We start from the raw sequence: 57,671 nt of genomic DNA, 5'->3' as shown, positions 1-57,671 counted from the left end.
AAGAGCAAGTCTTGATTGCTCAGCTCATTAATTCTGTCTGAAACTTCTTTTACCGCTGTAATAAAGCCATTGGCAAAGTCTAGTCGAGCCTGATCCTTTTTCACCAATGTTCCCTCCCTTTGTATAGAGAGCTGATTGAAGTTCAAGAAAGGAAAGGTAATCACAGCACCAAGGGCACCGACGGGATCGGTAAAGAATCTAGTTAATGAAGTAGAGTCAGCACTGTTAAGTCGTGCAGAGATATTAAACTGCGGATAAAAGTTGCTAGTGGCTTCATCTGTATCAGCATAGGCTGCTCTCAACTTAGACTCATATGACCTCAAGTCTGGTCTCTGCTTTAATAAAGCTGATGGAATAACGGTAGCTACTTTTACCTTGGCAGCTGAGTACAAGGCATCAGCTTTTATGTCTTTTTCTGCGTCAATCTCTGTAAAACGCGAGGCTAAGGCATTAAGCGCATTACGTGCTGCGGTAAGTGAATATGCAGCGTTATAAACAGCTTGTTCGTTGATCTTGTGATTGACCATGGCTTGATCATACTCAAGACCATCAGCAGCGCCCTGCTTAAGCATCTCACTAATGAGCTCTAAGCGCTTTTGAGATGTGGCTAGCTGCTCTTTGGCCAACTTAAGATTCTCTATGGCATACACATAATTCCAGTAATACTCAGCCGTACGTTCAATAATGGTTAAACGCATGGCTTGGTAATCATACGCACTTGCCTTGAATCTCTCATAAGAGGAACGAGACTGAGCGCTCAATCTGCCAAAGAGATCTAACTCATATGAAAGTGAAAGACTGCTATTCGAGCCTTCCATAGTTTTCGAGCTCTGACTTAAATCCTTAGTTGCAGAAGCTCCTAGAGATGCTGATGCATCAGGATGATAATTGGTATTCGTAAGCTGCAGAGCAAGCTCGGCACTTCTAAGGTTGTTATATGCAGTAATGAGCTCGTAATTATTGGCAAGCACCGTCTCAATCATCATGGTGAGCTTGTCATCGCCAAAACCTTTATAAAAGTCATATTCAAGATTTGACTGCTCGGACTCGCCTGTCAGCGCCCGCTCTCCTTTAGCAATGGCTGATACCTCATTATTGATGCTGCCGTAGCTTGCAGGCGCTTTAAGTTGCTCTTGGTACTCAGTTTCCATAATTGAACATGAGCTAAGCAAAACACTACTTAAGAGTAATGCTGCTTTGCTAGCGGTTGCCTTGCCTTTATTTAGCATGTTCACTCCTTTGGAAAACCAATACATCCACTGTTCACCACAGCTTGCTTTGCCTTAAACAAAAGCGTTAGTTGCATTATTGCTGTTTTTCTATAGCTAGAACTTAGAATGGTCTTATAACAATGCAAAACGGTCTGAGCTGAGGTATTAGGATTATCCTGAACCAAGGCGTCAGACCGCTGTTATGGAGCAATCTTAAGTAAATTGTCGTGATTGCTTTTTTTCAAATACTTAAAGTGCTTGTTGGCTACTTAGCTTCGTCTGCCTCTGCAACCTGCTCTACTTCGTTGCTATTTTGTTGTTCTGACCAGAGTTTTTCGAGAGATTCTTGGTCATGGAAGATTGGAGCAATGGTGCTGAACTTATGGTCGTAGTTATCAATAGGACTCAGTCCTTGACGTTCACGCTGATAGCTTTCGATTACTGCTGGTAAATAGGCTTCCCATAATGGAGGTTCAATAGCAAAGACCTCTTTAATCTTTTCACAGCTAAGGCGGCTATCAAATGGACGCTTGGCTTTGGACTTAAACTCTTGACTACTGATTGGCACAACCGAGACCTCATGAGGGATAGCCTGCATCTTGATTGCATGATCGAAGATAACTCTAGCAAACTGATCCCAGGTAACTGCGTCAAAGCCACAGTAGTGATAAATGCCCCACTCATTAAAGTCTTTGTCATCAAGAAGTCTATCTGCAATCTTGGCAATACAGTCTGCTAAAGATTGGGCTGGCGTTGGATTACCTAATTGATCGCACACTACAGCAATCTCAGTTTGCTCTTGTGCCATGGTCAGCATGGCCTTTACAAAGTTGCTGCCAAATCTACCGAATATCCATGAGCTTCTTAAAATGATGTACTTGCACAAAGAGTTTTGTACATAGGTCTCACCCTCAATCTTGCTCTTGCCATAAATGCACTCAGAGTTTACTGCGTCATCTTCATTATGAGGGTAGTTCTTATCATCATCAAAGACGTAGTCAGTTGAAATATGGATAAGCGGGATGTCATTGGCGTGAGCTGCAATAGAAAGATTTCTTGCACCAATGGCATTAACGTTATAAGCCTGAGCAATTTCTTCTTCAGACTTCTCTACGTTAGTAAAGGATGCTGCATTGATAATCAGATCAGCTTGGCTCTCTTCAATAGCACTGAGCACAAAATCTTTATTGGTGATATCTAAAGTACTGTGATTAGCTGAGACAACCTTATGTCCTTTCTTGAGTAGCTCAAACTCAATCTCAGTTCCAACTTGTCCTTGAGAACCGGTTAAAAAGATTGTTGCCATGCTTATATATCCGTGAACAGCTACTACTTATGATCCCTCAAGCGCATGCATGAGGTTCCCACCTTTGCTTATGGGCATTGCATCAGGCGCTGCCTACTAACTTATTACAAGCTAGTCACATTAACAGCTTGTGCCTGAGTACATCACAAGAAAAGAAAGTGTTTTAAGCTAGCCCAGCTTCGCACGCTTTTGCATGGTAGTGGGCTAGTCTGTACTAAAAGTTTAGGCTTACCTTACCTTTAGTATTTATTACTCTGACTTTTGAGATTTGTCGTCTTGGCCTAAAGCCACTAACTCAACTAAAGCCTTGGTTACCTCAAAGCTTGCATGCAGTGAAGGCACTGGCAGGCACTCGTAAATACCGTGGCAGTTAAGAGGGCCGGCGAAGATATTTGGACATGGCAGACCACGGCAGCTTAAGTTAGCACCATCGGTACCGCCACGCACCTTCATCTCAGTAAGCTTGATATTGGCACGATCAAATGCAGCACGGCAGTAGTTTACGATGGCAGGTGACTCTTTAAGTACAGTCTCCATGTTCTCGTACTGCTTAACAAAGATTGCCTCACAGGAACCTTGGCCATACTTCTCGTTAATCTTATCTACAGCCTGCTCAACAAAGGCATGACGACGCTCTAAGCCTTCCTTTTCAAAGTCTCTTAAAATCATCATTAGTTCAGCTTGCTCTACATTACCCATGGCATCATGCACGTGGTAGAAGCCTTGCTCATCTTTAGTAGTCTCAGGAGACTCCTCGTGAGGCATAAGGTCGATAAAGTCAGTCATCATTTTGATGGCGTTCTTCATCTTGCCGTAAGCAACTGCAGTATGTACTACCTTGCCATGGAAAATGATCTTGGCACCTTCAGCATTGAAAGTAGCAATGTCTAACTCGCCACGCTCGCAACCGTCGATGGTTACAGCAAAGTCACAGTCAATAGTCTCAATATCCAGGTACTTAGTAGATCTGCCAATCTCCTCATCAACTGAGAAGATAATGGTGATTGGGCCGTGAACAATACGATCATCGGCAAGACGCTCAGCTAAGTGCATGAGCACAGCAATACCTGCCTTATCGTCACCGCCTAATAAAGTAGTGCCATCGGTTACAACAATGTCTTCGCCTAAGTGGTTGGCAAGCTCTGGTGAAATGTTGTGATCGATAATGGCACCGCTATCAAGCTCAATACCCTCGCCTTTATAAGCAGTAACTAAAGAAGGCTTTACACCATCTGATGAAGCATCAGGAGCGGTATCTAAGTGAGCAAGTAAACAGAGCTTCTCTTTATTCTCGTAGCCATTGGTAGCTGGAATACGGGTGATGATCACACCCTCTTTAGTCTGAATAGGCTTTAACTTAAGCTTAGAAAGACGGCTTAATAAGTGAGCGCCTAAACGCAGCTGACCAGCACTTGATGGCTTGTCTTGGCTAGTAAAGTCAGCACGGGTGTCGTAGTCTAACAGTCCTACAAACTGCTTGAGTAAATCATCTTCCTGAACCTTCAACTCCAGAGCTTTAACATCACCCTTTTGCATTTGCTTCCTTCCTGTTAGCCAAAATTAATGATAAACACCTAAGCGTATCAGCATCTTATTGCATCAAAGTTTACTAAAAGTAAGCCTTCTAGATTGCCCAAGCCTAGTTAACCTTTGAAAATCTTCATCTGCCAAGACTGCAACACGTCAGTCAGAGCTAGTACAAGATCGAGAGCATCCTATTATTCTAATCGATTGAGCCCAAAAGATCTTTCTTGTGATTTTTTATAGCCATTACAGACACGAAAAAGCCACACTTAATGAGAAACTGTAGCTTTTAGTAGTGACACTTTCTGTTACAGAGGGTATCTCAAAGTCTTAACTTAAGCTCTTAAGCTCCGAGGCCCGCGCTCATACCAAACTCAAACCAAGATCATACCCAGCTCATAGCAAGGTCATATCAATCTCAGGGCAAGAGCGTACTCAGTGCATACTACGCTCATGGAGAGCCTTCTCTATGAGCGGAGTAGCTAGTCAGAATGCAGAGCCTTCTCTATGAGCGGAGTAGCTAGTTTGATTAGATCATTCTTGCTTGATCTTGAGTTAGTGTTACTCGCGGGCTAAGGCATCAATTGGATTGAGTCTTGATGCCGAGCGTGCTGGCATAAAGCCAAAGACAATACCAATTACTGATGAGGTCATTACTGCAGCTATAACTGATGTTAGTGAGTATGACAGTACTATGTTTGGCGCAAAGTGCATGATGAGGTGGCCTGCAATATATGACAGGACTACGCCTAAGAGACCACCAATGAGACATACCATCACCGCCTCAATTAAAAATTGCGAGAGGATGTCTCCACGTCCTGCGCCCACAGCCATACGAATACCAATTTCTTTGGTACGCTCAGTTACTGATACGAGCATGATGTTCATAACACCAATACCGCCCACCACCAAAGAAATAACAGCAATAGCCGAGATCATTAAGGTGAAGGTACGGGTAGCATTTTCAATTGACTTCATAATGGTATCTGATGATTGCATAAAGAAGTCTTCTCTACCATGACGTGTCACCAAGATAGACTTGATGGCATTCTCTGCCACTGGTGCTGCAAAGCCATCGTTAATTCTAAGCACGATAGACGACAAATAGTTTTGGTTTACTAAGCGCGTCATTACCGATGTATATGGTACGAACACTGTTGGATTAGTGCCACGAATTACCCAAGAGTCACTCTTTGCTAGTACTCCAATAACTCTAATTACCACCTTGCCAATAATGATGGTCTTCCCAAGTGGGTCTTCAGTAGCAAAGAAAAGCTTGGCAGTGTTATCGTCAATCACACCAACCTGAGCGTTACTCTTAAGCTCTATCTCGTTAAACAAGCGTCCTTTTTTGAGCTCTAAACCATAGACCCTAAACATCTCACTTGAGACACCTTGAATCGTGGCATTGGCCTCTTTTTGTCCACGTCTAAGCAAGGCATTGGTTTGCACCGTGGCCGATACCGAATCGACAAATGGCTGTCCTTGCAGTGCATTTAAGTCACGCGGTGTCAGCGTCTGTATGCGTCCTCTTCTAACATCACCCATTCTTTGTCCTGGATAGACAGTAATGGTGTTAGTGCCCATAGCTGCAATGTTGGAAATAATCTGCTCTGATGCACCACGTGCTAGCGCCACCACTGTTACCACGGCCATAATGCCAATGATAATACCAAGCATGGTCAGCAAGGTACGCATACGATTAGACAGCATGGCTCTATAGGCCATCACAAAGGCCTCTTTGAATCTGTCTGTATAAGCATGCAACTTAAAGAGCCATGGATTACCTTTATAGCCATAAGCAAATAGAGTATCTGCAGTCTCTTGACTACTCGTGCTTGTTGTAGCTGCAGTGGTGTTGGTAGCTACTCTGGTGTATTGCTCATTGCTCTCGTCATGACTTGACGCATGCATGCTACGATCATGACTGGACGCATGCTTGCTAGGATCATGACTTGACGCATGCATGCTAGGAGCAATACTTGCCTCATGCATGACAGGAGCATGGGTTTGCGGTTCATGGATGCTTGTTGGATTGCCGCCTTGTGCATTGGCGCTTGACTCATCATGACTTGAGACTTGCTTGCATGCTTGTGTGTCTTCATTGGAGCCATCCATATGCAGCTCAAACTTGGCAGGATGTTCATTGATGACATCGGATGTGATATTGCCATCTTCAATGGAGATAACTCGCTTGGCACAAGCGGCGATGCGTGGATCGTGAGTAACTATGATGACGGTATGGCCTTGTGAGTTGAGCTCTTGCAAGGTGTTCATCACATCACGGCCTGACTTTGAATCAAGCGCACCTGTAGGCTCATCGGCCAAAATAATACGGCCACCATTCATCAGTGCTCTTGCAATCGAGACACGCTGTTGCTGACCGCCTGAAAGCTGCGCAGGACGATACTCAGAGCGATGTGAAAGACCTAAATCCTCAAGGAGCTTAAGCGCCCGCTCATCACGCTTTTTCTTAGGAACACCTGCATAAACCGATGGAACTTGTACATTCTCTCGTGCACATAAATGACCAAGTAAGTGGTAGCGCTGGAAGATAAACCCAAAGAAGTCACGGCGTAAGGAAGTGAGCTCATCATGCAACATATTGTGGGTATCTTTACCCATAACAAAGTAATTGCCTGAGCTTGGGGTATCCAAACAGCCAATAATATTCATGAGGGTAGATTTGCCTGAGCCTGATGGGCCAATAATGGCCAGCATTTCCCCCTTACGTACACTAAGATTAATGCCGTGCAGTACCTCTACTTCTGAATCTCCGGACATATATGCACGGCGTACATTTTTAAGCTCAAGCAGCACTTCAGAGCATACTAAGCGCTGATCTAATGACTCTGCGCTTTTATCAGATGAAGCTATCTTAGTTGAGAAGCCCATGATCTATCTCCATGCTCTAAAGATTGTTTAGTTTGCAAAAACACTACACTGCTTAACCAAAGCATAAAACTTGATTTTGCTTATATATCCAAAACTCATTTAGCTGAGTGTGCCTTAGTACATGCGTGGGCCACGTGTACGTGCCTTACTTGCCTTGCCGGCTGCAGAGGCCACATCCTCGCCAATAATGATCGGAGTGGAGGTATCAAAATCTTTAGATAAAATCTGCACGTACTGATCGTCACGTATACCTAATTTGACGCTTTGGGCTACAACCTCAACGCCGTCTTTAAGCTGATAAATGGTAGCGCTTCCATCAGCACTTTCATTTTGCACGGCTGCAAGCGGTACCACTACTGCTTGCTTGGCCTCAGCTACAGTAATCTCAACCTCAGCTGTCATATCAATACGCAATAAGCCCTCTTTGTTATCAACATCAAGCTGAGCGTTGTAGTAAACGGCAGTATCGGTTGATGATGCAACATTATTGTTGGTAGTTGCAGCAGATGCAGGTGCTGGATCTACAGATAAAAGCTGGGCATCAAAGTAACGACCTGGCAGACCTAGAATGGTAAAACGTGCCTGCATTGGAGGCTTTACCTTAACCACATCAGCCTCAGAGAGCTCTGCTTCTACCGTCATGGTCTCAAGATCGGCCATCTTTAAAATTGTTGGGGTTGACTGATTGGCGTTAACGGTTTGGCCCTCTTCAACAGGAATGGCATAGACGGTACCATCCATTGGAGCCACGATCTTGGTATAACCAAGATTAGTAGTTGCATCAGCAACAGAGACTACAGCTTGCTCATACTGAGCATTGAGCGAGTCGAGATCGGCAAGCGCCATTTCATAATCAGCAGCTGCCTTTTGAGCAGCTTGCTTGGAAGTAGCCTCAGTCTTTAACAGATTCTGTTGGCGAGTGTTTTCGGCCTTGTACAGGGTAATTTGGGCTTTCTTAGAACGAATCTGGGCCTTAATCTGCTTTTCTTGTGCTTGAGCACGGCGCAGATCGTTTTGCTGAATCTCAGGATCGATTTCCGCAAGTAAGTCACCTGCTTTGACCTTATCACCAGTGGCTACATAAATTTTCTTAATCTGACCTGAGACCTGGGCACCCACTTCAACTTGAGTCTTGCCACTAATCTTGCCGCTAGCAAATACCTGCTGACGAATATCTCTGACCTGAGCTGACGAGGTCATGTAGTTTAGCGGTTCTGTGCGCATGAAACGATACAGTGCATAAGCACTAAGCGCAAGGGCTACCGCACCAATGATGGCATACTTAATTGCCTTATCTCGTCTCATGTTTGTTTTCCTAATAATAAGCACGTATCACCAAAAGCACTGCTAAAACAAAAAATACTTTCACCATCATCAAAAGCATAGTGCCCACATCACTCAAAATATGGTGAGCACATAAAAATGCCTCTTAAGCCAAAGAGTGCTCCTGAAAATGCCCCATGAGTACAAGCCATGTCTTGCACATGCAAGCATAAGCTAAATACTCTGCTCATGCCTAAGCATACGATAAAGACTCTGCTCATGCCTAAACACAAAGCAAGCAAATGTCCATGCTTGACACTCAAATATGCGTTTAGCAGATGGTGAGCGCTAGTGTACATCTATTAAGATAGGCGAAAATGAGGAAGCTTAGATTTGTACAGCTCCATGCCTAATCCGCTATAAGAGGAAGCTTAGATTTGTACAGCTACATGCCTAATCCGCTATAATTAGCCGTTGGTTTTTAGTGCTGAGGAGAAGGTAATGATCTCTTTTGTTTTACATGCTGGACGTGAAAAGTCACTCTTGCGTCATCATCCATGGATCTTTTCAAAGGCAGTGGATAAGGTTTTAACTGACGCCAGGGCTGATGCTCCTGTCAAAGACAAAAAAGAGATTAAGTCAGGCACTCTCTGTCAGGTGCTCTCAAGTGAGCTTAAGTTCCTGTGCTATGCCCACTTCTCTCCATACTCACAAATCATGCTGCGTGCTATCTCCTTTAGACAAGAAGATCGCATTGATTACGACTTTATTAAAGGTCGTATTGCCAGCGCCATGGCACGTCGCGGAGCCTTAAAGATTCGTGGCGATCATGGCATTCGTCTTGTGTCAGCTGAAGGCGATTACATGCCAGGCTTGATTGTTGATCGCTTTAACAATGTCATCAGCGTTGCCATTTCTTCATCAGGCATGGAATCTTGCTATAACCACATCTTCCGTGCACTCCATGAGCTCAACCCTGATTGCTATCTTTATGAGCGCTCTGATGCCAAATCTCGCAGCAAAGAAAACCTCCCACTTAGAGCTGGCCTTGTTGACCCTGAGGATCTAAGCCCGGCCTATAACCTCAAAGACAAAGCTGGCAATGGCCTTAAAGACTCTAAGCAAATTACCTCAGTTAAACGTATCGTAACTGATGCAGATAGCGCATCACAAAGCGCAGCTGATAGCGCAGCTAGCTCATCTGATGGAGCTGCTAACTCATCTGTTGACGCAGCTAACGCAGCTGTTGGCGCTGCTAGCACCTCAGAAAACCTTGGCGAGCGCATTTCCTTAGATGAGGCTATTCCAGATACTCTCTTTGTGCTTGAGCGTGGCTTAGTTGAGATCCCAATTGACGTGAAGCATGGCCACAAGACTGGCGGTTATCTAGACCAAAGACAATCACGCTACCATACTTACGAGCTATGCAAGACCTTTAAGGCTCTCTCAGAAGATGGCAAAACTGGCCCTACCGTGCTCAATTGCTTCTCCTACACGGGTGGCTTTAGTCTACATGCGCTTAAAGGCGGTGCTAAGGCTGTCTTTAATGTGGATGTATCAGACAATGCCCTCAATGCAGCTCGTCAAGGCGTAGTGCATAACCACCTTGATCCAGGCCGCTGCAAATTTATCAACAAGGATGTCTTTGAGTACTTACGCCAAGAGGTTAAGAAAGGCACTAAGTTTGATATCGTGATCCTTGACCCACCAAAGTTTGCTGAGAACAAATCAAACTTAGTCTCAGCCTGCCGTGGCTATCAGGACATTAACCGTCTGGGTATGCAATTAGTCAGAAGTGGTGGTCGACTCTTAACTTTCTCTTGCTCAGGCCTCATGACCGAAGATCTCTTCCAAAAGATCATCGCCGATGCCGCTTTAGAAGCAAATGTTGAGGCACAGTTAGTCACCACATTACGCCAAGACATTGACCACGTTGTCTCTTTACCATGCCCAGAGACTTTCTACCTCAAGGGCTTTGAGATCCTGATTAACTAGCCTCCACCAGGTACCATCCAATGCACCAAAGCCTAACGAATGGCGTTAGGCTTTGGCTGCATACCAAGTCACACCGACTAGCTAAATCAATTGCAATAGCCACACGCGCATCATAAGACGAAGCTATCTAGGCATAGCTTATCAGCCGCCCCCAAAGCTTGCTGCAAGCATGCGCCAGCATAAGCTACCTTGCAGCCAGTATGCGACCTCATAAGCCACCTTGCTGCAAGCATGCGCCATCGTAAGCCACCTTGCTGCAAGCATGCGCCAACGTAAGCTACCATGCTGCTAGTATGTGCCATCATAAGCTACCTTGCTGCAAGCATCTACCCTCCAAGCTGCCTTGCAACTATTAGCCTTGGGCTTAGTATTGGTCGCTTGCTTGCTTGCTTTTAGTCATTGATACTCTGATGGTGATGCATATGATTATGTCCTTGGAAAGTGCTTATGAAGGTAGCTATCTTAGTGGGAAAAGGCGAATGCAATAATCGCGGTGTAACGCGGTGTTTGGCACATCGATATTTTTGACAGTGAATCACAGCATGGGACTAATACCTTTTAGCATCAAATTGCTGAGCAAAGGCAACAAATCCAAGCTCGACTTTTATAGCGAGTCTTTGAGCCATGCGCTAAAAGTAAGTCCCCTTGCTACTCGAGTTGATGCTAATGCGAGCCATGCACTAGAGAAGCATAGTAGTTGTGATGACGCTGCTTGCAGTGAATGTAATGAGCATAATGGTCGTGATGTGGAGAGCCAATATAGACCAGACTTTGCTGAGCAATTGGCCATCATCACTCATTATTTGCATCATGAAGGCACTGACTTTGTAAAGCCGTATGAGGCTGCAGCTTTAGCTTTAATTGATGGCTGTAAAGACTATGTTGAAGCGCATCGCGATAAGCGCTTTAAAAAGTCTTCCTTTAACAAGGACGCTCTTGATGAGCATGAGATGTTTAAAGACATCTATGCTGTACCTTTTGCCCAGACTAAAAATCCCAGCTTTACCTTTGTCGACCTGTTTGCAGGCATTGGCGGCTTTAGACTAGCCTTGCAAAATCTTGGTGGTAGATGTGTCTTTTCCTCTGAGTGGGACTATCACGCACGAGCAACCTATTTGATGAATTATGGCGAAATGCCTTTTGGGGATATCACTCAAGATACGGTTAAAGCTTTCATTCCTGACAACTTTGATATCCTTTGCGCCGGCTTTCCTTGCCAATCGTTTTCGCTTGCCGGTAAAAGACGTGGCTTTGAGGAGACGCGTGGCACGCTCTTTTTTGATGTTGCAAAGATCATCGAACTAAAACAGCCTAAAGCTTTTTTCCTTGAGAATGTAAAAGGCCTTACTAATCATGATAAAGGCAAGACGCTTAAGACAATCTTAAAAGTGCTAAGAGAAGATCTTGGCTACTATGTGCCTGATGTGCAGCTAGTTAATGCCCGTGACTTTGGTCTTGCTCAGCACCGTGAGCGTATTTACATCGTAGGATTTAGATCTGATCTAGGCATTTCGTCTTTTGATTATCCAAGCCCAACTGACTGTAGCAAGACAATTGCGGATATCAAAGAGCAAGAAGCGGTTGATAGTAAGTACTACCTTTCTCAAAAGTACCTCAATACCTTAATTGCTCATAAAGAACGCCACTTAAATAAAGGCAATGGCTTTGGTTATGAGGTCTTAGATGATGATGCTGTAGCTAATGCTATTGTGGTGGGTGGTATGGGACGCGAGCGTAATCTGCTTGTTGATAAGCGCCTTGCTACTATGAATACGCTTAGCCGCTACAAGTACGAAATCAATAGCGAGTATATTCGCAGCATGACCCCACGTGAATGGGCTCGACTGCAAGGCTATCCTGAGAACTTCATTATTGGCGTATGCAACCATGCGGCCTATCGCCTCTTTGGCAATAGCGTTGCGGTGCCTGCCATCGAAGCCACCGCCAAACAAATCCTCTCTAAACTAAACTTGTAAACAAACATAGCTGCTTGATATACAGCTTGCTTAGCTGCAGCTATAAATAACTTAAAGATACTGTGGACAACAATCTGCAAAGATAAGATGCATTCCCACTAAGACATGCATCTTAGAAGGAATGATATGCACTATGTGCATAGCAAGATTGTTTAACCTTTAGACAGCAACAACATGCAGTGAAACTAAAAAAGCACGCATGTGAGTGTTAACTCACATACATGCTTTGGGTTTACATACATTTTGAACGCGTGGTTTGTTTGAAATGAAAGTATCAAGGCCTTATGGCCTGAAACGATAAATCTCTATTCACAATGTTCAAGGCCAGCACGGCCTTAAGATTTGGGGTTGCAGCCCATGTTGGTGGGCAATTGTTAATTATGAACATGCATGTGACAGATGTGGCTCACATGCATGCGACGTGGATTAGAAACCCTGGCTAAAGTTGCTAGCGCTTGGGACAATTCTTTTCTTGAAGATATAGAGAAGACGCATACAGAGCATAATGGCAGCGGCTGATAAGGAGATAATAAAGCCAAGCCAGAAGCCCTCAGCACCATCTAAACCAATATCAACGTGACCATAGCCAAAGGCATAGCCAATTGGCATGCCGATTAACCAGTAAGCAACAATGGTTACGATGAAGATAGAACGAGAATCCTTAAAACCTCTTAAAACGCCAGTTGCCATAACCTGGAGCGTCTCTGGGAAGAAGAATACGCAGCAGTAAAGCATTAAAACTGGAGCTAAGAGTAAAACTTCTGAGTCATCTGAGTACCATGAAGCTACTAAGTCACCTGAGGTAAACAGGAAAGTAGCGCCAACACAGTAGAAGCTTAGGGCAATTAACACTGAACTTAAAGCACGTCTTCTAGCATGCTTCCAGCTGCTTGCACCCATTGCCTCACCAACTTCAATAGAAGCAGTAGAGCTAAGAGCAATTGGAACAATTGCCAGCATACCCGAGACGTTCATAGCAATGGTATGAGAAGCAACAATCACTGGACCGAATGGGGAAAGTAAGATTGCCACTAAGGAGAAACATAAAGTTTCAATCATACCTGCCACGCCTAAAGGTAAGGAGAGCTTTAAGAAAGCTTTGTACATACCCTTTTCAACTTTGAGCCACTTTTTAAAGATACGTACGTGAGCAAAATGCTTAGACTTACGTACATAGATCAGCATGCACAATGAAGTGATGTAAATGGTAAGAGCAGTAGCTACACCACAACCAACACCACCAAGCTCAGGCATGCCTAAGTGACCAAAGATGAAGATATAGTTAAGCGGTACATTTAAAGTAAGCGCCATACAGCCAAAGAAGAGAGTTGGCAGAGTCTTACCAAGACCTTCCCAGTAGGCACGTAACACGTTAAATAGAGCAAAGCCAGGCATAGCAAGACCAGTTGCAATTAAGTAGCCTTGACCAATGGCCACCATGCGCTGATCGGTTTCAGGAAACATCAGATATACCTGAGGTACTAACATGATGATGAAACCAACAATAGCCGCACAGCATAAGGTACAAACTGCAGCTACCTGCATACGCAAGGCAACTTTATCAAGCTCACCAGAGCCAACTAAGTTTGAAATTAAAGGGTGAATCGCTAGCGCCATACCCACTACAAACAGTTCAGATGGCCAGAATACCGAGCTACCAATAGCCACGCCAGATAACTCTAAGGTACCTGCTGCACCTGCCATCAAGGTATCAGCCACACCCATGGAAGTAGCAGCAAGCTGACCCATGAACAGTGGCAAGAATAAAGATAAGGTGTGAGCTATTTGCTGCAAGAATGTACGCTGCGGCAAAGCATTAGCCACAAACTGTACATCGCCCTTTTCTTTACCTTTAAGGCCGATAGCTTTAGCTGCTCTTTGAGCCACCGCCTCAATCTTCTTTGGCTTATCTGTAGCTTTTATACCCTCAGTACTTGCCTCAAGAATATTGGTATTACCTAGCGCATCTGCAGTTAGCGCATTAACACAAGCAACAGCCTCAGCAGTAATGGCAGTGTCACTCTTAGTCTTTACCATGTGTGAGTGCATGCTCTTAGCATCATTACTCTTGATTATATTGCTAGCCAAGTTTGCTTTTGCTGCAACAACAGCTGCCTCATGATCAATCGCAGCATCAGCTAATGCAGCCATGCATGGATCGCCATTGAGCTCTACTAAATCTGCAAAGGTACCTTCATTGCTCTTAGCTAAAGATGCCTTAACTGCCTCGCGTGTACGATCTTGAGCCTTGTTAGAGGCACTGGTGGCCTTAACTGAGTTAGCTGCAATTAAACCGCCCGCACCCGCCGAGTTATGCACAGGTGAGATAGTGCGCATTGCACGCGTAGCATCGTCATAGCTAAAGATGCGGCAGGATGCGCCCTCTTCTTTGGAAACACTAATAGTTGCGTCTGCTGAACAATAAAAATCTTTGTCAGCCTTACTTAATACAATCTTGCTCATACTTAACCTCCTTGTTTGATGCAAGTTGGTTAGCAAGCAAGCCTCTTTAGAATCAACAGTATTACTGTTGCTCTTTGAGCATGAACAGTCATTAACTGTTGCTCTACGCTAGATCTAAAGTCATCGCAATAGCACCCACTAATGTGAGGCATTCTTTATTCAATCTCATGACAGACACAACAGGATGTAATCCTTGAGTGTTATACCTGTTTAAGTAAACAGTTGTTCAACAGCAACAGTTCAACAACCAACCATATTTACCTATCCCATCAAAACCAAGCCATTTGGCAAAATGCTAAATCAACAGTTAACGCCAAATGCTAAGAACAAAATCTAAAGCCAAAAGCACAAGCTGTGTGCATGCGGGTACACATCCTCAGGGCAATAAATACCATGGGCAGCCGTAGCAGCAAGAAAACAGCAAGACATGAACAGGCATGATGAGTTTCATAACAGGATACTAATGCCATTGCCTACACAAACTTAGAGCTCACTATTGCTTGCTGTTAAGCCTAAACGAATGCTATGCGCCATCAGTACCTAAACTCACCTGCACACATAGCACATCTACGCACATGGGCAGAAATGCGGGGCAAATAATCACGACCATCGTGTCTATAGACAGCTACTGTCACAATGCCTTGCGCTCAGCTTTGCCTGCGCACAGCTTTCTATAGGCGCACGAGTAGCGTCATGAGTACTTAAGATAGCTCATCGCTTGTTAATGTTTGATTTTTATGAGGTAGGAGCGCTTTGCTCGTACTTAAACAGGCATAGCCGTGTACGAGATCGTGGGATCTAGTAGTTGAGCTTGCCAGCTAAGGTTGAGTTCAGACTTTTTTTTAAAAGCTGTACAAAGTGCCTTTTATACGGGTGCGGCATGAAGCCTAAGCCGACCTGACAATCACTATGATTGTCTGACACAGTGCACAGAGGCGCAGACACGGCCCGCAGCGGCGTAAGAAAGTATCGGTGAAGAGCGTTGTGCCGATATGCCGCTATGACGTAGGTCTATAGATACCGGATTTTCAAAAGAAAGTGAGTGTCAGGAAAGAGTACACTGAGAAATCCGGGGAGCTGCGTTGACAAAGTTTTGCTTAAAGACGCGGAACTTCTTACACGTCCTAAAAGTAAAACTAACACCATTTACTGAAAGCACAGCTTAAATAAGCAGTTTTTCAGCCTTGTTAATTATCATATCAGAACTATATAATAATCACAATACAACTATATTAGTCTGTATTAATACTATTACTTAGATCACACTCTTATATAAGCCATTTATCTACACAAACTATTATTAAATAAATTCCGCTATCTTACAGGCCCCAAAAGCTCAATATAAAGAGCTAATAACAAAGACCGCCAACACCGACCACTCATTTGCTCATCTTACTCATTAAAATTTGATAAACATTATCAATAACATATCTAACAAAAGAAATGGCTAAGTACTACAGAGAAAGTAATGCGAAGCATCCTGTCTATTGCTGATACATACTTTAAGCAACACACCCATCCATGCTCCGTAAGGAGACAATTTTGCTCATTGCTTAGTGCATATTGGTATGAAAGCTAGTCAATCGGTACAATAGCGAAAGTTGATATAGCTTTAGTTGCGCTTGCGCCTAATCAGCCCCATGCTTAAGTATGTAATTAGCACAGCGGTTACTATGTGACTGACCCACAATTGAGTATGTTCTCAATGCTAATACTTACGTACTTGAGGCTAATACAGACGTGCACATAGCTGATACATACGTGCTTGAGACTATGATTAGCGCCGTGATTAGCTTAGGCAGCTATGCTGCTAGGTGAACTTTAGACTTTAAGGATAGGCAAATGCTAGATTTCTATACTATTCCAGTTACACCTTTTAGACAGGACTGCCGTTTGCTCGTGCATCAAGAGACTAGAGATGCCATCGTGGTAGATCCAGGTGGTGATGTGCCTTATATCGTCGGTGCTATTGAAAGCGCTGGTGCCAAGCTTATTGGTATCTTACTTACCCACGGACATATTGATCACGTTGGTGGCGTAGCAGCACTGCTGCAAGAGTTTCCTGGCGTTAAGGTCTATGGCCCACATCGCAATGAGCAAGAGTTAATTGCAAACCTTAAGCATCAGTCAGGTTACTTTGGTGTTCACTATTCAGGTGAGTTTACCCCTGATGAGTATCTTGAGGATGGCCAGGTCTTAAACCTCTTCCCTGATGCCTCATTTAAAGTACTGCATACCCCTGGTCACACCCCTGGTGGCGTATGCTTCTACTGCCAAGAAGAGTGCTTTGTACTCGTGGGCGATACCCTCTTCCCAGGCTCCATTGGCAGAACCGACTTTGAAGGTGGTAACTACGCTGATCTGATCGAGTCCATTAAGACCAAGCTCTACACTCTGCCTGACAATACCGAAGTTTGCTGCGGTCACATGGGCGAGACCACCATTGGTGAAGAAAAGGCTAACAACCCTTACACTCACTAAGCCATCTAAAGTGCCAGCGCACCGATCTGGCAATTTCAAAAGCGCCCGCTCACCACGCCGGCAAATTCAACAACGCCCGCTCACCGAGCAGGCTCCTTCAAAATACGTCATACCCGACGCCTCATCAGGGCGCATCAAAGGCTTACCTCAAGTCTTTTAGTGCGCCTCTATCGCTGCAGCACCAAGCAGCGGCACTCTCACTTCAGTATTTATGGTATAGCACCATGCTGCATTCTCACCGCAGCGTCGATGTGCAGTGCCAAGCTGCAGCATCCATTGCGTAGTGCATTGCTGCACCCTCGCAGCAGCGCCAAGCTGTACTTTAGCTGCAGCTTTGATCCCGTCGCTTAACCATCTACGCTCTAAGTCTTAGCTATTCATCACTTGATAGGATATGCTTAATAACTATATGGAGTGAGTCTATGAACTCAAGCAAAGACTTTGAGATCAACGCTGACGGTGAACTGATTGCCTATCATGGCCAGGGCGGATGTGTTGCTATACCTGAGGGCGTGATTTTTGTAGCACGAGATGGTGTTTTTGATCCTAAGCTGAAGATTACTAAGCTTAAGCTGCCTAGCACCTTGCTTGGTCATAAGTACGTAGATGGTTGTGAAGATGCATATGTAGCTCATCAGCCTAGAGATGACGATGACGATTATCTCTATATAGAAAAGTACGATACCGATGTATATGTCACTGTACCTGATTGGCAAATACTGTTTTCGCCTCTATGTCTTGAGCTTCCGTATCTTGAGAGCTATGAAGTTGATGATGACAATGCCGTCTATCAAAGTGTAGACGGGCTTTTGTACTTTTCATGTACATGGGTCTTTGACAAAGACGAAGTACCAAACTTTATTCTCGACATACCTAAAGCCAAAGAGCTCCCTGCTCGTTTAGATTGTTCATATAAGGAGTACTTACAGCGTGATCGAGAACTAAGAGAATTGCCTGGACCGCCTATTATAGTCGAGCTTAATGAAGAGTTTTTAACTCGTGAGCTTATCTATAGAGCGCATAACCTAGGTGCAAAACAATCTGACTATAAAAATCTTCTCATTATTCATGCGCCACATGCCAAGAGCTGCGAGGTAGAGAGTGCATACGCCTATCGCATGGACTTTATCAAATTTGTGATTGTCGCTCCCGATATGGAGTTAGTTTCGCATGATTGTCTCATTCAATGTTATGCAGCGCTTGGTTATATATACAAGCCTGAATGGTATAACCATGACCAAGCAGAGCGAGCAAAGTTAATATTAAAGGTTGTTGAGTCTCATGCTTACACAAACTCCGAGTACTCTGGTTTATCTTGTGCCATAAGCTACTACCATAAGCTTTGGGATGACAAAACTGTCTTAATAGATGAACCTAAGAGCGATGTACAGGCCTGCATACAACTTATAGATGCTGTTCTGTACGGAACATTAGATGACGTCAAAAGAGCTCTATCGTATGATTTTGACTTCTATGGCTCTAAATTTCATGAGGATGAATATGAAGACCCATGTCATGGTGGCGTTGATGCAATAAGCGTTGCCTGTCGCTATGGTGGAGTAGAAAAGCTCACATATCTTTTAGAGCATGAAAAGTTCACAACTAAAAGTCATGGCCATGATGAGTGTATCGCTCAGAAGTTCTACAGCTGTAGAACATACTGGCCTATTTTTCATAACTGCTTCCAGATTACCTCAAGCTATTACTACGTTATTGAAAATGGTGAACTACGTAACCTACAGCCTTTGCCTAAAAGAGAGTTATGTAAATGCCTTGAGGCATTGGTAAACCATAATACGTTTTACAAAGAAACACCTGGCAGACTTTGGTTCTATGCTTTTATGTTTGGGCTAGATGATCTAGCAGATAGCCTCATTGATGCTGTGGACTTGGATTATTTCTTCTATCGGGCTAAGGATATAGGCTTAAGATATGATATTGGCTCTATGTTTAAGTCCGACATATATAAAGGCGCTGAGCGCACTATTAAGTTAAGCAAACTTATGCAGTCTCGAGGTCATGAGCTAACTCTAAATAAGTATATTGGCTTTAGCGATGTATATTGCAAACCAGATCTTGCCAAAAAGATCTTTGATAATGTCACCGTTGCTCACTGGGTAAAACATGATTTTGTTGAATATCATATTAATTGTCTTTGCCGAAAGGAAATGAGCCTTAATCTCGAAATTGAAGACTTAACTAAGGTTGAAGAGGCCTTGCTTGCGCTCCTTAACTCAAAACGCAATGGCACTGCTGATATGGTGAGATGGTGTATTGAATACGCTCAGGAACATGAAAAAACTGAGCTAGTTGCTAACTTGCTTAACATTCTTAACCACAAGCTCGGCAACAACAGCCTCAACTTTAAATCTCAAGATCCTTTGGAACTTTGATGCCATAGTGCAGCTTCAAAGCAAGACTCCATGGCTTGGCAACATCGTATGAACCATGCTACTAAGCTTAGATCGTTAGAACCTATGATCCATAACAGAAAATGATAAAATTCGCCAGTACGATTGCGAAATATCGATAAATTTCGCAGTTACGATGGAGATTTTTACAAATGCCCTATATCCAACGCGAACTGCAACCTCAAATCATCAGTGAAACTCCACCCAAAGCTGTCGTTATCTTAGGCGCTCGTCAGATTGGGAAAACGACACTTGTGTCTGAACTTTCACTGCATGAAAAGTCCGTCCGTTGGTTCAACGGCGATCTCAACACCGACCATAGACTGCTCCAATTCAGCTCAACAACTGATGTCGAACTTACCCTTCGCCAAGCCGATACGATCGTCATCGACGAAGCGCAACGTTTTCCTAACATTGGATTGATCCTCAAGCAACTGATTGACGAAAACATTCGCTTGAACCTCGGGAAAAAAATCTTTGCCACAGGCTCATCCTCACTAGAACTTGCCAAGGGCGTCAAAGAAAGCGCTGTCGGCCGCCTTGTCCACAGACAGATGTGGCCGCTTTCCATCTCGGAAATTGCTGCCGCCAAAGGCTGGGGGGAGATTTGTCAGAACATCGAACGCCTGATGATTTATGGCACCTATCCGGCCGTCTTCACAGATCCCGATCATGCCGAAGCTACACTCCGCAATTACTGCGACGGCGTTTTATACAAGGATCTTTTTGCACTTGCGGGCATCCGAAAGAACGAGAAATTCATGCATCTCGTTCAGCTGCTCGCCTTTAACGTAGGTTCAGAAGTTAATTACGACAACCTTGCACGCGACACCGGTCTTAGTAAAACCACTGTCGCCTACTATCTCCAACTTTTCGAACAGTGCTTCATCATCAAGATCTGTCCTTCATTTTCCCGAAATCTCAGTAACGAACTCAAGAAAGGAAAGAAGGTCTACTTCTGCGACAACGGCGTCAGGAATGCAATCATCGGTGACTTCAGCCCAATGGCAGCCAGACGCGGTCAGGATGCCAGCGCCCTGTGGGAGAACTTTTTCTTCATGGAACGCGTTAAGTTCCACAGCATTCGTAACGACCTCACTGACATGTACTTCTGGCGTACGACGAGCAACAATCCACATAAGCTCGATTTTCTTGAAGTCAAGAACGAAAAAATCCGAGCTTTTGAATGCAAACTCTCCCCGTCAGCTAAAGTCCGACACAGGAAATTCACAACTGCCTATCCGGACGCACCTATTCAGACAGTCACGCCGGACGATCTGATGAAGCTTTGGTTTTCCGATCTTCAGATCGCAGACAACGCGTAAGCATTCGACAACGCCACAAACTGCTGGCTCGCCCGACACCATGTCTGAGCTATAAAAATCGCCAGTACGATTGCGAAATATCGATAAATTTCGCAGTTACGATGGCGATTTTTATCGTTTTCTCGGTTGACGCCTCTCTTTTTGCGAAACCATTGTTTCAGTGAATTGTCCGACCAGCGCCTGAGCAAGCGCCCCAAAAAGTCGAATGCCCCGGATTCCTTGCGAAACCAGGGGCTGTGTTGCTGTAATGGGCACAGTGGCGCTGCAGCATTGTTTGAGGGGATATATGGACTATGGCCTTAATTAGGCTTTTACCATGCCGTTTTCGACTAAGGTATCGTAAAAGGCGCTTAAACCTTCCATGAGGTCATTGTATGTGGCCTCAAAGTCACCGGTGTACCAAGGATCTGCAATATCACAACCCATGCGGCTAGAAAAGTCGAGGCACTTGTGGATCTTCTCTTCACCATAGCCTTGGAACATAAGATCCATATTACGCAGATTGTTATTGTCCATTACAATGACAAAATCATAGTAATCAAGATCTTTTTTTACCACCTGACGAGCAGTCTTGCCGCTAGCATCAATACCTAACTTCTGTAAGAGCTTGAATGCAGGTGGATATACGCCATTGCCAATCTCCTCACGAGAGGTGGCAGCAGAGGCGATCTCAAAGTCCTTAGCGCGACCCTTGTCAGCAACCATCTTTTTAAATAAGAACTCTGCCATTGGTGAACGACAAATGTTTCCGTGACAAACAAACAGAACCTTAATCATGGTGCGCCCTTAACAAGAATCAGCATTGACGATAGAACAGCCTAAAAGATCAAATGACTTAGCATCATCTGCCGTCTTTTAGCCATTAAGTGGCCTATTGTAGCATGAGCCGCTCAAATTAGCCCTTTTACTCATTATGTGTATCAGTAGCTACTTATTATAAAGTCCACTCAAAGCAATTATACTTATTATGTTTTATAAAACTGTCTAAAAAAGGTTACCAAGAAACGTAGTCTAATGAACTTACGATGTATGATAGTTCATGTACAATCTAAAAAAGTGAGAATAAAAAATGACCAGCTCGAGTGTTAATGTAACCTTTCGAATGGACCCTAAAGTTAAAGCGCAAGCTGATGAGCTATATGCCTCTTTAGGTATGGATATGTCGACTGCAGTCAACATGTTTGTGCGCCAGTGCCTACGTGAACGTCAACTCCCTTTTCAACCTAGCCTAAACGTTCCTAATCAGGAAACTATTCGAGCAATTGAGGAGTCCGATGAGATGATTCGCACAGGAAATTTCAAGAGCTATTCTTTAGACGAGGCTTTGCAGGATCTTGATAAATAAAGCTTCGTATTACAGGGGCTTCTCAATGTAACAAATACAACAAAGCCCCAAACTGCTTGCAGTTTAGGGCCGTATGCTAAAAGACCTCACGGCTCTTAGCTGATTGCTTAGTCTTTATTTGCCATCAAGCAAAAGATCTGGTGGCTCTAGCTTCGGTTGTTTTAGTCACCAAGCTTTTTTGGGTATTAGTCACCAAGCTTGAGCTCGTCGAGCATGTAAGACTTTAAGGTAGCAAAGTCAGCATCCATGAGCTTCTTTTGCTTCTCAAGGTTCATGCGATCAGCAAGTGGCTTAGGCAGTGGCAGATCGATACCTAAGGTAGCATCAACCTCTTCTTTGAACTTAGCAGGATGTGCAGTACCTAAGAATATGCCAATCTCACCATCCTTTAAGTTGTCAGATAAGACCTTGTGAGCTACAGATGCATGAGGCTCTAAGATGTAACCAGTCTTCTCGTAAAGAGCCTTCATATTTTGCTTAGTGTTCTCATCAGATACAGAGCCAAAGTCAAAGTCAGATAATGACCAGCCCATAATCTTGCATAAGGCCTCAACACGTGGCCAATTGTTTGGACGGCTGATATCCATTGCATTAGAGATAGTAGCAATGGTCTTATGTGGTTCCCAATTACCAGTGCTTAAGTAGCGAGGTACGGTATCGTTAGCATTGCAAGCAATTACAAAGCGGCACTTGAGACCTAAAGCCTTAGCAATTAAACCAGCGGTGATGTTACCGAAGTTACCGCAAGGAACAGAGAATACAACCTTCTCACGGTCAGCCTTGCTCAGCTGTGATACAGCCTCAAAGTAGTAGCAAACCTGGGCAAGCAAACGGCTTACATTAATGGAGTTAGCGCTGTTAAGGCCTACAGACTGCTTAAACTCAAGATCATCAAAAGCAGTCTTAACCATGTCCTGGCAGTTATCAAAAGGAGCGTTTACCTCCACAGCCTTAATGTTATCGCCTAAAGTAGCTATGAGGCTTTCTTGCAGAGGAGAGACCATGCCCTTTGGATAGAGCACTACCACGTTGATCTTATCTTGATGGTAGAAAGCATCAGCAACTGCAGCACCGGTATCGCCGGAGGTAGCAGTTAAGATGGTGCACTTATCTGAACCAATGATAGAGGAGAGGACACGGGCCATAAAACGAGCACCAAAGTCCTTGAATGCTAAGGTTGGGCCGTGGAATAACTCTAAGCAGTAAGTGTTGTCATCAGCCTTAACTAATGGGGCCTTGAAATTAAAAGCATCAGCAATGATGTTCTCTAAAGTAGGAATCTCATCACTACCAATTAAGTGACGTAATACCTTTTGAGAACGGGTTACTAAATCTAAGGAAAGTAACTCATCAATCTCGCTGTCAGAAAAAGACTCAATCTTCTCAACAAAGAATAAGCCTTGCTCTTTACCGATACCCTGCTTTACTGCCTGAGCAAATGAAACACGCTCAGAGCTGTCTTTTAAATTAACTAATTCCACGAATCTTTCCTTGCGCTCACGCGCTCATTAATAATCCTTGAGCTCAGGCGCTCATATTCTAATGACAATGACGATAAGGCACTTTGATTATGACTCAACATGGTCATAAAGTAGCAATGCTCTAGCTACTTTAGCACTAGTGGCACAGCGGCCATACATGATAGAGATATGTAGTTTTTTACTAAAGTTATCTTTGTTAGGCCCTTACTTTAGTCATTGTCGTGAAAAATTTGTTTGTCTTGCTTAACGCTCAATGGTCTCTACATAGGCACCCACAGGATCAACCTTGCAAATATGACAGAAGCCGTCTTCATTAGCGATGAATTGGCGCTGCAGGTACTCTTGCATTTGTTTGGCCTTTTGTTCATCAGTAAATACTGAGAAGATGGTTGAACCTGAGCCTGAGATACCAGTGGCTAATGAGCCTAATGCGCTACCAAAGACACGAGCCTCAGCAAAGCCTGGAATGAGAGAAGCACGATATGGCTCAGCAATAACGTCCTTGAGGCAGGCTACAGCTAAAGCCTCATTTCTCATGTGTGCTGCGTGCATGAAAGCACCGATGCGACGACCAAAGGTAATTACATCCTGACGCAGATATTGGGCAGGAAGGATGGAGCGAGCCTCAGCTGTTGAGACCTTAAGGCCTGGATAGCACAGTACCCAATACCAGTTCTCGAAGTATGGAACGCTCTCAGAAACGTCATCCCCCTCACCGGTAATAAACTGCATTCCACCACAATAGCATGGAGCTACATTGTCATAGTGAATAGAGCCTGAGATCTTACCCTCTAAGATACCCATGAGCTCTAAGCTGCCTCTGGTACCAAAGAAATTGTCATGTGCAGCGTCTAAGGCCATTACTGCAGCAACAACTGATGCAGCTGAGGAACCAAGACCTGAGCACACTGGTAAGTTCTTTTCTAAGGTTAACTCTAAACGCTTAATCTTCAGACCCTTTGCATTGAGGCGGTCAGCGTAGAGCTGATAAGCGTCATATACGATATTCTGTCTTGGATCTTCAGGCAGCTTGGATACAAAACGACCTTCGGTCTTGAGCAATAAGCCATCACCAGCATTGCCGCGCTCATTATCATCAAGCTCACGTGCGGTAACAAAGTCACCTAAACTCTCGCCTGAGATTGGGCGTACTGCAATACCTAGCAGATCAAAACCTACAGACAGATTTGCTGATGATGCTGGTGCATATGCACGATAAATCTTTGCCATGACGTATTCCTAAGCTTCAAGCCTCTCAAATGGAGTTTTAAGGCGAGTTAACCTCGCCCTACCTTAGATCCTAAACTTACTTCTAGAGCTACTTACAAGCACTGCTAGATAAAGATAGCAGCGCTTTAGCATTTGTAATCTCAGTAGCCGTAGAGTTTGATGTGATGATGCCTTTAATTAGGCCTCACGAGTCCAGTTTTGCAGACGCAGAATGTCTGAAAGCACACCGGCTGCAGTAACCTCAGTACCAGCACCATAACCACGAATTACCAGTGGGATTGGCTGATAGTAAGCTGAGGTGAAGGACAGAGCGTTTTCGCCACCGACTACCTTGAATAATGGGTCTTCAGGGCCAACTGCCTTAATACCGCAGCTGCACTTGCCACCATCTTTAATGGTTGCCACAAAGCGCAGTACCTTACCCTCATCGTGAGCAGCCTTAGCACGCTTAGCAAACTCTTCGTCAGCACCCTTGAGGTTTTCTAATACCTCTTGAGCATTGTTGCCTGCAAGGTACTTCTTATCCACTGGATACTCAACCTCGATATCATCAAGCTCAAGCTTGTAGCCGCACTCACGAGCTAAGATTAACAGCTTTCTAGCTACATCAGTACCCTCAAGATCATCACGAGGATTTGGCTCGCTAAAGCCACGCTCATAAGCATCACGGGTAGCCTCGGATAAGCTCTTGCCCTCATCTACTAAACCGAAGATGTAAGAAAGAGTGCCAGACATAATGCCGTTGAATTCAATTAAGCGGTCACCAGCGGCAAGCAGGTTTTGCAGGGTGTTAATAACTGGCAGACCAGCACCCACTGTTGCCTCGTAGTAGAACTTTCTGCGGCAAGCAGCAGCAATTTGACGAATGCCCTTGTAGAACTCGTAGGTTGAGGTGTTGGCTTTCTTGTTTGGAGTTACAACGTGGTAACCAGCCTTCATCAGCTCAATGTATGAATGAGCTATTTCATCTGATGAGGTACAGTCAACAAATACTGGATTTACGAGGTGAGAATCATCTACTAAACGCTTCGCCTCTTCAATAGAGAACGCTGGGTTTTGGCAATTCTCAAGTAACTCAGGAATCTGCTCAAGCTTTAAGCCCATTGGGTCTTTTACAAAGGTATGGCTATTAGCTACGCAAACTACGCGAATCTCAATACCTGCACGCTTTTTAAGCTCATCACGCTGCTTTTGGATTTGGTGTAACAGAGCACCACCAACGCCGCCAACACCAACCATAATGAGGTCGATGATCTGACGACCACTAAAGAATGCGGTGTGGCAGCTAAAGACAGCCTCTGATACCTTAGAGCTATCGATAACAGCAGAAATAGAACGCTCAGAACTTCCTTGAGCAATGGCATTAACGTTGATATTGGCCTGAGCTAAAGCACGGAAGAACTTGGAGGATACACCCTTAGAAGTTCTCATACCCTCGCCCACAACAGAGATAATGGCTCGCTTGTCCTGAATCTCAATTGGGTCTAAGAGGTGAGCATTTAGCTCGAGAGCAAACTCTTCTTCAATAGCTGTACGTGCTGCAAAAGCGTCTTCAGAGTGCACACAGAAAGTAATGGAGTACTCAGAGGATGATTGGGTGATGAGCACTATAGAAACATTGGCACGGGAGATACAGGTAAACAAACGACCTGCCATACCTACCATACCCTTCATACCTGGGCCGGATACGTTGACCATGGAGATATTCTTTAGGTCAGAAATACCCTTAGTTGGCATGGAGTGATCGGTCTCTTCAGAGATTAAAGTACCCTCACCTTGAGGATTTAAGGTGCTCTTAATGAGACATGGAATACGGTACTGAGCAATCGGACTAATAGTACGTGGATGCAGAACCTTAGCACCGAAGTAAGATAGCTCCATTGCCTCTTTGTAGGACATACGACGTAATAGTACGGCATCTGGTACAGCGCGAGGATCACAGCTGTAAACGCCATCTACGTCAGTCCAGATTTCACAGCACTGAGCGCCAGAAACTGCTGCTAAGCAAGCAGCGGAGTAGTCAGATCCGTTACGGCCTAATAAGACTAACTCACCGCGACGATTAGCACCGCAGAAGCCAGACATGAGCACGATTGCATCAGGATTTATAGCAATACGCTTGTAGCGCTCGATAGATGCTTCGATATCTACAGATGACTCTAAGTACTTGCCATCGCAAACTAAGATATCGACTGGATCGATAATTTGAACCTGCTTTTGACGTGCACGTAAGAGCTCTGCCATCATGCGGATGGATAAGGCCTCACCACGGCAGTGAATGAAAGCTGCAACGCTATCAGGGCAAGAGCCAAGCAGCGCAATACCACTTACGCGACGCTTTAACTCAGAGACGGTCTCATCATAAAAAGAGAGCACGGCCTCGCCGTCAAAAGTCTTGTACTGAGCTGTAAGGTCTGTAATTAAAGGGCGAATAATTTGGTCTAAGGCGTCGAATTCGTTTTTACAATCACTACCGGCCAACGCACTCTTAACCATGGAGACTAAGATGTTAGTCACGCCAGCAGGGGCGGATAACACCAGCGCAGTCTGAATTTGCATGGATGTGTTCATCGCAATATCTGAAACAGAGACAAAGCGTTGCGCATTAGCGACAGAGGTTCCACCAAATTTTAAGACTCGCATTTGAGTTCTCCTATACCAAATCAGAGCTAACAGACCTACTTATAGCTAAAAAGTAGTAATCTACGCCCTGCCTTATTCCTTAGACACCTGCAACTGCAGGTAAATCGCCAAACCTTAATTACCTTGTTTAGCCTCTTAATGCACTGTTTACATACCAATCATTTAGTGCACCAAGAGCCTTCTTAGCTAAATAAAAGTAAGACTTTATTAAAAACAAAAGCCGCACCCTCTTTAAAATCACTCAAGAGCAATGACGGCTTGCTTATATGATGACCTACTTTTAATTTTTAAGCTTTGCTATGCGCCCCAATTCGGGGCTACACAAGGTATAGGTATTGTCAGTGTTTTGCACAAAATTTGTCAAGCTAAAGCCCCTTGCACAGCCTAGCGCCCGTAAGTTGGGCACTCATGCATCAAGATCAGGCGTTTCATAAAATCCCATCAAACCGCACCAAAACCAATAAAGCACGTCATTAGCACCAACAACTTGCACCAAACAAGTGCAATTTACGCATCACCAGCATTTACATCAAAAGCACGCATCAGGCATTCGCAAGAATAGCCAAATCAAACTCAAAGCCAAAGCCAAAGCCAAAGTCAAAGCCGCATACCCCCACGAATACGAAAAACATCATCTCCCAACAATATTGGCAAGATGCGTCCGCGATGGCAAAGCGATGCCCATCAAAAGCGACTAAACACCCACCAAATCCAAAGCCCAAAGAGCACAAATACCTCATCGGCTAGGCAAATGGCGATTGTATGCGGTTTGGTATATTACTTGCGTTATAATCGGCTAAGTTACACTTAACTAACAGCAATCTTTTGCCAACACATCTCAAGAATAATTAACTATGAGCTGCACAACGTAGCATCACTTGAGATAGGCACTAAAACTAGCTGTTAAAGGAGGTTTTCATGCATATCGGCAATCCCGGTAATTCTGCACAGTTGCTTCAGTCTCTACAGAGTCAAAGCGCTCAGACTATTACTCATGAGAACTCCAATGCCTTTAATAAGGCTCTGCAAATGCAGCAAGCGGTAACCAAACCAACTCCAGCACCCAATGGCTCCACTCAGCTTCCTGGTGCTGATGGACAAGTACCTGGCAATGGCAATGGTACGCAGGGCGATAGTCTCTCCAAGCCATCCTCTGGTAGCAGCACTACACCTGGCCAAACAACTGGCCAGAACACTTTGCAAGGTGCGGCCTCTGCAAAGGGACCTGGCTCTGCTCCGTCCATGTTTAACGCCCAAGGTAACTTAGCCCCTGGCACTAATCTTCAGGACTTTAAGCTTCTCAATCAGCAAAACGTACTGATGCAGCAAGTAATGAACATGTCTAAAACGATTAGCACCACCCAAGCAGCTGCACTGCAACCATCTGTCATGATTTCAATTGGCATGCTCTCTCGCTTGTATCAACTTCTAGAAATGAACAAGCGCAAACAAGCATCCCTAGCTGCTAATGCCGGCCCATCTAACGCCGCAGCCCATGTAGCCGATGAGGCTGCCATGATGCAGCAAAATCAGGTTTTAAGCCTTGTATTTATTGAGCGTCTGTTCAAAATGTTCGATCCAGAAAAACATCTGGCTCTCTCCCGCTTCTTTAAGAAAGGCCCATTAGGCGAGAACGAACACGACGAAAACACCGACGACGAGTACGGCAATACCTACTCTGACACCGACGCAGAGACCGACTACATCAAGCGCCCACGTCGCGATCGCCCAGGCATGGCTTTCCACCACTCCATGCTGACATAAACCCCATAAAAACTGCGCAAGCGCCACACTACAAGCCAAGCATTTGCTTGGCTTTTGTATTTTTATCCTCCAAGAACAATCTGAGCATCAAAACACCTTTCAGACCAAAACATAATTTTGGTCTTTGCCTGTCACTTCTCATGTGTCAATTAATCACAACCCACCCTCATAAACCGCTATTATATGGGTTTTAATCAATAGGCACATTTCGTGCTCAACTAGGCTCAAGCAGCCCATGAGATTGTGTCATTAGAGCTCATGGCTATTTATAAGAGAAAGCGCTATGGCCCTATACGTCAACACGAATGTGAGTTCGATAAATGCGCAGCGTAAGCTCGCGAACTCGACTCTAGCACTTAATACTTCATATCAACGTCTGTCTTCGGGACTTCGCATCAATAGCTCCAAAGATGACGCTGCTGGCCTTCAGATCTCTGATCGCTTAACTGCCCAGATAAATGGCTTAAATCAGGGAAATCGCAACGCTAACGACGGTATCGCATTAGCCCAGACCATTGAAGGCGCTTTAGACGAAACCACTGCAATGCTGCAGCGTATTCGTACTTTAGCTGTTCAGGCTGCTAACGGTACTAATACCGCCAAAGACCGTCAGTCTTTGCAAGAAGAAGTTAAGGCTCTATCTCATGAGATTAACCGTATTGCAAAGAAGACTACTTTTGCAGGTGCTCAAGTATTAGACGGCGGTGGCAACAATACTCTGATGCGTCCAGGCGCAAAAGTTGGTCAGGTCCAAAAGTGGGAATATTTCTTCCAAGTGGGCGCGAACGCCAAGGATGAGCTGACCTTAGAGTGCGGCGCTTTCGACATGACTGGCATCATGTGCATGGCCAACGAAGGCAAAAACGCTGCTAACAAGATGCAGTTTGCTCAAGTAGAGGCAAATGCAGGTCTGGATACCAAGTTTGGCCTGGTTAGAACTAAAGCAGCAACTCCTAGTCTTGCATATTGGGCGGTATCCACTCCACAGGCTGCACAAAAGACACTACAGTACATTGATGAGTTCATTCAGGCCGTCGATTCTAAACGTGCGGCCCTAGGAGCAATACAGAACAGAATGGAAAGCACTATCCGCAATCAGGCTTCCATTTCTGAGAACGAATCCGATGCACGCAGCCGTATTCGCGACACCGACTTTGCATCTGAGACTGCCGCTTTAACCTCTAATCAGATTATTCAGCAGGCATCTCAGACTATTCTGACTCAAGCTAATCAGCGCCCAACTATTGCGCTGCAGCTCCTCAGTCAGTAGTAAACAAATACCTAATGCCACACATACTTCCTAAATATAAGTATGCCCCATTAAGCACCTTGGTTTATTTATTGCAATTTCATTTGCAACATTATGTTTAGCCATGAGGAGCAAATAGCCCATGGCAAATCTATGGGAGATTTACCATGGCTCTGTATGTTAATACCAACGTTAGCTCCATTAATGCTCAACGTAAGCTCGCTAATTCAACCTTAGCCCTGAACACCTCTTATCAGAGATTGTCATCAGGTCTTCGTATCAACAGCTCCAAAGATGACGCTGCAGGCCTTCAGATCTCTGATCGCTTAACAGCACAGATAAATGGCTTAAATCAGGGAAATCGTAACTCCAACGACGGTATTGCGTTAGCTCAGACCATCGAAGGCGCCTTAGACGAAACCACCAACATGCTGCAGCGTATCCGTACCCTCGCCGTGCAAGCTGCTAACGGTACTAATACTGCAAAAGATCGTCAGGCTTTACAAGAGGAAGTAAAGTCACTCTCTCACGAGATCACACGTATCGCTCAAAAAACCACCTTTGCTGGAGCAACTGTTCTTGATGGTGGTACTGCTCCGAATAACTTAATGCGTAAAAATGCAGCTAATAACTACGAGTATTTCTTCCAAGTTGGCGCAAATGCTAAGGATGAAATCACTTTAGAATGCGGTGCATTTACCATGAAAGGCATCATGGATATGACAAACAAAGCATTAGGTGGTGGTGGTAATCAATTAAAAATTTCTGACAATGAAACAGACGCTGGAAAGAATGACCATTTTGGCTTAGCAAAGCCTGCTGGTGGTACTGAATCAAGCGCATATTGGGTTGTATCAACACCATCTGCCGCACAGAGAACCTTAGCAACCATAGATCAGTTTATCGAAACCGTTGATTCTAAGCGTGCGGCCCTAGGCGCAATACAGAACAGAATGGAAAGTACCATCCGTAATCAGAGCTCAATTTCTGAGAACGAATCTGATGCACGCAGCCGTATTCGTGATACCGACTTTGCCTCTGAGACTGCCGCTTTAACCTCTAATCAGATTATTCAGCAGGCATCTCAGACCATCCTGACCCAAGCTAATCAGCGTCCTACCATCGCGCTGCAGCTCCTTGGTCAGTAGTACCTATCCATTATCAAATCTATAAGGCAGCCATTGGCTGCCTTTTCTTTTGCTAATAGCCAAACTCAAACAACAATCGTTGCCTACGGACTCTAGCAAAATTGAAAAATACTTTGTTTGTTGGATCGAGATTTGCTAAGTGCTTAGATAAGAAATATTTTGCCATGAGTGACGAATAGCCCATGGCTGACGTATGAGAGATTCACTATGGCACTATATGTAAACACTAACGTTAGCTCCATCAATGCTCAACGTAAGCTTGCTAATTCAACCTTAGCCCTGAACACCTCTTATCAGAGATTGTCATCAGGTCTTCGCATCAACAGCTCTAAGGATGACGCAGCAGGTCTGCAGATCTCTGACCGCTTAACAGCCCAAATAAATGGCTTAAATCAGGGAAATCGTAACTCCAACGACGGTATTGCCTTAGCTCAGACAATCGAAGGTGCCTTAGACGAAACCACCAACATGCTACAGCGTATTCGTACCTTAGCTGTCCAGTCTGCTAACGGTACCAACACTGCAAAAGATCGTAAGGCACTGCAAGAGGAAGTGAGTGCACTTTCTCACGAGATCACTCGTATTGCCCAAAAGAGCACCTTTGCAGGCGCACAGATTCTTGATGGCGGCAAAAACGTTACTAATGGCCTCATGAGAAAGATTGGCCAGACAGATAACTATGAGTATTTCTTCCAAGTTGGTGCCAATGCCAAGGACGAAATCACTTTACAATGCGGTGCATTTACCATGAAAGGTATTGCCACTGCAGCTGGCATCCACACACTTAATGCTATGAGTGATAACCAGCCAATCAATGACAAGCTGACCCGAGCTGGATTAGTTACTAGCAACGGTCAGTTGGTGTGGGCTGTTGACACTCCAGAGATCGCTCAAAAGACTTTAAATTACGTAGATAAGTTCATTGAGCTTGTTGATTCTAAGCGTGCGGCCCTAGGCGCAATACAGAACAGAATGGAAAGTACCATTCGTAATCAGAGCTCAATTTCTGAGAACGAGTCTGATGCACGCAGCCGTATTCGTGATACCGACTTTGCCTCTGAGACTGCAGCTTTAACTTCTAATCAGATTATTCAGCAGGCATCTCAGACTATTCTGACTCAGGCTAATCAGCGTCCTACTATCGCGCTGCAGCTCCTTGGTCAGTAAGTACTAATTAAGCAGATTCTAAAAAGAAAGGGCAGTGCTAAGCGCTGCCCTTTCTTTTTTTAGGTTCTAGAAACTATGCTGTACGATGAAAGCATTTTGATGCTTACTCTTGCGTGCTAGCTTTAGAACAAGATTAGTTGTTATCGTCGATACCCTTGGAGAGTTCCTCAGTGTAGAGGTTGTTCTCTTTTAAGAACAATACCATGCGGTCGACGGTGGTATCTGAGATAACGTGCTCAATGCGGCAAGCATCCTGCTCAGCTTGAACGGCTGGTACAGAGAGAACATAGCGCAGGAAGTAAGTAAGAATACGGTGGCGCTCAAATACCTTCTTAGCGTACTCAAGGCCTTCTGGAGTAAATACGATAGCGCCAGAGAACTCAATAGTAATCAGGCCCTTATCCTTGAGCTGACCAAGGGCACGAGACACACTTGGCTTAGAGAAGCCTAGCTCATTGGCAATATCTACTGCGCGTACGAGGCCGCTTTGGGTGCGCTCTTTAATCAGAAGAATGGTCTCAAGATAAGTCTCACCTGACTCGGCAATACCGTAGTAACCGGCACCAGACTTTCCTGGTACTTCAGGAACGGCGTTTAAAACTGTTAATGGAGTTGGTTTTTCTAAATCAACCTTAACACCGTTAGTCATTAAAGAACTCCTCGTTTTTTGTAGCTAGCTGCTCAAAGCAGTCTCAACATAATTTGCGGTATGTAGTACGACATTACCTACATTAGCAATCTACATTGCCAAAACTATAAAGTCAGTAACTGACCAAAACTAGCTTGCTAGGATACATGAGCAAGACCGCAATATACAAAGAGAATGGAATAACTGAGAAATCTTTTTAGCTATCTTACTCAACGACGGCAAATTAGACATCCGTCTTATATAAAACGTTGAAGATGTATGTGAGTTACAGTGTCTTAGTGGTGAGATTCAACAAGCACATACAACAAAGGCTGCAATGCAGCCTCTGTAAACATAATATATGTCCATTCATTAACTCACCATGTAGACATATATATGCATAAATTTCGTAGTTATTTAGAGCTAAGATGCAATCACTACATTGATACTCTCACCAACTAATGACAGCTCAATCTTATTGTTAGTGCCAATGACGCCAGTGGAGATAAGACCAAGGCGGACTAACTCAGTAAGTTGTACATTAGTACGTGGGGTGATGATCTGTCCGTTGTAGTTAGTGATAGAACCTAGCTGAGGGATTACACGGTTAATACCCAAATTACGATTCTTGGCTAAAACACCGATCTGCTCGAGACGATTAATGAGTCGGTAAACGGTTGCAATACCCAGATCAGGCACATACTGACGTGCCTCATACCATAACTCTTTTGGAGAGGTGCACTGACTCTTAGTAAGGATCTCGATAATATGACGTCTTTGCAAAGTCATGCGCAAGCCGCTTTGCTCCAACTTTTGTACGGTTTCTTCTGTCAAATCGCCGATCTGACTATATACCGAGTCTCGGTTTTGCATGCTTATCCTCAACTTCTCAGTGAACGGTTATTCACCCTCTAGCTGCTCTTACTAGACTTTGTTTAGCCTAAGGCAAGTATGTGAATAACCTAAAACACCACCGAAGCTTTCATCATAATAAAGCTTCTTATAGCGCTTCTGATTGATGACGCTTGCTAGTAGCGTTTCAAACAGATATTGCTATTAAGCAATGATTCTAGTTGGTGTTTAACGTTTGATCTTTGCGAGCCTTGCGTTAATCTAACCTAATTTGCAGCACAGTCTAAACTGCTCTTTTAGGCCTGTATAGGCTTAACATCCGTCGAGGTTACCAAGTGCTAGGAATAGAAAAAGAGGCCACGTGAGGCATTACTTAAATGCTTTAGTGCATCTTTTAAGTAATTCACTGTAACCTAAAACAGGATCAGCTGTCCTGATTATCCTACACTACTAATAACACTGACTGCACAACACAAAGGCAACGCTTGTTAGGATAACGCAACTAAAAGCAAAAGGCTAGATTTAAAGCAAGTTATCTTGCTTGTGTACGTTAGATTTGTGACAAGTCTAGCTATACGACAGTTCTATTTAGATAAATTGTTAGCAAGTTCAAAGTTTAATTAAACACTACTTTAAAAACAGCAAAAATACCTACTTTGTCTACAATAACCTGCACCTCTAAAGGTCGCTACGATAGAGATTTGAGTAGCTACAACTTGTCTTTAAGCCACATTTAAGCTCATTGATTGATTTAAGAAATCTACTCACAAATAGGCAAAAATTTTTGAGTCTAAAGCACCAATCTTTGGCAAATCTGCCGTCACTTAAGCCTATAAGTCACCAAAGCTGCAGCCTTTGTAGCGCATGTAATTAATGCCATTATTAACATTGACAAGTACTAACTAAAAACTCAAATACATCAGCACTCAGCTGTATGCTTATGTCGTAATACAAGTAGCTACTAGGCTTTGCAATCTTTGGTAGCACCATATTCTTGTAGCAGTACTGATGAGCCTTAGCATCTGCCTAAGTCTGTAGGCCGCATGCTACTTCTATGATCTGCCACTATCGTGCCTGTCTAAAAATGTTCGCAACTAGAATAACGCGACTCAAAAACGCTAATCAGGAGCTTCGTGCAAATTGACCAAAACTACATGCTGCGATGACCTGTGCCCTTTTCTGAAGAGCAGGAGTCTCCATTAGATGAGCACTTGCAGTCATTTGAACCACAGCCACAGGAGCTACCTTTCTTTGAGAACATCGCAATGATACGCTTGATTCCAAAGTAGAAAGGAATGGCAAGTACTACCAAAATACCAACTAAAATGATCTGATCCATAGCAATCCCGTTCCAGTATTAGCATAGAGTTACTTTAGTTAGCATACGCTATTTGAATAGACAGCACAATAGCGTTTTAGAGATTTTTGTATGTATAGAGGGATTGTTAGACCAATTAATAGATAGATCTTGCTTGAGAAGATGCAAGTTATCGCAAGTGCCTGAAGATATGGATAATGGGCAAGCTAAACTCGTCCATTATCATGAAGCTTGATGCGCCATGTTACAGCTAATGTAAATGCAACGATCTTAAGCGCGTGAATGCATCGCTTAGCGCCTTGAGGCAGAGCAGCGCCGGGGCTGTATTTAGCTGATTTCGCTGATTTAGCTGATTTCGCTGATTTAGCTGATTTCGCTGATTTAGCTGATTTGGCTGTATTGATGGGTATGGTGGCTTTGTTTAGATGCCGCCAGTTAAGAAGAAGCCTAAGGCAAAGATGATGAGACCTACCATCATGAGGCCTCGAATTACCATCTTGCCAATACGGGTGTTAACCAGGATGTTATGGGCTTTCTTAACCTTTTCTTGATCAATGCGGTTTTGCAGCTCGTGAGCACGGCAATCACCATTTGGATCACGGGTAGCCAAGATCACAGGAACACCAGTGGCATGGTAGACATTAAAGCCATTGCCCATGGCGTTTTTAAGCTCAATGGTGCACTTGTAAGATACGCAAGAGTTAGCGCCAAAGTCTAGGCAGTCACGGCTCAAACGAATCTTAGCTTTCTCCTCAGTACGCTCGGTACGAGTAATTGGGTAAAGACCGCGATCGAGCACATCGTAGCCATCAGGAATATCTTCTTTTTCAAAGAGGAAGGTCGGTGGCTCACGATAATACACGTCGAGCTCTTCTGCGCTCATTGGATTTGGTACGGTGATCTCTAAAGCTGCCTGCCACTGCTCTTTTTCATTGGTGCGGCGGTTTAGTACCTCAAGAGTACCTGGAGTGAAGTCAACCTCCACATTCATCATCATGTAATCAGCGTCTTCACCCTTTTGCAGACAATCTCTATTGAAGCGGTAAAAAAGACCATCCTCTGCCTGTATACGGCCTTCGCCTTTCTTACTGTCGTAGGTCGTGATCTGTCCGCGCATGATAGTTCCTCAAACTTTGCTCTAGCTGATAGTGAGTGATGAAGCCATGATCTTTACTAAGTGTATTTGCTTAGCTGCATGGTGATGATTTATGTGTTTTTACATATGAAAAAGGCTGCACTTATTTCCTTGATCGCTGACCAAAGGAGTTACTAAGTTGCAGCCTAATATCTTACCCTAGATTTCTTAGGGTTCTATGAGCCAATGTCTCATTGTCAGAAAGTAATGGCCAAAGCAGCGCTAAATGGCTTTGTTTCACGCACGTTAGCGTTGCTGTGGGTCACATTTGGAGCGCTTGGGCGCTCTGTGGGCATGCTGGCTATTTTGGTGTACATAGCCGCTAGTTACTAACAATGAGCTTGGCAAAAGCCTAAGAGCGCTTGGCGTGTGATAGAGCGCATGTTTGGCTTTTTTTTCAAACTTACAGATCGTTTGGTAAGTCGCCCTTCTTTAATGCCTCGGCAAAGCGCAGCAGACGATCGAGTGGCTTTAATGCATTAACGCGAACGTCATCAGCAACCTCGATGGTGTGCTTGTCACGCTCTGCACCAGTGCTCTCTAAAGCAGAGATGATCTTGCCTAAAGAGTTTAAGGCCATCCATGGGCACTCTGCATTATCTAAAGGCATCTCAGCACGCTGAGCAACTGCAGCCTCAACAAAGTTCTTATCTGGATTTGCCTGCTTCATCTTGTAGAAGATGCCGCGCTCGGTAGCAACGATGTAGGTTTTAGCTGAGTCAGTCTTAGTGAATGCAAGCAGCTGTGAGGTTGAGCCAACCTTGTCAGCTAAAGCAACCACGTCAGCTGGAGACTCTGGGTGTACTAAGAGCTTAGCATCTGGCATGTCTTTCTTCTGCTGAGCAATAGCAGCAGCTTCAAAAGAATCGTGCACGATGCAGCGGCCTGGCCAAGTGTAAACAGTGGATTCAGAGTTATCAGCGATGTAACCACCTAAGTGACGATCTGGAACCCACAGGATCTCCTCACCGCGAGCTTTTAAGTACTTGCCAAGCTCAACAGCAGTAGATGAGGTAACGATCCAGTCAGACATTGCCTTAACCTCTGCTGAGGTGTTGGCATAAGCAACTACAGTAGCGTTTGGATGAGCTTCCTTCATACGCTTGAGCTCAGAGCCCTTGCAGCATAAGTCTAAGGAACACTCAGCGCTCATGTCTGGCATTAAAACAGTTTTCTCAGGAGAGAGAATCTTGGCTGACTCACCCATGAAGCGAACACCAGCAACAACGATGGTCTTTTTAGGGCTTTCCATACCTACACGAGCCATCTCTAAAGAGTCACCGATGAAACCACCAGTCTCCTCAGCAAGACGCTGAATGGTAGGATGAGTGTAATAGTGAGCAATTAATAAAGCGTCGTGCTTTAAGATTGCCTCTTTGGCCTGATCAAACAGGCGACTGTCTTCCTCGAGCTCCTGTGCCGTGAACTTATGAGAAACCTCAAATTCCTTCGGCATAGCGATATCTTTGAGCATGATTACAGACATATGATCCTAACTCCTAAAATGAGTGGTAAATACCACCGGACAACGAACTGGCGATACAATTGTAACCCTTGATGAGCAACTAAAGCACTGCTTTGATCAAAGTATCATACAGAAAAATGATAAGTTTTATTTTTATGTACTGACGCTTTGATCTCACCTGTGCAAGAGATATCTTGCTTTATTGCTTCAGGCTCGTTTTTTAAGGCTTACAAAGCCACGAGTTCAGCTAAGCTGCGTCTGTAAATATGTTGGAGCAGCTTAAACTTGTTTTTGTTGAGCACGCTTTCACGCATGCCCTCAAAACTCTGTACGGTGAGTCAAATGTCATCATGTGCCTTTGTAAGTTATAGGCACTGATGACGATATGTAGTAGCAAGCTTAAGCTTTTAGCTACCTATTTATTTTTTACCTAAAAGCTCTTAGCTGTACTACTAATTCTTGTGTCTAATCCACCTTGAATGACAGTGGTTCAGCACCTGCCTTAAGTAAGGCATCGTTGATCTTTTGTGCACCACGCATTGCGCCTAAAGCACGCATGCGAGAAGTACATTCCTTTAAGTTAAGGCCATCTTCTGCAGCCTCATCATTTTCATGAGATGCCATGATCTCGTTGAGCATGGCAATAGATAATGGTCTATCGTTGTTATCGTCGACGATAAGGCCATCACCCATTAAGGTTGCAGGTAAGAAGCAGTTGAGCTTTTCAGATGACATCATCACTTCAACTAAGTGCTTAACGCCATTGAGAACATAGATGAACTTAAAGCGGAAGTTCTGATCACCTGGATGAGTGTCAGCCTTACAGGCATTAGATGCCTTTACAGACACGCATTCGTCAACGTTAACGACACCATCGGACTGCCTCTCACTCATTGAGAGCATTTCACTCATAGACTCAAGCAAAATATCAAAGCGCTTTAATGCCTCTTGAGAGCCAGACTTAATTTGCATAGTCAAAAGCTCAAGACCTTCAAACTTAGGCTCATCTTGCCAGAAAGCAGCAAACTCATTGCCTGTTGGGCCATAGTGATCGTCATCTTCATCAACACTATCAACACTTAAAGCCTTAAATGCAGCTGCGTCTTTGGCAAAGATAAGTTCTTTAGAGTCGTAGTTACCATAGCCAAAAGACAGATTACACAGATTCAAAACATGCTCTGTATCTGCCAAGCCATCAACTGACACAACTCTGAACACATGATGCTCAATGCCAAGAGGGGTTAGCTTCAAAACGTACTGCATATTAACAATTACTCCTAAAAGGACAGTGCTGATACAGATCCTAACAACAGGCCTATTAGGCCTATTGTCTACCAAGCAAAGTAATCGCCCTGCCCTTCATTATAAGCTTGAGCAGGATGTGAGCTAACGGCGTGATTTTCTTGAAGATCTCTTGCCTTTAGCACCTTGCTTACGTGCTTGAGTTTGATGATTTTGATCTAGTGATTCGTCTTGAGCCTCTGATGAAGTGCTACGACCGTGACCTTTACCCGCTGCCTTGCTATTTTGCTTTGCTGCAGAATCTGCACTCGCAGCTGCGCCAGTGCCGTCGGCGGCGGTGGCGGTGGCTGTGGCGTTGTCGCCATCGTCATCGACGGTGGCGTCGTCATCGTCGGCGATGACGGCATCAATCACATTCTCGTCATGATCTAGAGGAGAGGATTGATTCATCAACTCTTCAAAAGCACCGTGCACGTCAAAATTACCGTCCTTGTCAAAGATACGGTCGACGATCTCGTTATCGGAGATACCTTGCTTACGCATACGCTGAATGTAAGCAGAGGCAATCATCTCAGCCATAGACTCGATGTCGGTTGGATCAAGTTCGTTGCTAGAGAGGAAGTCGATAAACTCATTTACATCGTCTTCAGAGATATCGAGGATACCTCCCTCATCTACTAGCTCAAACTCGCCATCTTCATCATCTGACTCTACGGGCATTTCAAGCTCGTCGTAATCGACTTCGCTATCATCTACCTCATCACTTTGGTAGTGACCACCTCTATTATCAATGTTTTCAGCCTCGGTATCTGCTTGTGAGTAGCCTTGTTGCTTAAGTTTTTCACCTACTTGCTCAAAGCCATCATTTTCAAAATCGTGACTGAAGATGACGGACTCTAAAGAGTGCTCTAAAGCATCGTCGCTAAGCTTGGAGATATCAATGCCTTCTTGAGACAGCTTAAGTTCATATTCATAGGCAAGATCGTGCAGTCCTGCAATTAAATGACGCAGCACCATACTTGCTGAACTAATCTCAGGAACAAAAGGATGCTCTGCATAGAATTTAGCAAACTTCTTTTGCTCCTTATGGCTAATATCAACCTGATCTCTAAACTCTGCTACGGTACCCGTCATCTTAGGAGAGTACTCAAGCATCTTATGCATGAAGGTATAGTTAGCACCGATCTCTTCTATAGTTGAGTTATCCCAAGGGTACTTATAGCTAAGCGACAGACCATAATCAATGTACTCTGCAGTAAATGGATTAGACAGCTTCTCCCAAGTAGAGTCAAATAAGAAGCTAACCAAAGCTTCCTGCATATCGGACATGCCAGTGTAGCTAGTAGCAAAATAGAGCTTATCCTCATGGCTTAGATAATCGAAACTATAACCACCAAAGGTACGAGCAATATAGCGCTCACGACGAGGATCTAAGGCTATGTCAGCTTTTGTATATGCCTTAGCTGAGCCATGGCCTATGGATAAACCACGGTGGAATCTAGCCTGCTCAGTTGTTGCATAGTAAGACTCAGTAGAGTTCACGACTAAAGTGTTGTCGAAGGTTCTCTTATCGTATGCTCTACGCAACTGCAGCTGTAGACTTCTATCTTGCTTGCATGCAGCATTGTCTGAGAATTTCTTATGAGTTCTAAAATGAGATACTTCATCTTTAGACTCATAGTACAGGCAGCCATCTACGTTCATGCCTAGAGAGTCTTGATACTCCTTACTATCAGACTTAGCGTCAAGTAACTTATCAAGAGTAGCTAGATACTTGTTCGTAGGCTTAAATGGGGCCTGTAAAATATACTCAGGTAAATCAGCACACTTAACTTCTAAGAAGTCATAGAAAGGCAGCAAATTAGGTGCAGTTAATAGAAGCTCTCTGTTCATAAACAGATCGTAGAAAGCTGCATTTAGCAGGGAGTCTTCTACAATAAATGGCATATTCACTTTCTTAAAGAGCTTACGTGGTGCACTTAAAATTGCTCTATATCTGCTGCTAGCTCTTAACTCAAAATTGTCCACACTTGGGTAGAGTACAGACATTAAATGAGCCTTAGTTGAGAACGGCGGCATCAGCAGCTTTTCGGCAACTTTCTTAGTAATGACATTGCAAGCACTGTCTTCCATACCAAAGAACTTCAGACTATCCTCTGGGCCAATAATGGAGGTCAATAAGCTTCTGCAGCTCATCAAGAACTCAAATTCATTTTGCTCAAAGAGTTCTTTTCTTTGGTAACGACAACGATAGGAGTAAAGCACGGTAGCGACAAAGGCACTATCGACTAAGTCACAAGCACCATAGAAATAACCAGTGCGATTGAGGTTATTTAAAGTCTTCTCTTCAAACTCATATTTCTCAATTAACTGGAATTGAGATGAGAGCACATTAATAAACAGGTGCAGCAATGCATGCAGAGGGTTCTCATCCTCATGGAACATCACTGGTCTTGTGTATTGATGCTCAAGTGACTCATCAAAATGCCAAGCATTGGAGAAGATGTAACTTGCAAAGGATGACTTGTTATCAAGCTCGTCTTTTAAGTAATCAACACCCTTATCAGTGCTTTTTACATTCATACGGCTAAACAAGCTCATGAGATCACCAGTGCCATCAGTTTCAGAGGCATTATTGCCTGACTGAGATGCACTCATATTTTCAGCTTGGATCTCACCGTTACCACCTGAAAGCTTGCCGCTTAAGAATTCTTTGAGGCTAGTAAAGACATCCTCATCGCCACTAGCTGCACTGCTGACAAGGGTATCGGAAGTGCCTTTGTGTGGTTTATCTAAGGCAGCTGCACTTAAGTTGTCTTTAATATCATTGCCATCGCTAAGACCATCGTATGATCCACGCGCTAAAGAGCTCTCATCAACCTTAGTTAAAACTGCATTGTCATCAGCATTATTCTTATCAAGCTCCTGCAAGCTTTGACGAGCTAAAGTACTACCTGCATTAGCCGCCATGATCTTGGCACGACGAATCATGGACTCTGGAGTAATCTCAGCGCGAGATACAAAGAGCTGACCGTCATAGTTTTGATGCTTATTGATGCAATCCCACAGAACTGACTCTTCAGGTAAGTATTCTTGAGCTAAAGCCCCCTCAGATAAAGTTGCAGCAGATCCCTCATCGATATCCCAGAAGGCTGCTTCAGATAATACTGAGCTTGACCATGGATTTTTAGAGTTATCTGAACTTGCATCAGCATTGCTAGCGGCACTATCTAAGATATCTGACTGATAGTGATACTCATTGGTGCTGCGTTTAGCATCTGTGCTACTTACAAAAGAGGCATTGTCATTATTTGCTCTACGCTGATTAGCGATCAGCACACGCATGCTATCTACTTGATAGATAGCGTCAGAGTATGAAGAGCTAAAGGATCTTAAATTTCTCAATTCCTGAGAGTAGACCACATACTCCTTACTAATCTGCCTTACTAATTGCTCTTTACTTAAATGCCAACGGTTAGCACGCTCATCGTAGGTAATACCCCAAAGCTGAGCAGCATTTAAATCATCAGCTTCGATACGATGTAAGTTAGCTAAATACTGATCGTTGTTCTTGCCCTTGTTAACTGGCTTAAAGCTCTTATTTAAGATTAAAGCCTGATCTTCATAGCTGCAATGCTTGAGAATACTGCTTGGCAAGATAGAGCAAGACTGTGGCATCATCTTGATGAGATCATGCTTAGTCACACCGCTACGATCGTAGAAGGTGTAATTAATCCACTGACGATTGTCCTCGTAAATGAGTCTTTCAATATTATCAGGGCCTAAGATACGCTCGATCTCATTACGCAGCACGAGCTCCTTTTCACCATAAGCTTTAATAAACTCATAGTCGCTAGTGTAGAAGTACTGCTCGCGCTCTTTTAAGTCAGCTTTGGACAGCTCGTCGATCTTGTGCGCCCAGCCTTTAAGTGAGGAACGGGCAAACAGAGCTTGCTCAGTTGAATAGCATAAGATCTCAGAGTCTAAAAGTGAGTTTTTGACCATGCCAGTTTGAGGGTCGTACTCAAATGGAGGCACCATAAAGCGATAGGTGCCATTTACATAGCCGTTCTCTTCCTCTTCAAGCAGATCAGTAAACTCACTAAAGCCCTCCTCATACATGGATTGGGCAAACTCACTGAACTTCTCTGAATTAATATCAAGCTGCAGTACGTTCTCCACGAAGTTACGAGCAGTACTTATATGCTCGTTTTCAATAAAGAAACCCTCATGGATCTTGTACTTAAAGCGATGGGAGTTGACGTAATAATTAAAGCGCTCTAAAGCTCCTGGCATACCAAGGAGCAAATCTTTAGCAAGCAGTGAGGTATAAGAGCGCTTTGGACCGTTCATCTTGCGGCCAAGCTGCCAACCATTACGGCTAAAGATAACGCTCTGTAATAAGCTTAAACCTTGAGAACGTTTAAAGAACTCAAAGTTAATCAGGTGCTTTAAGAAATAATTGATCGTGCACTTAATATCGAGTGCATGGCGTGCTTCACGATTGAGATCATCAAGAAGTTCCTGCGGGTACTCATCCTTGTTTGAAAGATAGTCGCGGTAGTATGAGAACCACATATCTTGTGCGATAAACTCACTTAAGAAGGAGAAGCTAACGATGCTTAAGCACTTATCTCCTGAATAGAAGTCAGCAAAGATCTGCACGTCATTGAGGCAAATCTGGTTGTAGCATTCTTTTACGAACTTCTCATGCAGAGTTTTGACATGATCTAAAGATGACTCGCTAAGCAAGCTTTGCAGGTCTAGAGCATTAGCTATTGCACGATCTTTTAAGCTAGATGCTAAGTTAACTCCACCATCTTTACCATCTTGGCTATGTTGCTCATCAAAATTTGACTCAAGAGCAATGCCATCGGCACTTGCTATATCTTGTGTTGCTAAAGACTCATTGTCCTTATTTGCCTCATCGGCAAAATAGCTCATGCTATCTTGCTTGAACTTTGCTTCAACTAAGTTCTGAATGATAGGACTATAGACACTCTCACTCTTATTGAGTTCAGAGAGCATATCTAAGTTGCTATGCTGAGCTCTTAAAACTAAACGATCAAAAATCTTGCCGTATGGGTAATCGCTTAAATAGCCTAAATCAAGATGTACCAAGCGCTCAGCGGAGGCCATGCCTTGATTAGCAAGGAAGCGGATTAAGTTCTTAAATAAACCAAGATTTGGTCTACCAGGACCACGTAAAGCATTAAGCGCAAAGGCTGTCATGCTGTTAATGGTGACTGGAGCAAAACCACTTTCAGTAAGGTTCTTGAAGATCCTGCCTACCTCATTTGCATCGGCAAGCGGATGTGAATTGTGCTTAATTTGGCTTAATGAATAAGTACCATACAGACCTGTAAAGCTCGAGTCGAGCACATGAGTATACATACTCATCAAGAAATCGATACTAGCAATATCCTCTGGTGACTCAATTACGGTAAGCTCGAGCATGACGTTTCTAGCACTTGCCTTTAAGAACTCAGGGAAGTACTCAGAACGTGTCCAGTTAAAGAGCAGCTTAGTCTCAAAATCAGTTGTACCCTTAGCAAGACGCTCAAAGAGTTTGCCTACGATCTCTTGAATACGTTGATCGGTAATGCAGTTAATAAGATAGTTAAGATCAACGAGCTCGAAAACCTCAATGATGGAATTGCAACGTGCACTATTGCCATCAATATCCTCGTTATTCTTACGTAAGGTTTCACTCTCAATACCAAACATGCCATACCATGAGGTTTGATGATCGGTATGACGCTTAGCGATCGCTGGATTGATAAAGCCACGCTCCATGAGAGCACGCTTAAGTCCTGAATTAGAGAAGATCTGATGATACTTCTCGATGAACTCAACAAAGCGCACTTGATTTGGAGGGAGCAAATCGCCATTTTGACTGAGCAAGAAGAGCACTAAGACTGCTTGTAAATCGGTCTTAGCGAGTTCTTCTAAGTAACGAATGTAGATGACAAATGGTAATGGCTTGAAGAGATTAGCTTTTTCTAAGGCCTCTAAATCACTCATAGCCTCTGCAATGCTCATTCTTGCTGCATAGAACAAGTAAGTATGAGCCTCACTAAGACGCTTAGGATCGTCCTTTAAGCATAAATATCTCTCGTAATAGCCATATGGACGATTTAAGTAGCACAGCTGCTTAGAAAATGCATCACGATCGGCATTTAAATCGTTCTTGGTAAAGTAGTGAACGGCATTTTTAAAGGTCTTAGAGGCAAATTGTTTGCTGCCAACTAAAGCATAGAGATCAGATTTGCTCTCATGACCTAGAGCCGACTCTACCTCAGTCATATATGACAGGGAATTACCGTTTTGCAGCGCAGCTGAGGTCTTGTAGAGCTCATCTAAGTATGGAGCGGTTAGAGGCGCAAAGTTACCCTTAAGTGAGTCAAACTTGCTGTTTAACAGCGCATAGCCTTGATCACGGTAGTCTGAGTAGAACATACCGATCTGCAAGAACACTGCAGCAATATCGCTAAGATCAAAATCCTCACCGATTAAAGAACCTGGTACAGGCGCATTCAGACCAGATGGCATTAACTGTCTGGTAATTAAGGAGCCTAAGACTTCACGGCTATGGAAGCGATCTAAGATACGACCAGTAGAAAAAGTGCGACTAGTCCAATCTGAGCTTAAGAAGCGATACATTGCAAAACAGCAAACAGGAGAGTACTCCTTGGCCATTTGCAGCTCAGTAAGAGACATTAAGATCTCAAGAGTCTTAATATAGCGATCGATAAGTTTTGGCTGATCTAAGAGCAGATCGCACATTAAGATGACGCTGTTGCCAAGCATAGAGCCATAGGCGCTAACTGCTAGTGGCTGAATACCATCAAAGCGATCGTTATCATGTAAGGTTGGATTTAACGACAGGACATAATCAAGCTGCTTATCTTTGTTTTGAATGACCTTATAGTACTTAGCTAGTGAACTACCATCGGTGTACACAGACTGATTGCGGAAGAAGCTAACGCGATTGAACTTCTCTTGTGCGCAGATCTCACCTAATTGATAGGCTAAAACGCCTCTTAAGTGATACTGCAGCAGTAGCTCACCGCGTGAGCTTAAGTATGGCTGGAACAGAGGCAGATAGTAAAGTCCAAGGTAGCTAGTGGCCATAAAGCTGCCAGTAAAGTCGGCATACTTAAGTGCACTAAAAGCAAAATCAGGGTTTTGCTCCGCTAAGAACTCACCGTAGGTATAGGCTCTACCAATTAAGAAAGCACTAAGCGCAGGAGTGCCTGGAATGATAGGAATAATGCCATTATCACCCACTAACTCAGGCTCAAACTCTTGACCTGGATAGCTCTCACCACGCATGAGCGCATCTTCTTTTTGCACTAAGGCATCTTGCCACTCAGGCGTATCTTCTTCAATTACATTGCCTTGAGCATCGTAAAGCACTTCTCTACGCATCTCATTGACAAGGAATTTAGAGTAGAAGAAGAGCATCTCCAACATGACACGATCGTTGTCCATGTTTAAGCCGCCAACAGTACCCTCACCAGCGGTGACAGTATTGTTAAGGCGTAAGCATGCCTTATTGAAGATTTCTGTATTGTGGTAGATGTGCAAGGCCCACTCTTTCATCTCATCGGTAAAAGAGTCGTTACGCACTGCATCTTCGATGGAGTCTTTAAAGATATCTACAGCCTTTTGATACTCGTTAACACGAGTAGCATCTAAAGCCTCTTTGTTTAAGAAGATATCGCATAAGAACAGTGGACGAGTGTCATCATTGGCGATCTTTTCAGATGCCTCCATCACTGCAAGCTGTCCAATATAAGCAGCTCTCTTACCAAAGAGGAAGGTCTGTAGCGCTGGGGTAAAATCGCAATCTGCAGTAAGGTTGCCGCCTACTTTCTTGTTAAGCTCATGTCTAAAGATGTTGCTTGTGGAGCTAACTAATTCATTTAACAAAGCAAAACTAGCATCATCGGCCATCAAGTGCATGAACACTGGCTCGAGATAGGCAAAGTGCAGATTATCGATCTCCATAGGATCGATATCGTCTACGCTAAGAGAGGTGTATTGAGTTAGGCCCTTAGTAAGATCGCCTTCATTCTTTAAATTAAAACGACCATAATGTCTAAAGCCATAATCAAAGTCATTGCTAGTGATAAAGCTTTCATGAATAAGCTTGAACAGGTCGATAAAGTTACTTACATCGACTAAAACTTTATAGCTATCGATATCATGGCTAAGGTGTTTTTTAGCACAAAGCAAATACTCGTAGAAGATAGCCTCATCAAGCTGTAAGCGTCCCTCTACAGTGCTAAGTGAAGAGGTTTCCAGAGTGTCTACAAGGGAGCTTTCAACATCTAGCAAATCCTTGATAATGGTAGAGCGTGCTTTAACGTACTCTTCAGTCTCTTTAAACTCATCATCATCGACAAATAACAGGCCGATGGCTGTTTGGTCTGGATAGTATTTAAAGAAAGTTGGAGCTAACTTACGGGCTCTCTTATCAAGATAAGCAGAATAATCGATTAAACAGATGGTCTCATAGAAGTACAAAGCTGCATCTTTGATGTCATCAAACTCTGAGGAGAGCTTTTGCAGTTGCTCGTAACTAAGATCCTTGATGTAATCGCCGCCACCTAACTCCTCAAGGCGACGATAGACTAAAAGATCATTAGCAGCTGTTGAAAAGCCGCCCATGAACTCCTTTTTAGCTTTTTCTAGCAGCTCTGGAGATAAGTGCTTAAGCTCATCGACCATAGAGCTAACATCAAACTTAGAGCCATTAGCGTGCTCAACTTCAGCAGGTGTCTTATAGTGGAATCTTTCTAAAGTCTTAATCCCTGCCTTGTCTTTAGTGCCCAAGAAGGCATTAAAAATACCGATACCGCTTGAGTATGGATCAAAGGCACTATTGCCCATGTTAAGACCATGGTCTACAGCGACATTAGTCTCTGCACTGTCTAGCTTTTCTTCAACACCAAAGCCTACTTGCGCATCATCAGAGCCACCGATTGCATCATAGGCAGCACTCTTATCATCACTAGCCTCTAGTGCAATGCCCATAGCATCGTCGTAAGCAGCAGCATTATCTTTAAGATCAGCGCTATCTTTAGCCTTGCTCTTATCACTAGTGTGCTGAACAGAGCCTGTCTCATCTGCAACTACAGATACAATGGCATCAAGATCGCCAGTGCTATCTTCGCTGCTCTTAGCTGCAGTACGCTTGCTTGCTGTTTTCTTGCTGCTAGAAACTTTAGAGCCATTAGCCTCAATTGCATCGCTCTGAGCACCCACAGTACTCTTTGCAAAATCACTCTTTGCAGAAGCCCTTTTGGCCGCAGCTGCGCTCTTACTACTAGTAGCGCTCTTAGCCTCAGCACTCTTTGCTTTGGTACGCTTGCTCTTAACTGCAGATGTTGCTGATGCGCTCTGTGCACTTTGAGCAGGATCTAAAAGCGCATCCTCATCGTTATCCTGAGTGTTTTTTGAGGCAGTCTTAACACGAGAGCTAGTCTTCTTTACAGGGGATTTACTAGAAGACTTTGAGCTTGATGACTTGCTCTTAGAGGTAGAAGACTTTGCTAAGGTAGCAACATCATCGCTAGTTGATAAAGCATCACCTAACGCTTCAAGTAAAGCGGCATTATCATCAATTCTGATTACATCATCTTTAGCATTTACAGCACTCTTAGATGCGGCACTACGCTTACTCTTAGCGCTTGTAGGTCTCTTTTTAGCCGATGATGAGTTTGAACTAGTCATGATGAAAATCCCCCATTAACATGAAAACGTTCTAACTGTGGTTGAACATATGAGCATTCATGCCTAAACATCGCCCGCTCACCCATGCATACCTCAAAAACAAATCTTGCCACCATGGCTTGTGGCAGCAAAATCTACAGAGCATCAACTTGTTTAAAGCATAGCAAAACAAGTCTAGGTATTTTATCAGAAAGGCCGTGCACTATTAGCTCGACTGCGTATTTAATGAGATATCCTTGATCACATAAGCTTTACAACGATCATCGCTTGCAAGCTAAGATACAGTTATCTTAGTTACGTAAAGCACTTTCTAGTTAGATTCATCTGGGGATTTTTATGCGCAGCTTTCGAGTTTTAACTGTAGATGAGCTTACAGTAGAGCTCTTTAATAACTTCAATCGGCATCAAGTGGTTGATCGCTGCTATCGCAAAGATCTCAATGGCAATTGGTTGATAAGATCCGATCCATTCATCGATGACTGGAGTGCCGATGAATATGCTTTTCTCGGCCAGTGTCTCAAGAACACACTACTAACCAACGGATTTGTCTATGGAGCCTTTGAAGGTAATGAGCTTAAGGGCTTTGTATCGGTAGAATCAGAGATCTTTGATGATGTGCAGCGTTATGCTGATATGACCAGCCTGCATGTATCAGAAGAATTGAGAGGGCAAGGGATTGGCAAAGCCTTGTTCATGGCCGCAAAAGAATGGGCTAAGCAACATGGCGCTAAGAAGCTTTATATCTCAGCGCACTCGGCCATAGAAACTCAAGCTTTTTACCGCTCCCTTGGCTGCAGCGATGCACTTGCACCCAATGCCAAGCATGTAGCATCCGAGCCATTTGACTGCCAACTAGAATGCCCTCTATGACAAACACAAGTGATTAGAAGGCAAAAGAGAATAGCCCCCCAAAAAGCTCAGCCATCCCCAAAACACCAGGCCACGCTTAGTGCTTATGGATTTTTATAGACATTAGCTTTATTTAGTGTTTATGGTGTTTCTGGAGAGTCGCTTTTTTCTTGTAGCTGACGATCGGCCTCATCAAGATCAATCACTGAGCTTAAGTTACTGTTCTTAATTGATTCGCGTTGAGCTTGAGTGACAGTACGGGCCTTACCCTCCCACCATTTCATATGAGGCTTTGCAGCTTTGAGCTTGTCGATTTTAATGAAAATTGAATCGGCACTCTTACCATCCTCCTTGACTAATCCAGGAGCAAAGAAGAAGCGCAGACCATTAGCTGTAACAATGAAGTTAGATGGACGTAATTGAGTTGCTGAGATCACCACTGGCAAGAGCTTGGAGTTGTACTTTTGGTACTTCTGTTCGATAGCACGTGCACAGAGCATGGCTGCTAGTTCATGGTTTTCAAAGAGATCTTTAAATGGAATGAACTTACCTGTACGACTATCAAAGTTGATAGTCTCAACAATTAAGATCTCATTATCCTCTGGAGGGATGCGCTGTTTGAAGATCGTAAACAGCGTCATGATTGGATCGCCAGGTGGTGAGTATGCACTCATGGTTACATGTTGCTCACCACGCTCTCGCTCTTGATAAGTAAGAAAGTTATCTTGCTCTAAAAGCTCGGCATTATTCATAAAGTTATTGGAGTAGTTAGTTACCATGTCTCTTTCAAAACGTCGAGCATAGTAGTTAACTAAACGAGTACAAATAGGCTTAAAGGTAATGTCTTCACAGCGCTTTGGCACTCTAATGTGAGAGACGCTAAAGGTACGCTCGATAGTAATATTCTTACTTTCTGGATCGGCTGACTCACCTCGTAAAGCCTTTTCATCTGGAGCACGTGTCTTCTTTCGCCCCGTCGCATTGATAGCGCTATCCCCTGCTTTACTTTCAGCAACCGCACCCACCTTAGCACTAGCATCAGCGGCATTTGCCTTACCTGCAGCTGCTTTAGCATCAGCGGCACTTACCTTACTTGCAGCTGCTTTGGCATCTGCTGCTACAGATGTGGTGGCTGTATCTGAGGGTACTTTTTCTGCGGCAAAGCTAGGTGCGCACACACAAGATACTGCTAAGAGTAGTGCAGTCACCAGCTGATTGCGTCTTAAGCAAGCTTTGAACAGTGCCATATCAAGACCCTCACAAGAAAAACTAACTTAACATTATCACTAAACAATGTGCAGCGCTATAGGCTAAAAGAGCGTATCTGATAAAGAGTTATCTATAAGAACTTACGTAGCGCTGTGGCTAAACGCACGGGAATTGCACAATTAAACCTATCCTACTTTTATGCCTAAATGCGGCAAGATAACAGCATCATAGGCCTCACACAGTTTTTCAAAGCTTACAGTATTAGCTGGTGAGGTTGACGGTAGTGCATGGTAGTCAAAGACTAATTTCTCTGTCTTAACCTCTTCAAGCGATAAAGTAGACTTCTTAAACGCCTTAGCCGCAAAACCACCTGCAGTAATCACACAGCGAATACTGCCATGTTTCTTTAATAGCGAGGCGATATCGGCATAGGTTGCAACTTTGATGTTTGAGTCTAGCGAGCCATTACGAACACAGCTATCAACTGTATCCCACATCGCAATGCCTAAAGTAGTTAAAGCATCCTTGCGCTCGCTGACGCTAACTAGTGGCACGGTCTTCTCTACTGAGGAGTGATTGTACAGTGCAAGATAGCGAGCAATAAGCTTAAACATGCGATTTTGCGGATGAGCATAGTAAAAGCCCTGCTCTAAGCTTTTTACTGAAGGCATGGAACCTAAGATAAGTACCTTAGCTCCCTCAGGGACAAATGGCTCAAAGCCATAAATGCGCTCTTCACAAGAGATTGCTTTAGCATCGCAAGATGCAGAGCTTGGTCCATCATGGATAGCTTTTCTTGAAGCTTGCTTGATAGCACCTTGCTTCTTTGCTTTAGACTCTTGCTTGCTTGACATATACACACTACCTCATCGCATCAGTAACGCTCCGACCCAATAGCTATCTGTGCATGCCTGGCTCTACATTCGATAGACATATGGGCGCTAGGCTACCTAAGCTTATAGCTATCTGTGCATGCCTAGATCTACATTCGATAGACATATGGGTGATAGGCTACCTAAGCATATAGACATCTGTGCCTGCCTGGCTCTACATTCGATAGACGTATGGACGCTAGGCTACCTAAGCTTATAGCTATCTGTGCATGCCTGGCTCTACATTCGATAGACATATGGGCGCTAGGCTGCATAAGCATATAGACATATGGCTATGGCTAGCACGTCCTTCTTGAATAGCTACTGATTACGGCGCACTTTGGGCATATAGTCTATCAAGCGGGCTTTGGGCCTCTAGTCAATGATGACGGCACCTTCTACCTTGCACACCTCATGGCCAGTCTTTGCAACTAATGCTTCAAGATCATGGCGAGCAATATCTACTGAAAAGTGATTGTCCAGAGGATGGCAGTTCACCAGATCAAAGTTATCAAGCTCAACTGGCTGAACATACTTAAACTGCAGATTTAGATCATTGAGCAGACAAAAAGGACTTACATGCCCAGGTGGAATACCAATGTAAGTAAGATCACTTACTGAAGCAAAAGAAAAGCGTGGCACACCTAAGGCGTTGGATAAAGCTTTGAGATTTGCTCTGTAGTGAAGAGGCAAGGTGAACAAGAAGAGATCACGATTCTTATTGGTAAGCACCAGATTCTTAAGCATGGTGCCCTTCATGTCAGGCAAATCAAACTCAATATCACCATGAGCAATAGCCTCATGTTGATAGATGGTGTAGTTAATATTCTGCTGTTCTAACAATGGCAGCAGTGTGTCCTTAATGTACACGGCGTTTTCCTACAAAATTAGTATGAATTACAAGCTTATCTTACTGATGCAATGGCGCTCTTATTAGAGCGATGCAGCAGTGGCACGGCATTGAGCGACATCAAAATTACAAACATGAATGCCACGCAAAATGCATAAACAATATAAAGTCTCAGGGCAATAAATGGCATGCCTGGATCAAAGTAAGATTGACCAAGTACCATTGCCTCAATGGCGATAACTCTTAAGTGCGCATAGTAACGCTCAACGACTACAAACACGGCATATAAGATACTCATCAGCACAGCAAAGCCTGGTAAGTTTCTAAAGAGCACAGAAAAAGCTGTTTTAAGCGGGCTAATGGATGATACATCAGCGCCATCTACAGTGGATGCAGTGCCCTGTTCACCACTCTTGTTTGCAATGTTGTTAATACTATCCTTGATAGCAGCTACTACGATGAGCGCAAAGATCACAATCAAGGTTAAGAAGATCACGATGCCAGATATGGTGAGAATGTTATTTACCGCGTTGGCATAATCAAGCTGTTCTGTAGTTGCAATTTGAAGCTGCTGTGATTTTTTTGCTTTCTCTACATAGATCATCATGGCATTGGAGATAGCAAAGCCAGCAGTCACAAAGACAGCAAAGAAAATAGTGTAGTAAGAAAGCAAGCTTAATGATAAGAGCTTCATATGTGCTGCAATAAAAGCGCTAGTGTTATAGCTTGATAGTGCTGTAGCTACATATTCATGCTTACGCTTAGCTGCATCTTCATCAGATTGCACCTCATCTTCAATGCGCTGTGTACGTTCAGCGACGTTTACAGCTTCTTTCATCTCATCACTAAGTAAGACATCATCAGAACCAACTGCAGCGCCACTTGAAGCGGCACCATTGGTCTTCCTCGTCGCTTTAAGAGCTACAGCCTCATTAGCTGCTATATTGGCTGATTCCTTAGTGGCGCTCGTACCCTCTTTATTTAAAACTGTATCAAAGGCACCTTTCTTGGTATGAGTAAGTCTGTAGTGCCTCGAGAGCACATGCAACAAGTACAGTGGCAAAATGATAGGCAAGAGCAAAATCAGTGGCGATGCAATCAAACAGTAAATTGGACAGAGCAAATACCATGGCAAGGTCTTGCTATAGCCAGTAAGTCCGGTAAACAAGGCCGCTAATGGTCCGCCTATTCCTGTAGTAATTGGTGAAGGAAAGATTGAGCTCATACCAATTTGTCCTGTTGATTAACGATGCCAAAGTGAAAAGTTATCTTAGACGCTCATAAAAGCAACGTCAATTGCCATCATGCGCAAGCAAATGCGGGGCTGTTTATGGACATCCGCACAAGCAACCGCTAGATAATTGCTGTTAGAGACTGCTTGGCAATTGTATTCTTGGCATGTCTATCATACGCAATCTATCTTAGCTAAGACTTTAAGTAAGCAAGATAGCGCTGTTGAGAGTGCTAATTGAGGGACATGCTTTGTGGCGTAGTTTGAGGTTATGGGCAGGATTGAGCCGATGGTTGGGATGAATTTGGGTGGCCTAAAAGCAACAAAGCCGTCTTACTTTGAGCAAGACGGCTTTGTGTTTAGTTAAAGATCAAGCTATATGCTGATGCTTTAGATTCCCGATACGAGAACTGCGATGATAATCATCACTTGAGGCGAGAGGATACGCAAGAACATGGTTACTGGGTAAACAGTTGCATAACCTAATGAAGAAGCCTCTGGGTTTGAGTGCAGACCGTTAGCAAAAGCAAGTGCTGGAGGGTCTGTCATGGAGCCAGCGATCATACCGCACAGCACGAGGTAGTTAACCTTGGAGATCTTGTAAGCAAGGATACCTACAGTGATGATTGGGATGAAGGTAATTAAGCTACCGCACAGCATCCAAGTTAAGCCTGGGCCTTGAGTTAAGGTTGCCCAGAAACCGTTTGCACCTGCGCAAATACCTACGATAGATAAGAACAGGGTAATACCGATTTCACGCAGGGCTGACAGACCAGCTGCTGGCATGTACCAACGAATGCGTCTAAAGGTCCAACTCTCACCAAAACGAGCCAGTAAAATAGCCATAACCAGAGGGCCACCAGCAATACCAAGCTTTAAAGGAGCAGGAACGCCAGATACTGGAATTGGGATGGAGCCAAGGAGAATACCTAAGAAGATACCAATGAAGATTGGTAACATGGCAACCTTGTGCAGCTCAACAACGGAGTTACCTAAGATCTTAGAAGCGGCATCAATGTGCTCTTTAGTACCGATAACGTTTAAGTAATCACCAAACTGCAGCTTCATGTCGTGTGATGGAATAAATTGCACACCAGCACGGATGAGTCGAGAGGTTACGATATCAAAACGCTCTTCTAAGTGCAGTGACTCAAGTGGCTTACCAATGATGAGGTTATTGGTTACTAAGATACGCTTAACGGTCTTGTTAGTACCACGAGTAGTGGTGAACACGCTATCTGCGATCTTACCAACTAAGGTAGTAGTCTCATCAAGGTGCTCTTTGTTACCCACTAAGTGCAGCACGTCGTTTTCGTGGATGATAGTATCGTTGTGAGGAACAATCAGCTCGTTGCCACGCTTAATACGTGAGCATACTATGTGCTCTTCGCGGATACCAGCAATATCGCCAAGCTGCTTTTCAAAGAACTTGTCGTTGAGCACAGTTACGTTAGTAGTAACGATAGTGCCCTGACCAGCGCTCTTAGACTCTAAGTACTTACGGCCTTCTTCTTCAATGTTAACGCGGAAGAAGACACGAATTAAAATCATGGTCAGTAAGATGCCGCATACACCAAATGGGTAAGCCATTGCGTAAGCTGATGGAACCACAAAGGTGTCGAAGCCATCTGCCTTAGCATCGATGCCTTGCTCAGCTAGGACTGTCTGCATATCTGTAATCATCTGATTTGCAGCGCCCAGGGCAGGGGTATTAGTGATTGCACCAGAGTACATACCCACCATGGCGTCGATCTTTACGATACCGATGAAGTGGAGAGATAAAGCAACGGTACAACCCATTACGATGATTACAACGACCCAGCCGATTAACTTTGCGCCCATAGAACGTAATGAGGCAAAGAAGCTTGGACCAACCTGTACACCAATGGCATAGACGAACAAGATCAGACCGAACTCTTGAACGTAGCCTAAGATTTCACCCTCTGAGGTTAAGCCATCTGAAGTTCTGACAGTAAGACCGAACCACTCGTTGAAGAAGTGACCAACCAAAATGCCTGAGAACAGGACACCGCCGATACCTAAGCCGATACCGCGATAACGCACTTCACCTAGCAAAATACCTAAGATGGCAGCTAGAGCGACAGTCAGCGTTAAAAAAGGAATTGTTGCCATAAACTTTTCCTAACCAAACACCTGCCGTACTAAAAGCCTGATGGCCTAAAAGCACAGATTGCAAACATACAGCTATAAATCAAGGGCAGTTTTGGGCGCTGATTAAAACCATCAGCTTGAAAAGAGCGCACAAGATTTGTAAGTAGCCTCAGTTATACCAAGACTAAACTTACTTAAGCTGCTGAGAGTTCGAAGAGCAACTATCCCCAAGGAGTTCTCATTTAGCTCACCTTAGAGCCTTCTACTGCAAATCTTTGCACAATAAGAACTTTTGCGTTGCTGCAACAAACTATCACTCGACTACTGCAAGTTGCAAAAAATAATCACGCTATAGGCTGCAAAACCATAGCTTCAAGCTGTGGTCATAAACAAGCAAACTTTTGTTCAAAACCTGATATTTATGCTGTTTATTAGCAGCAAACATCAGTTTTGGCAGCGTAGTAAGTTTTGCAATCATGTCAGTTGCAACTTGTTATTTTCGTCAATTCTGTGACTTAAAGCAAGGTTATTTATATCTAAGTGATCCTAACTTCATTGTTTCATTGCCATCACAAAAATTGAAGTGAAATATCGCTCCCCAAAACATGGCACGAATAACCGCATAGCAATAGGCTTTCTACAAAATTTTGCAAAAACTCAGCGGCGTTCTTGCTTTTTTGCATCACCATAGAGCACAAGAGCGAAATAACCTGTTAAATCTTTAATAAACCTTGCAAATAAGCCAATTAACATAACTAAAAAGCTTAAAACTCTCTCTGCAAAATATTGTATTGCTTTGTGCACAATTTATGTGCATACAATTCCCATCATTCTATTTGTAAGATGCCTTTGTACGGATATAAGCTTGTATTTATCGCAAAAGGAAGTTATGCAAAAATTTGCAGTAAAACTTGCATGAAAATAATGCAACCACATCACCCTACTTACACCAACTACTGTTAATTGCTCCCTGCTAGCAATCAGCAACAGCTACCACTTACACAAGTCACATCCGATAGTTAGACAGTGTAGAATTTGATGTGTAGTTTTTCTTGAGCCCCCTTTTTTATTGGTTTAACATGCACAGCTTAACACAGCCATAAGCTGACTTTCGGAGATCATCAAAATGGGTGCTCATAACATCAAACAGACAACTCTTTCTTCTGAGCTTGCAGATCTCATTTCTAGCAAGCAAAACGAGCTAACACGGGAGCAGGTTGAGGCTATAGGCAGAATCCTCAATTCCCCTTCTGACAGCTCGACCGACACTAAAGCACCTGTAGCCGACTC

33 protein-coding genes (1 of these 33 running past the window's edge) are annotated in these 57,671 nt (G+C 43.9%); 11 read left to right on the top strand and 22 right to left on the bottom strand.

Annotated elements, in window-relative coordinates; all coding sequences use genetic code 11:
- From H524_RS0103780 to H524_RS0103760, 5 genes are all read right to left on the bottom strand, one after another.
- Positions 1–1,229 carry the 5' portion of a TolC family protein gene (locus tag H524_RS0103780; protein WP_027939263.1) on the bottom strand. It extends 289 nt beyond the left edge of the window, so 1,229 of the gene's 1,518 nt are visible here — the first part of the coding sequence; it begins with the start codon at positions 1,227–1,229; the stop codon falls past the left edge of the window.
- A gap of 247 nt (positions 1,230–1,476) precedes the next feature.
- Positions 1,477–2,517: a dTDP-4-dehydrorhamnose reductase gene (gene rfbD, locus H524_RS14150; protein WP_052338894.1), complete on the bottom strand. Its 1,041-nt coding sequence runs from the start codon at positions 2,515–2,517 to the stop codon at positions 1,477–1,479.
- A gap of 249 nt (positions 2,518–2,766) precedes the next feature.
- Entirely contained in the window at positions 2,767–4,053 is a 1,287-nt protein-coding gene (gene pepT / locus H524_RS0103770) for a peptidase T (protein WP_044121426.1), read from the bottom strand.
- A gap of 549 nt (positions 4,054–4,602) precedes the next feature.
- Positions 4,603–6,936, bottom strand: coding sequence for a MacB family efflux pump subunit (locus H524_RS17840; RefSeq protein ID WP_052338893.1), 2,334 nt, complete (start codon positions 6,934–6,936; stop codon positions 4,603–4,605).
- A gap of 114 nt (positions 6,937–7,050) precedes the next feature.
- Positions 7,051–8,241: an efflux RND transporter periplasmic adaptor subunit gene (locus tag H524_RS0103760; RefSeq protein WP_044121425.1), complete on the bottom strand. Its 1,191-nt coding sequence runs from the start codon at positions 8,239–8,241 to the stop codon at positions 7,051–7,053.
- Between the two features lie 459 nt (positions 8,242–8,700).
- Here H524_RS0103760 and H524_RS16350 point away from each other — a divergent pair, with 459 nt between their 5' ends.
- Both H524_RS16350 and H524_RS0103740 read left to right on the top strand, forming a co-directional pair.
- Positions 8,701–10,194, top strand: a complete 1,494-nt coding sequence (locus H524_RS16350) for a class I SAM-dependent rRNA methyltransferase (protein ID WP_027939260.1) — start codon at positions 8,701–8,703, stop codon at positions 10,192–10,194.
- Between the two features lie 542 nt (positions 10,195–10,736).
- Positions 10,737–12,170 (top strand): DNA cytosine methyltransferase, encoded by a 1,434-nt coding sequence (locus H524_RS0103740; protein ID WP_084281641.1) that lies wholly within the window; start codon positions 10,737–10,739, stop codon positions 12,168–12,170.
- Between the two features lie 426 nt (positions 12,171–12,596).
- On the opposite strand, the gene H524_RS0103735 is transcribed toward H524_RS0103740, so the two are convergent.
- Positions 12,597–14,633: an MATE family efflux transporter gene (locus tag H524_RS0103735; protein ID WP_027939258.1), complete on the bottom strand. Its 2,037-nt coding sequence runs from the start codon at positions 14,631–14,633 to the stop codon at positions 12,597–12,599.
- 1,842 nt (positions 14,634–16,475) lie between these two features.
- On the opposite strand from H524_RS0103735, the gene H524_RS0103730 reads away from it, so the two are divergent.
- The 3 genes from H524_RS0103730 (at position 16,476) to H524_RS14125 (ending at position 20,850) form a co-directional block, all read left to right on the top strand.
- Positions 16,476–17,114, top strand: a complete 639-nt coding sequence (locus tag H524_RS0103730) for an MBL fold metallo-hydrolase (RefSeq protein ID WP_027939257.1) — start codon at positions 16,476–16,478, stop codon at positions 17,112–17,114.
- 422 nt (positions 17,115–17,536) lie between these two features.
- A complete protein-coding gene (locus tag H524_RS0103725; RefSeq protein ID WP_027939256.1) occupies positions 17,537–19,507 on the top strand; it encodes a hypothetical protein in 1,971 nt (656 codons plus the stop codon).
- 170 nt (positions 19,508–19,677) lie between these two features.
- Positions 19,678–20,850, top strand: coding sequence for an ATP-binding protein (locus H524_RS14125; RefSeq protein WP_044121423.1), 1,173 nt, complete (start codon positions 19,678–19,680; stop codon positions 20,848–20,850).
- A gap of 303 nt (positions 20,851–21,153) precedes the next feature.
- Here the strand turns inward: H524_RS14125 and H524_RS0103715 are convergent, their stop codons facing one another.
- Positions 21,154–21,627, bottom strand: coding sequence for a low molecular weight protein-tyrosine-phosphatase (locus tag H524_RS0103715; RefSeq protein ID WP_027939255.1), 474 nt, complete (start codon positions 21,625–21,627; stop codon positions 21,154–21,156).
- A 292-nt stretch (positions 21,628–21,919) separates the two neighbouring features.
- On the opposite strand from H524_RS0103715, the gene H524_RS0103710 reads away from it, so the two are divergent.
- Complete coding sequence (locus H524_RS0103710; RefSeq protein ID WP_027939254.1) at positions 21,920–22,195, top strand: type II toxin-antitoxin system RelB/DinJ family antitoxin; 276 nt, start codon at positions 21,920–21,922, stop codon at positions 22,193–22,195.
- A 185-nt stretch (positions 22,196–22,380) separates the two neighbouring features.
- Here the strand turns inward: H524_RS0103710 and thrC are convergent, their stop codons facing one another.
- The 3 genes from thrC to thrA form a co-directional block, all read right to left on the bottom strand.
- Entirely contained in the window at positions 22,381–23,676 is a 1,296-nt protein-coding gene (gene thrC, locus H524_RS0103705; protein ID WP_027939253.1) for a threonine synthase, read from the bottom strand.
- 243 nt (positions 23,677–23,919) lie between these two features.
- Positions 23,920–24,906: a homoserine kinase gene (gene thrB, locus H524_RS0103700; RefSeq protein ID WP_211232151.1), complete on the bottom strand. Its 987-nt coding sequence runs from the start codon at positions 24,904–24,906 to the stop codon at positions 23,920–23,922.
- Positions 24,907–25,083: 177 nt separating this feature from the next.
- Positions 25,084–27,549: a bifunctional aspartate kinase/homoserine dehydrogenase I gene (gene thrA, locus H524_RS0103695; RefSeq protein ID WP_027939251.1), complete on the bottom strand. Its 2,466-nt coding sequence runs from the start codon at positions 27,547–27,549 to the stop codon at positions 25,084–25,086.
- Positions 27,550–28,467: 918 nt separating this feature from the next.
- Here thrA and H524_RS0103685 point away from each other — a divergent pair.
- The 4 genes from H524_RS0103685 to H524_RS0103670 all read left to right on the top strand — a co-directional run bounded on the left by H524_RS0103685 (position 28,468) and on the right by H524_RS0103670 (position 32,877).
- On the top strand, positions 28,468–29,313 hold the full coding sequence (locus tag H524_RS0103685; protein ID WP_027939249.1) for a hypothetical protein: 846 nt from the start codon (positions 28,468–28,470) through the stop codon (positions 29,311–29,313).
- A 283-nt stretch (positions 29,314–29,596) separates the two neighbouring features.
- Positions 29,597–30,583: a flagellin N-terminal helical domain-containing protein gene (locus H524_RS0103680; protein ID WP_027939248.1), complete on the top strand. Its 987-nt coding sequence runs from the start codon at positions 29,597–29,599 to the stop codon at positions 30,581–30,583.
- 146 nt (positions 30,584–30,729) lie between these two features.
- Positions 30,730–31,710 (top strand): flagellin N-terminal helical domain-containing protein, encoded by a 981-nt coding sequence (locus tag H524_RS0103675; RefSeq protein ID WP_027939247.1) that lies wholly within the window; start codon positions 30,730–30,732, stop codon positions 31,708–31,710.
- A gap of 207 nt (positions 31,711–31,917) precedes the next feature.
- Entirely contained in the window at positions 31,918–32,877 is a 960-nt protein-coding gene (locus tag H524_RS0103670) for a flagellin N-terminal helical domain-containing protein (RefSeq protein ID WP_027939246.1), read from the top strand.
- 133 nt (positions 32,878–33,010) lie between these two features.
- Here the strand turns inward: H524_RS0103670 and H524_RS14120 are convergent, their stop codons facing one another.
- The 7 genes from H524_RS14120 to H524_RS0103635 all read right to left on the bottom strand — a co-directional run bounded on the left by H524_RS14120 (position 33,011) and on the right by H524_RS0103635 (position 49,258).
- On the bottom strand, positions 33,011–33,526 hold the full coding sequence (locus H524_RS14120) for a metal-dependent transcriptional regulator (protein WP_084281640.1): 516 nt from the start codon (positions 33,524–33,526) through the stop codon (positions 33,011–33,013).
- A 402-nt stretch (positions 33,527–33,928) separates the two neighbouring features.
- On the bottom strand, positions 33,929–34,378 hold the full coding sequence (locus H524_RS16345) for a transcriptional repressor (protein ID WP_052338892.1): 450 nt from the start codon (positions 34,376–34,378) through the stop codon (positions 33,929–33,931).
- Between the two features lie 1,129 nt (positions 34,379–35,507).
- On the bottom strand, positions 35,508–35,696 hold the full coding sequence (locus H524_RS0103655) for a hypothetical protein (protein ID WP_027939245.1): 189 nt from the start codon (positions 35,694–35,696) through the stop codon (positions 35,508–35,510).
- A 400-nt stretch (positions 35,697–36,096) separates the two neighbouring features.
- Positions 36,097–36,792, bottom strand: coding sequence for a hypothetical protein (locus tag H524_RS0103650; RefSeq protein ID WP_027939244.1), 696 nt, complete (start codon positions 36,790–36,792; stop codon positions 36,097–36,099).
- Between the two features lie 421 nt (positions 36,793–37,213).
- The gene (nadA, locus tag H524_RS0103645) at positions 37,214–38,296 is read right to left on the bottom strand and encodes a quinolinate synthase NadA (protein WP_027939243.1); all 1,083 of its coding nucleotides are present in this window, start codon (positions 38,294–38,296) and stop codon (positions 37,214–37,216) included.
- A 444-nt stretch (positions 38,297–38,740) separates the two neighbouring features.
- The gene (locus tag H524_RS0103640) at positions 38,741–39,538 is read right to left on the bottom strand and encodes a hypothetical protein (RefSeq protein WP_027939242.1); all 798 of its coding nucleotides are present in this window, start codon (positions 39,536–39,538) and stop codon (positions 38,741–38,743) included.
- Between the two features lie 123 nt (positions 39,539–39,661).
- On the bottom strand, positions 39,662–49,258 hold the full coding sequence (locus H524_RS0103635) for a hypothetical protein (RefSeq protein ID WP_027939241.1): 9,597 nt from the start codon (positions 49,256–49,258) through the stop codon (positions 39,662–39,664).
- A gap of 336 nt (positions 49,259–49,594) precedes the next feature.
- Between H524_RS0103635 and H524_RS0103630 the strand changes: the two genes are divergently transcribed.
- Positions 49,595–50,128 (top strand): GNAT family N-acetyltransferase, encoded by a 534-nt coding sequence (locus H524_RS0103630; protein ID WP_027939240.1) that lies wholly within the window; start codon positions 49,595–49,597, stop codon positions 50,126–50,128.
- A 119-nt stretch (positions 50,129–50,247) separates the two neighbouring features.
- Here the strand turns inward: H524_RS0103630 and H524_RS0103625 are convergent, their stop codons facing one another.
- From H524_RS0103625 to H524_RS0103605, 5 genes are all read right to left on the bottom strand, one after another.
- Complete coding sequence (locus H524_RS0103625) at positions 50,248–51,354, bottom strand: hypothetical protein (RefSeq protein ID WP_027939239.1); 1,107 nt, start codon at positions 51,352–51,354, stop codon at positions 50,248–50,250.
- Between the two features lie 147 nt (positions 51,355–51,501).
- Entirely contained in the window at positions 51,502–52,170 is a 669-nt protein-coding gene (locus tag H524_RS14110; RefSeq protein WP_052338891.1) for a DNA-deoxyinosine glycosylase, read from the bottom strand.
- Positions 52,171–52,563: 393 nt separating this feature from the next.
- Positions 52,564–53,058, bottom strand: a complete 495-nt coding sequence (locus H524_RS16340; protein ID WP_052338890.1) for a YbaK/EbsC family protein — start codon at positions 53,056–53,058, stop codon at positions 52,564–52,566.
- Between the two features lie 35 nt (positions 53,059–53,093).
- A complete protein-coding gene (locus H524_RS0103610) occupies positions 53,094–54,263 on the bottom strand; it encodes a hypothetical protein (protein WP_027939238.1) in 1,170 nt (389 codons plus the stop codon).
- 396 nt (positions 54,264–54,659) lie between these two features.
- The gene (locus tag H524_RS0103605) at positions 54,660–56,402 is read right to left on the bottom strand and encodes a putative transporter (RefSeq protein WP_027939237.1); all 1,743 of its coding nucleotides are present in this window, start codon (positions 56,400–56,402) and stop codon (positions 54,660–54,662) included.
- Positions 56,403–57,671: the final 1,269 nt, after the last annotated feature.

Origin of the sequence: Anaerobiospirillum succiniciproducens DSM 6400, assembly GCF_000482845.1 — a bacterium.
GTDB lineage: Bacteria > Pseudomonadota > Gammaproteobacteria > Enterobacterales > Succinivibrionaceae > Anaerobiospirillum > Anaerobiospirillum succiniciproducens.
The sequence above is the reverse complement of the archived record's forward strand: the minus strand, read 5'-3'. Positions and strand labels throughout refer to the sequence as shown.

Excerpts from the sequence above, each read along its gene's own strand:
- thrA (WP_027939251.1), bottom strand. The coding sequence starts at position 27,549 with ATGCGAGTCTTAAAATTTGGTGGAACCTCTGTCGCTAATGCGCAACGC.
- H524_RS0103610 (WP_027939238.1), bottom strand. The coding sequence starts at position 54,263 with ATGAGCTCAATCTTTCCTTCACCAATTACTACAGGAATAGGCGGACCA.
- H524_RS0103740 (WP_084281641.1), top strand. The coding sequence starts at position 10,737 with ATGGGACTAATACCTTTTAGCATCAAATTGCTGAGCAAAGGCAACAAA.
- H524_RS0103650 (WP_027939244.1), bottom strand. The coding sequence starts at position 36,792 with ATGCGCGGACAGATCACGACCTACGACAGTAAGAAAGGCGAAGGCCGT.
- H524_RS0103605 (WP_027939237.1), bottom strand. The coding sequence starts at position 56,402 with ATGGCAACAATTCCTTTTTTAACGCTGACTGTCGCTCTAGCTGCCATC.
- pepT (WP_044121426.1), bottom strand. The coding sequence starts at position 4,053 with ATGCAAAAGGGTGATGTTAAAGCTCTGGAGTTGAAGGTTCAGGAAGAT.
- H524_RS0103685 (WP_027939249.1), top strand. The coding sequence starts at position 28,468 with ATGCATATCGGCAATCCCGGTAATTCTGCACAGTTGCTTCAGTCTCTA.
- H524_RS0103725 (WP_027939256.1), top strand. The coding sequence starts at position 17,537 with ATGAACTCAAGCAAAGACTTTGAGATCAACGCTGACGGTGAACTGATT.
- H524_RS0103730 (WP_027939257.1), top strand. The coding sequence starts at position 16,476 with ATGCTAGATTTCTATACTATTCCAGTTACACCTTTTAGACAGGACTGC.
- H524_RS0103630 (WP_027939240.1), top strand. The coding sequence starts at position 49,595 with ATGCGCAGCTTTCGAGTTTTAACTGTAGATGAGCTTACAGTAGAGCTC.
- nadA (WP_027939243.1), bottom strand. The coding sequence starts at position 38,296 with ATGTCTGTAATCATGCTCAAAGATATCGCTATGCCGAAGGAATTTGAG.
- H524_RS17840 (WP_052338893.1), bottom strand. The coding sequence starts at position 6,936 with ATGGGCTTCTCAACTAAGATAGCTTCATCTGATAAAAGCGCAGAGTCA.
- H524_RS0103715 (WP_027939255.1), bottom strand. The coding sequence starts at position 21,627 with ATGATTAAGGTTCTGTTTGTTTGTCACGGAAACATTTGTCGTTCACCA.
- H524_RS14120 (WP_084281640.1), bottom strand. The coding sequence starts at position 33,526 with ATGACTAACGGTGTTAAGGTTGATTTAGAAAAACCAACTCCATTAACA.
- rfbD (WP_052338894.1), bottom strand. The coding sequence starts at position 2,517 with ATGGCAACAATCTTTTTAACCGGTTCTCAAGGACAAGTTGGAACTGAG.
- H524_RS0103640 (WP_027939242.1), bottom strand. The coding sequence starts at position 39,538 with ATGCAGTACGTTTTGAAGCTAACCCCTCTTGGCATTGAGCATCATGTG.
- H524_RS14110 (WP_052338891.1), bottom strand. The coding sequence starts at position 52,170 with ATGTCAAGCAAGCAAGAGTCTAAAGCAAAGAAGCAAGGTGCTATCAAG.
- H524_RS0103710 (WP_027939254.1), top strand. The coding sequence starts at position 21,920 with ATGACCAGCTCGAGTGTTAATGTAACCTTTCGAATGGACCCTAAAGTT.
- H524_RS14125 (WP_044121423.1), top strand. The coding sequence starts at position 19,678 with ATGCCCTATATCCAACGCGAACTGCAACCTCAAATCATCAGTGAAACT.
- H524_RS0103635 (WP_027939241.1), bottom strand. The coding sequence starts at position 49,258 with ATGACTAGTTCAAACTCATCATCGGCTAAAAAGAGACCTACAAGCGCT.
- H524_RS16350 (WP_027939260.1), top strand. The coding sequence starts at position 8,701 with ATGATCTCTTTTGTTTTACATGCTGGACGTGAAAAGTCACTCTTGCGT.
- thrB (WP_211232151.1), bottom strand. The coding sequence starts at position 24,906 with ATGGCAAAGATTTATCGTGCATATGCACCAGCATCATCAGCAAATCTG.
- H524_RS0103670 (WP_027939246.1), top strand. The coding sequence starts at position 31,918 with ATGGCACTATATGTAAACACTAACGTTAGCTCCATCAATGCTCAACGT.
- H524_RS0103625 (WP_027939239.1), bottom strand. The coding sequence starts at position 51,354 with ATGGCACTGTTCAAAGCTTGCTTAAGACGCAATCAGCTGGTGACTGCA.
- H524_RS0103655 (WP_027939245.1), bottom strand. The coding sequence starts at position 35,696 with ATGGATCAGATCATTTTAGTTGGTATTTTGGTAGTACTTGCCATTCCT.
- H524_RS0103735 (WP_027939258.1), bottom strand. The coding sequence starts at position 14,633 with ATGAGCAAGATTGTATTAAGTAAGGCTGACAAAGATTTTTATTGTTCA.
- H524_RS0103680 (WP_027939248.1), top strand. The coding sequence starts at position 29,597 with ATGGCCCTATACGTCAACACGAATGTGAGTTCGATAAATGCGCAGCGT.
- H524_RS16345 (WP_052338892.1), bottom strand. The coding sequence starts at position 34,378 with ATGCAAAACCGAGACTCGGTATATAGTCAGATCGGCGATTTGACAGAA.
- H524_RS0103675 (WP_027939247.1), top strand. The coding sequence starts at position 30,730 with ATGGCTCTGTATGTTAATACCAACGTTAGCTCCATTAATGCTCAACGT.
- H524_RS0103760 (WP_044121425.1), bottom strand. The coding sequence starts at position 8,241 with ATGAGACGAGATAAGGCAATTAAGTATGCCATCATTGGTGCGGTAGCC.